Genomic DNA, 57,671 nt, shown 5'->3' on the forward strand with positions numbered 1-57,671 from the left:
AATGCCCGCTTCCACGCCCGCAACAAGCACAACAATCACGGTCAGCAAGTAAGCCAAGAAGTCACGCTTGGAGTAACGCCACAACATGCCAGGCAAGTGCCAATCAATCAAACCAAGAACGGCGATGATGATGGTTGCAGCCAATGTCGCATGCGGCAAATTGGTCAGCAGTGGGGTTAGGAATAATGTAGCCAGCAGAATGCCACCCGCGGTGAATACACCAGCCATTGGAGTTTGTGCGCCGGCGTCAAAATTCACAACTGACCTTGAAAAACCGCCCGTTACGCTGTAACCACCAAACACACCGGAAGCTATGTTGGCTGCACCCAAACCCAATAGTTCCTGATTGGGATCAATGCGCTGTTTTCGCTTGGCTGCCAAGGCATGTCCAACAGATACGGTTTCCACGAAACCCACCAAAGCAATCAGCACGGCAGGCACGAACAAATCTGCCCAACGGCTAAATTCAAGCGAAGGAAAAAATAATCCTGGCAGATCAGTAGGAATAGCACCCACGGTCCGTACGCTACTCAATTGCAACAAAGACACCGCCACAATGCTCATCACAATTGCAAGCACTGGTGCTGCGCGGAAAACAATTTCCAGCGTCAGGCCTTTCAAGCCAAATCCTTTCAGAACATTTTTTCCCCACTTTCTTGCAGCCCACAACCAAAGCAAGGCAAGCGCGCCGATCAAGGCTGTGGCCACATCAAACTGCGCAAAATTCTTCAGCAATGCCATCACGGTTTGAAAAAATGTTTCGCCTTTGGCACTTACCCCAAGTACAGAGCCCAACTGGCCCACCGCGATTAACAACGCGGATGCGGACACGAAACCGCCCACCACGGGGTGGCTGAGCAGGTTTGCCACAAAGCCTGCCCGCAACAGGCCCAACGCGATCAACACCCCGCCCCCAATGAAGGCCAGCACCACTGAGGCTTGATAGAACAATTCCATATTGCCTTGTGCGAATTGGCCAGCCGCAGCAGCTGACATCAAAGATGCCACTGCAACAGGCCCTACAGCCATGGCCCTGCTGCTACCAAAAACGGCATACGCCAACAGTGGTGCCATGCTGGCGTACAAACCCACCTGTGCAGGCAAACCTGCCAATAAGGCATAGGCCAGGCTTTGCGGAATCAACATGATGGTGACCACCACAGCGGCCACCAAATCGCTGGCGAGCCATTCGCGGTTGTATTGGGGCAGCCAACTGCTGCAGCCAAACCAGGTGCTTAATTTCATGCCTTCGCCTTGTCAGCTTGGGTTGCACATTTTGTCAGCCACTCATGGCCCTTCAACGCGCCAAACCAGTACAGCGCAGGGAACACATGCTTTTTCAACACCCAGTTCAATCGCCGTGGCACTGCTGGGTTTAAGGGGAAGGTCGGGGCCAATTTGCCGCCATAAGAAAACTCGGCCAACACCACCTTGCCTTTCTCTACAGTTAGCGGGCAAGCACCGTAACCATCGTACTCACCCAATGGATTCAAGCCTTTGCGCATGCGCACAATATTGTTGGCAACAATGGGAGCCTGTTTACGAATGGCAGCGGTGGTTTTTGCGTTTGGCATGGAACCCGCATCACCCAGACTGAACACGTTGGCGAATTTCACGTGCTGCATCGTGTGTTGGTTTACATCTACCCAACCTGCGGAATTGGCCAAGGGGCTATTGGCTACAAAGTCAGGAGCCACTTGGGGTGGCACCACATGGATCATATCGAACTTGCGCTCAACCAAGGCTTTGCTGCCGTCGGCTGCGGTCACTTCAAAAGTTGCGGTTTTGCCTGGGCCATCTACTTTCACCAGGTTGTGCATGAAATTCAATTTGGCGTTGTAACGCTTGATGTATTCCATCAAAGGTGGAACGAATGTTGGCACGCCGAACACCACGCCACCCGCGTTGTACATTTCAACTTCAATATTGTTCAGCACACCCTTTTCTTCCCAGTTACTGCAACTCAGGTACATGGCTTTTTGCGGGGCACCGGCACATTTAATCGGCATTGCGGGTTGGGTGAACAAGGCACGCCCACCGCGCATTTTTTGCACTAACTCCCAAGTGTATGGTGCCAAGTCATATCGATAATTCGATGTCACACCATTTTTGCCAAGCGCTTCTGGCAGCCCTTCAATCGCGGCCCAATTCAGCTTCAAACCAGGGCACACCACCAACTGGTCATAGCCCACCGTGCTGCCGTCTTCTAAAGCAACCTTGTTCTCACCGGGCAAGAACCCTGTAACCGCTTTGGCAATCCACTTCACACCCTTCGGAATCAGTTCAGCCAACGGTTTTCGGGTGGCTTTCTGCGCATATTCGCCAGCCCCCACCAATGTCCAGGCGGCTTGATAATCGTGTGTGGAAGAAGGATCGATCAGCACAATATCAAGATCTGCGTCTCGCTTTAACAGACTGGTGGCCACCGAAATGCCCGCTGTACCTGCGCCCACAATCACAACATCAAAAGACTTCACCCCCTGCCCATTTGAGGGCAGGTTCATCGCGGCTTGATGAATCATTTCCGAGCGCCTGCCAGTTCGACAAAACACATGCACTGGCTTTGGCATTTCATCGATGGCTTTGCGGTAGTTTTGCGCCAGAACCGGGTCTGGTTTTTGCCCAGCAATCAGTGGCAAATAAACCCACTTCACACCCAGGCTTTCAGCCACGGATTGAAGCGCCGCATTTCCAGGCTGACCGCCTTCCTCCGCATCTGGGCGATTGTTGATGATGGTCTTAATACCCTGCCCGGCCAGTTGTCTGACCATTGCCTCATTGATCTGGCCTGACACGGAAATATCGTTATCCAATTGCTTGCTCATATCCCTTCTTCCACTTTTTTAGTTGTAACTCAAGCCCTGCGCCTTGCCCCAGAACACTCGGTATGCGTACACCGTGTAACCAAGAATTGCAGGCAAACCCACCACCACGCCCCAGAAGATCACCAGCAATGAATCATGGTGACTTGCGGCTTGCCACACATCGATCTTGTCCAATACCAAGTAGGGGAACAGGCTGTAAGCCAAGCCATAAAACGACAGGAAGAACACACCGACCGCACATGCAAAAGGTACCCATGCGCCGTACTCGTTGCCCGAATTCAAGCGGCTTGGCAGGCGACGCAACGCACGATCTGCGATAAAGAACAAGCCCAGTGTCGCCAATGGAATAGGCATCAATAAAAAGAAGTTATTGACCGCAAACCACTTCTCGAAAATACGGGTGCTAATGAAAGGCGTGACCAGTGAAATGGCCGCAATACCCACGCCAGCCAACCACAAACTTCTGCGCGCCCAAGTCACGGCTTTCAGTTGAAGTGCGCCAGTCGTTTTCATCAGCAACCAAGTGGAGCCCATCAGTACATAACCTGCCAACAGGCACAACGCGGTTAGCATGGCAAACACAGTACTCAAAACGCCGTCATGAAACCCGGTGATGTAACTACCCAGCATGTAACCCTGCGACAGCGCAGCACCCACTGAACCAGCGACAAACAGTTTGTTCCACAGGTGCTTCTTGTCGGCAGGTACCTTCACACGGAAGTCAAAAGCCACTCCACGAATGATCAAGCTGAACAGCATTAAAGTCACTGGCAGATACAACTCGCCAAGTACCACGCCGTGAGCCATCGGAAAGGCCACTAGCAAAATACCAACCCCCAACACCAGCCAGGTTTCATTGGCATCCCAGAATGGTCCAATGGAAGCGACCATGGTGTCTTTCTCATCGGGTGTGGCATAGCCCATCAAGGCTCCCACACCCAAGTCATAACCATCAAGAATCACATAGGCCAGCATGGAGATCCCCATCAGGATCATGAAAATCACAGGCAGTGCCTGCTCAAAACTCATTGCTTCAGGCGTGAACATATTGGCCACCTACAGGGTTTACAGTTTGGCTAAGGGCTGGCTTGCTACCCGCTTTCTTGGCGAGGTAAAACAAGGTGCTGACATAGGCCACCAACAACACGGCGTACAACACCAGGTAACCAATGAATGTCGACAGAATCATGTTGGGAGGCACGGCTGAAATGGCATCTTCAGTGCGCAAAATACCCTGCACAAGAAATGGCTGCCGACCAATCTCGGTGACGTACCAGCCAGCCACTGTGGCCACCCATCCGGAAAAAGTCATCGCGATTAACGAGAACAACACTGGCTTGTTCAATGCCTTCTCTGCATTTTTGTTACGTGCCATGCGCCACACGGCGTACCAGCTAACCAGCAACATCAGCACACCAACACCCACCATGACACGGAACGCCCAGAACACCTGAAACACCGGTGGGTGTGCACCCTCGAACTCATTCAGCCCTTTGATTTCGCCATCGGCCTTGTGTGTCAAAATCAGCGAAGCCAGGTTCGGAATACCAATTTCAAAATGATTGGTCCGCGCTTCATTGTCAGGAATTGCAAACAGCAACAGCGGTGCGCCTTTCTCGGTTTCCCACACACCTTCCATGGCCGCTACTTTCTGGGGCTGATGTTCTAGTGTGTTCAAGCCGTGCAGATCACCCACGAAAATTTGAATTGGGATCACCAGGGCCGCCACAGTAGCACCGGTTCGCAGCGCTGCTTTCACGGCAGGGGTGCGAATACCCTTGTGCCACTGCCATGCTGAAAGCCCTGCCATCAGGAAAGCACCTGTCAGGCCACAAGCCAACAACATGTGCGTCAAGCGATAAGGGAACGAAGGGTTGAAGATCACTTCAAACCAACTGGTCACCACGGCTTTGCCGTCGATCATCTCGAAGCCCGCAGGCGTTTGCATCCACGAATTCAAAGCAAGAATCCAGAATGCCGAAGCAGTGGTACCCGCAGCCACCAGAAAAGTCGCAATCGTATGCATGCGTGGGCTTACTCGATTTGTACCAAACAGCATCACTGCAAGGAATGTGGCCTCAAGAAAGAAAGCCGTCAGTACTTCATAGGCCAACAATGGACCTGCCACGTTGCCAACTGTTTCCATGAATCCAGGCCAATTGGTGCCGAACTGAAAACTCATGGTGACACCTGACACCACACCCAAAGCAAAGGTCAATGCGAACACTTTGACCCAGAATTGATAGGCCTCCATCCAATGCGCCTGCCCGGTTGAATTGAATCGAACCTTGAAAAACAGCAGCATCCACGCCAAGGCGATGGTGATGGTTGGAAACAAAATGTGAAAGGTGATATTCGCGCCGAATTGTGCTCGGGCTAACAGTGCTGGATCCAGTTCCATGGCTTGTACTTCCTCTTGAAATTTGATTTCATACAAGTCATTTGCAAGATCAATACCAGCCTGCACTCATATTTCAGATAATCGACAAGCTACTGATATTTAATAGGTTTTTTTATTAACACAGAAAAACCCATCAACCTTAGAACTGCCAAAATCTGCCAAAAATTTGTCATACTGCCAAAAAAATGGGAGCCAAATAACTTGGCTCCCATTCTTACTTCAACAAATCAGCGATTACTGAATTAGCTTGGCTGTTTTGTTGTACGCAGGTAAGGCAACTTGATATCGATGCTGCCGAACTTGGCTTTGGCCTGCTCATCGTTCAGGGACAAGGCCACGATCACGTCCTGACCATGAACCCAGTTGGCTGGCGTTGCGATTGGCACTCCGTAAGTTGCCTGCAGCGCATCGAGGGCACGCAATACCTCAGCAAAATTACGGCCCACAGACATGGGGTAAGTCATCGACAATTGCAGCTTCTTGTCCGGACTAAAAATGAACACAACACGCACACTTGCTGAATCAGCCGCAGTGCGGCCATCTGGCAAGTAAGCATTTGCTGGCAACATATCCAAGGCCTTGGACACTGCACAATCTTCATCGGCAATAATCGGGAAAGTGGCTTTTGCACCGGCAAACTTTTCAATGTCGCACTTCCATTCTTTGTGCTCTTCAACACCATCTACAGACAAGCCAATCACCTTGGTGCTGCGCTTTTCCCATTCGGCAGTCAATTGAGCCACTGCGCCAAATTCGGTTGTGCAAACTGGTGTGAAGTCTTTGGGGTGGCTAAACAAAATTGTCCAGTTATCGCCAATGAAATCGTGAAATTTGAAGCTGCCTTGATCAGTTACCAAGTCCAGGTTAGGTACTACATCATTGATTCTCAGACCCATGTCTTTCTCCTTGTTGAGCGATTAGAAACGAACAAACGCGCAATAAATATAAGCTATTAAAATTACACGCCTCATTGTTTCAATTAACAAGAACCATGCCAGCCATATGAGAACATCACTTCTTTAACTCAATCAATAACTTAGAGTCACCCACGGGGTATTTTCAGTGATATTGAATCCAGCATTTATGTCAGATTTGGCAGTAATTGGCAGCTTCTGTCGTTAGTTTGTTGATTTGCACCCAAATTTGACCCGGGGGGGATGCGGACAAAATCTTGGACTACTTTAGGAGGTAGTCCATGTATTCATACGAAGAACGTCTTAGGGCAGTGCAACTTTTTCTGAGAACAGGAAAAAACTGCAAGGTGACCATACGCCAGTTGGGTTATCCAACAAAGAACGCCTTGAAAGCATGGTGTGTTGATTTTGAGCAAAATGGTGATGTGCTCAAGCGTTACCAAAGGACCAAGCCAAAGTATTCAGAGGAGCAGAAAAAGACCGCTGTTTCTCATTTCATGGCTAACGGCCGATGTATTGCTGCGACGATTAGGTCTTTGGGCTACCCTTCACGCCAGAAGCTTTCTGACTGGGTCTGCGAGCTGTATCCCGAAGCGAAACAACGAGTCGTAGGCAAAGTTCGCAGGGAGGCCGCTTCGCTGGCTTTCAAACGGGCGGCTGTCTTTGAACTTTGTACAAGAAATGAAAGTGCCCAGGTGTTGGCAGAAAAGCTGGACGTGGACCGAGTAACTCTATACAACTGGAAAAAACAGTTGTTGGGGAAGGAGGACGCGGCATCCATGAAACATGACAAAGGTTCCCATGCGGATTCAAATCGGCTCGAACTAGAGAAGCAAATCCAGGAGCTGCAACGCGATATTCGCGATTTGAAACTAGAGCACGATTTGTTGAAGAAGGCCAACGAACTGCTAAAAAAAGACCTGGGCGTCGACCTGCAAATTCTGTGCAATAGCGAGAAGACAATGTTGATTGACGCCCTCAGAGAAGAATATGACTTGACTGAGTTACTCAAAAAATTAGACATGCCGCGCAGTTCGTATTTTTATCATCGGTCACCTTCCCGTGTAGGGGACAAGTATGCTGAGGTTAGAAACACACTGGCCGAGGTGTTTGAAGACAACCATCATTCATATGGTTATCGTCGACTAAAAGCAGCTCTTGGAAGAGAACGAGTGTTTCTCTCTGAAAAAGTTGTACGTCGGCTCATGAAGCAAGGCGGACTCAAGGCAGCCAGACCCAAAAAACGTCGATATGCGTCCTATGTCGGTGAGGTTAGCCCAGCCCCAGAGAACCTAATCAACCGCGATTTTACTGCGACCGCTCCAAACGAAAAGTGGCTAACGGATATTTCGGAATTTCAGATTCCAGCAGGAAAAGTGTATCTATCGCCGATGATTGATTGTTTCGATGGAATGGTGATTAGCTGGTCCATCAGTACCAGTCCTGACGCAGAGCTTGTAAACGGCATGCTCGACGCAGCAATTGAGACTGTGACTGATGCAAAAAACACCATCATTCATTCAGATAGAGGTGGTCACTATCGATGGCCAGGTTGGCTTACTAGGGTCTCAAAAGCCAATCTGACAAGGTCGATGTCACGCAAAGCTTGCTCGCCAGATAATGCGGCTTGTGAAGGCTTCTTTGGCAGGTTAAAAACAGAAATGTTTTACCCTAAAGACTGGCGCTCAACTTCAGTTGAGGAATTCATCGCCAAGCTTGATGCCTACATTCGCTGGTATAACGAAAAAAGAATCAAAAGCTCACTGGGCTACCTTAGCCCGATTGAATACCGTGAAAGTCTGGGATTTTTAACGTAAAAAAGTCCAAGATTTTGTCCGCATCCCCCATCCCCCTGTGGCAACCGGTTTTTTATTTTGCAAACCATGGAATGAGATGCTCGCATCTATGCTCTTATACGAATATGAGCCTTTTTCTGTCCAGCGCCGAAAGCAGATACAACCAGTGGGTCAAAGAGCATTACCGCTTTTTGATACGCAGTGCATGGGCGTTGACGGGCTCCAAGGTGCTGGCTGAAGACATTGTTCAGGATGTTTATTTTTTGGCATGGAAGCATCGCAAACAGTTAAAAGATGAATCCCTGGCGCGAGCCTGGTTGTTTCGCATCATGCGGCGCTGCGTGATCCGCCACGCACAACCAAAAACCTCGCAACTGGACGACGAAGCAAACGGCAACATTGATCAGTTCGCGCCAGACAGCGACTCCCGTATTGATTCAGTTCGGGCCTTGGCCAGAATTGCACCCATTCATCGCGAAGTGCTGGTGCTGTATTACTTCGATGACATGAGCACCATGGCCATTGCCGAGGCACTTGAAATTGCGCCGGGCACCGTGATGTCCAGGCTGGCCCGTGCACGCGACGCGTTGAAGCAGGTCATGAATCCCGCTCCTCCCGTTGATTCGTCCAACAAAATTACTACTCTTCTTCGGTCTAAAGATGGATGACCCTCGCAACACTTTTCCTGACGCATCAATCGACAGCGAGTTCGATCTGAATGCCCGTGCCGAATTGTCTCTGGCGTACCAGCCAGGCGAAGCCCCATCGAGCCTGTACAAACGCGAACGCTATTGGCGCACGCCGCTTGTCAGCGGTTTGTTGGCACTGGGCCTGTTCGCAATGGTGGGTGGCGGGTTCTTTGCGCTTCGCCCACCGGAACTGGTCCGCGGAGCTATTGAGCATGAATATTACGAACGAACCCTGAGGGGACAGTTCATGACATCAGCTGAACTGATGCCAAAGTTTGGCTTGCCCGCCAACAAGCCAGTGCCCGGCTTCGCGCAACTGATGCGCCCTTGCGATATCGACGGAAATTTGGCGTATCACTTGACAACCTTTTTTGAGAAGGGCGGCATGGTCACCCTGTTTGCCTTTGAGGAAGGTGTTCACATTCCACAAGGCAGTGGCTGGTGGCGTGATGTGTACTGGCAGGTCAGGCACAACGCAGATGGCAAGGCAGTTGTAATGGTTGCACAGAAGGAGAAGGCGATTTCAGCCGCGAACCGCGCATTGATTGAAGCAAAAAGCAGTTAAAACAAACCAAAGGAGAACGGGATGTCAAACACAATTTCATCGAATGCCAGAAGACATGTGCTTAAGGGCACTGTCGCGGCTATGGCCATGGCGGGGCTGGCCAGCTGGACCAAACTTGGTTTTGCCGCAGACGCAAAACCCCTGCCGGGTTACGCCGACTGGAAAATTCCTGGCGACATTATCGTACACAGCAACAACACACTGGAGACCAAACGAAGCGCCTATGGCACCAGCGTTATTACACCCAACGACCAACTGTTTGTTCGCAACAATTTACCACCTCCCGATGCTGCAATCCTGAAAGATCGGGATGCCTGGGTGGTGGAAATTGACGGGGTTGCCAAACCCGCAAAATTGACACTGGCCGAACTGAAAACCATGGGGCTTGAGACAACCGCCATGGTGCTGCAGTGTTCAGGCAACGGGCGTGGATTCTTCCCGCACAAACCAAGCGGCACCCCCTGGAAAGTGGGCGCGGCTGGCTGTGTGGTGTGGAGCGGCGTACCCGTTCGCGCACTGGTTCAAGCCCACGGTGGCGTGAAAGCAGGTGCAAAATACATGACAGGAACAGGTGGTGAAAAGTTGCCAGACGGGCTGGACCCCTTGAGTGTAATTGTTGAACGATCCGTGTCGGCTGATGCCATGGAAGACGCACTATTGGCCTGGGAAATGAATGGCGAACCCATTTCCCTGGCACATGGCGGACCTTTGCGCCTGATCGTGCCGGGCTTTACCGGTGTGAACAACATCAAGTACATCAAGCGCCTGGCATTCACCGAACAGGAAACCAAGGCCAAGATCATGTCGCACGGTTACCGGATCACGCCCATCGGGGGCACGTCTGGTCCAGACCTGCCTTCGGTTCAACAGATGTCGATCAAGTCCTGGATCAACGCACCCTTGCCGGAGGATGGCGCCATCAAGGCTGGGCGCGTTCAAATCCACGGTGTGGCCTTCGGGGGCACCCATGCAGTGAAGGGTGTTGAGGTGTCCACTGACGGCGGAAAAAAATGGACTGCTGCGAAGTTTGTAGGTCCAGACCTTGGCAAATATGCATGGCGCCAGTTTGTACTGGAAGCCAATTTGAAGCCGGGTGAATACCAGCTGGCCAGCCGCGCGACCGACACAAGCGGTGAAAGCCAGCCCGAAGCCCGTGTTGAAAACAAAAGTGGTTACAACAACAACAGTTGGCTGGACCATTCAATCAAAGTGAGTGTGGCATGACATTAAAAACTGTATGGATGGCCGGCCTTGTGCTGTCCTTTGCAACAGCAGCCTCGGCAGGGGAAGCAGAAGACATGGCCTTGGGTAAGAAACTTTTCACCTCTCAAGCAGTGCCTGCTTGCGCTGTGTGCCACACCTTGGCAGATGCAGGTTCAGAAGGGGCAATAGGGCCGGTACTGGATGAACTGAAACCCAGCGAAGACCAAGTGGCCAAGGCCTTGCGGGATGGCCTGGGACAAATGCCTTCTTACAAAAACAGTTTGACGGCAGAGCAGATCAAAGCGCTGTCCAAGTATGTTGCCAAGGCAGCGGCAGGCAAGTAGGTTTGCTTGCCGTCAAGGCTTGGTTGTATTTTGCATCAGGTTGAGGTGATGCTCTTGAAATTCGGAGATCAAAAAGGGCTCACCTCGCTCCAGTATGAAATAGCGAAATGCCTCCGCAGTTGGGGAAAGGTACTTCCCCAAGGTGTAAGTTAAATTCCATGCGCGCATCACCGGCGCACCCACTACATCCAGCACACAAAGCAGTTCTTGATCCAGTTCAAGCTTGATGGTGTGCAACGACAAAAAAGAAACCCCCAAACCCGCCATCACCGCCTGCTTCACGGCTTCGTTGCTTTCCAGTTCCATCGCAACCGGGGGTGTGATGCGGTGCTGTTCGAAAAAACGGTCAAGCGCAGCAAGCGTGCCCGATCCGGGTTCCCTGACGATGAACGGATGCGCCTCCAGCACGGCGGGCATGATGTCGTCGGTGCGGGCAAGAATGTGTGAAGGCGAACACACAAACACATGGGGATGCGCTGCAAAAGGTTCTGCACGTGTAGAAATTTCCTTGGGTGGCCTGCCCATGATCTTAGAAATTTGGTACACGTAACTGTGTAGAAAACTACACAGTTAGTTACCAAATGGCGTAAATGCGTGCTCTCAGCGAGGTTGTAACTCTTGTGATCCATGCCAATAATGTCGTTTAACATCAACATAGCACTGGTAACTCAAACCGGATGAACATCCAAAAACGTTCTAATCTGAGCATCGGTTCAACTAGAACTGCGGCTAAACGAGGACTAGGTATCAGCCTATTAGACTAAGTTTGCTGATCTTATAACCGGTCTAGTCTATTTGCTTCGAGTCTAAGCATACCCCAAAAAGGTTAACCAATTTAGACAAACCTCGATCCTCAAAAAGACTCGACATAAAACGGCCCGGGCGTAAATATCTGCAAGTCCAACTTCATCATTTGATCAACTTGCACCGCAACAATTGATCTTTTCAACACCCGTAAATTTCTTAGAATTCCCCCTCTATTTTTTTACTACCTAATAATTTCAATCACTTAGAGCACCTGGCACACCCCTTGCCCCCTCTACTAGGGAAATCAAGCAAGAGGGTTCCAAATGATCAAAGAAGTCAAAACATCAAAAAGCGACACCCCGCCACCGGAGATGAACGGAATTCTGGAGGCATCAATTCCACGCTATGTGCGTGTGACCGGCACCTTGAACAATCGCTTTGTCGAGTTCGAGTTTTCGATTGGCGATCCAGAGCTGTGCGTGGAACTGGTTATGCAGTTTGAGCAGTTCCGAGAGTTCTGCAAACAGCACAAGGCCGTTGAGCTAACCGCCGAACAATGCGCCTGACTGGATTACGAAAGGCTGAAATGGCAGTTTGGCCAGGCCGGCGTCAGCGAATAAAAAACCAAATAAATAGAGGAAAGGAGAAGACATCATGCAAGTCGACATCAAAACGTCGAACATCAAACAACTGCGCAACACGTTCTCACATGTGGCCCGTAGGCTGGGCGCAGACAAACCTGCATCACGGTATCAGGAAGCCACATTCGACATGCAGTCGGACACCAACTTCCACTACCGCCCTATCTGGGACCCACAGTACGAACTGTACGACACTGCCCGCACAGCCATCAAAATGGCCGATTGGTACAGCTTCAAAGATCCACGCCAGTATTACTACGGCGTGTACACCATGAACCGTGCCAAGCAACAAGATGCAGCCGAAAAGCAGTTTGAGTTTGCAGAAAAGCGTGGTGTGTTTTTCAACCTCTCGGAAAAAGACAAAGAACATCTGATCTTCGCCGTGCTGCCGCTTCGCCACTACGAGTGGGGCGCAAACATGAACAACTGCTTCTGCACCAGCTTCGGTTACGGCGCTGCAATTACACAAGCCACCATGTACAACACCATGGACCGCTTGGGCCTGGCGCAATACGTCAGCCGCCTCGGTTTGCTACTCGATGGCAACACTGGCGACTCGCTGGAAGTGGGTAAACAACACTGGCTGCACACCCCCGAATGGCAAGAATTGCGCCGAAGCATGGAAAACCTGTTTGTCACCAAAGACTGGTTTGAAGTCTTTCTGGCCCAGAATTTTGTGATGGACGGCTTGGTCTATCCCATGTTTTACAAGCATCTTGAGACCCGCCTGAACCCAATGGCCGGCCAAACCTTCTCTATGTGTACCAATTTCATGCAGGAATGGTTTGTCGAAACCCAGCGTTGGGTGGACTCCACCATCAAAACCGCGGTGGATGAATCACCAGAGAACAAGGAAATACTGAGCCGCTGGTTCGACATCTGGATGACTGAAACCACACGCGCCTTGCAGCCTTTGATGACCGCATTGTTTGCAGAAGAAGCCGCAAGCATTTTCATGCAGATCAAGGAAGAGCTGCTGGTGCGCGCCAAGAAAATCGGTTTGAAAACCCCTGGAGCCCCAGCATGAACACGCCTACCCCCGAACGCACAAAAACGCCGGTGTTCATCGCATTTGTCACCAACGACGACACGCGCAATATCGTGGCCGCCATTCGGGAAGACAACCCGCAAGCCACGGTCGAGGAGTTCCCGGCGATGGTCAAGATCGAGTCGCCCGGCCGTTTGGTGGTCAAGCGCCAAAGCGTATCCGACCTGATGGGGTGTGACTGGGATCTTCAGGAAATTCACCTGAACCTGATTTCCCTGTCCGGCAGCATCAATGAAACAGAGGATGAATTTGAACTGTACTGGGGCCAGGCCGCTTAAACGCGACTTAGCCACAGTGAACTTTCAACTTGAAGGAGTAGAGACATGAGCGCAGTACCCAAGAACACAGGCAACAAAAAACTGGGCCTGAAAGAGAAATACGGCATGATGACCCGCGGACTTGGCTGGGACACTACCTACCAGGCCATGGACGATGTATTTCCTTACGACCAGTTCGAAGGCATCAAAATCCATGACTGGGACAAGTGGGAAGACCCCTTCCGCCTGACCATGGACGCGTACTGGAAATTCCAGGGCGAGAAAGAGAAAAAACTCTACGCCATCATCGACGCCTTTGCACAAAACAACGGCCAGTTCAATGTGACGGATGCTCGCTACATCAACACATTGAAGTTATTCCTCACAGGTGTATCACCACTGGAATATGCAGCGCACCGTGGCTATGCCCACGTGGGTCGTTCTTTCCGTGGAGTTAGTGCACGAATCGCATCGCAGATGCAGGCAATTGATGAATTGCGCCATGCACAAACGCAGGTACACACCATCAGCCACTACAACAAATTTTTCAATGGCTTGCACGACTTCCGCCACATGCACGATCGTGTCTGGTACCTCAGCGTGCCCAAAAGCTATTTCGAAGATGCCCAATCTGCAGGGCCATTCGAGTTCATTACAGCCATCTCGTTTTCCTTCGAGTATGTATTGACCAACCTGTTGTTTATGCCATTCATGAGCGGTGCTGCCTACAACGGCGACATGGCCACGGTTACTTTCGGCTTTTCCGCCCAATCAGATGAATCACGCCACATGACTCTTGGTCTTGAAGTGGTCAAGTTCATGTTGGAACAAGACCCAGGCAACAAAGACATCGTTCAAAAGTGGATCGACAAATGGTTCTGGCGCGGTTACCGCCTGCTGGCCTTGGTGTCGATGATGATGGACTACATGCTGCCCAAACGCGTGATGAGCTGGCAGGAAGCATGGGAAACCTATTTCGAGAAAAACGGTGGCGCCCTGTTCGAAGACTTGAGCCGCTACGGCATCCGCATGCCCAAGTACCACGAAGTGGCCACAGCAGAGAAAAGCCGCTTGAGCCATGAAGTGTGGGCCACCTTCTACAACTACAGCCATGCTGCAGCTTTCCACACCTGGGTTCCTGAAGAAAGCGAACTAAAGTGGTTGAGCGAGAAGTACCCCGACACTTTCGACAAGCACTATCGTCCACGCTTCGAACATTGGGACGCCCTTCAAAAAGAAGGCAAACGCTGGAGCAATCCTGGCCTGCCGATGTTGTGCCAGTTGTGCCAGGTGCCGACAATTTTCACGGAACCCGATGACCCCACAACCACCTGCCTGCGGGAAACAACCTACCACGGTATGAAGTACCACTTTTGCTCGGATGGCTGTAAAGACATTTTCGAGAACGAGCCCGAGAAGTACGTTCAAAGCTGGCTGCCTGTGCATCAAATCTTCCAGGGTAATTGTGGTGGCGAAGGATTGGATAACGTTCTGAAGTACTACAACCTTGTGCCTGGCCAGGACAACGGCGAGTACATGGGCAGTCAGGACCAGATGAACTGGGAGCAATGGACAGGGCGCGACCACAAAGACGCACCGGCGGCCTGACAACAACTAGGAGGAGAACAACATGGCACTCGTTTCATTGCAGCCGGGCTACACCGGCGTGGTACGCGATCTTGAAGAGAACTTTCACGGCAACCGCTTGTTGTTCGTGAACTGGGAACACCACCTGATGTTTTGTGCACCCATGGCCTTGCCACTACCACCCGCCATGCCCTTCGGGGCATTGGTGAATGAGGTACTGCCTTCGCTATACGGAAGTCACCCCGACTTTGCAAAAATTGATTGGAGTACCGTTCAGTGGACACACGGGCGTGAAAACTTCACCCCCGACTTGGGCAAATCGCTGGATGAAAACGGTTTGACGCACAAGTCGGTGTTGCGCTTCACCACCCCCGGCTTGACAGGCCTGTCTGGTTCGGGCGCGTAAGCGCAAAGGGGAACCCGCAATGAGCTATCAACTCACCATCGAACCGATTGGTCAAACAATCGACATCGAGGAAGGGCAAACCGTGCTGGACGCCTGCCTTCGTGCAGGTGTTTGGCTACCCCACGCCTGTGGTCATGGCCTGTGCGCCACTTGCAAGGTACAAGTGGTGGAAGGTGAATTCGAACATGGGGAAGCCTCGCCGTTTGCGCTGATGGACTTTGAACGCGATGAACGAAAAATTCTGGCGTGCTGCGCAACCGTTGAATGCGACACCGTGATTGAAGCTGAGGTGGACGAAGATCCCGATGCCCAATTCATTGGTCTTCAGGACTTCGCCGGGCGTGTGGTAAAAGCCGACATGCTCACACCCACCATTCGCGGTATCTGGCTTGAAGTCGATGAGCCAGTGCACTTTCAAGCCGGGCAGTACGTCATGCTGAAAGTACCAGGCGTGCAAGGCGAACGTGCATTTTCAATCGGCAATGCCCCAGGCACAAACCTGGTTGAATTGCATATTAGAAAAGTACCAGGCGGCGCGGCTACCACCTGGCTGCATGACGAACTAAAGATGGGCGACACACTGGAATTCACCGCCCCGCTGGGTCGGTTTTTCACCCGCAAATCTGCCAATCTACCCATGATTTTTCTGGCTGGTGGTTCAGGTCTTTCCAGTCCGAAAGCCATGATTGAAGAACTGTTCAATGACGGCTGCACACTACCCATCACTCTGGTGCAAGGCGCTCGCAATGAGGCTGAACTTTACTACCACAACTACTTCTCGGAGCTGGCGGCCAAACATCCCAACTTCACCTACATTCCAGCTCTCTCGGATACAGATGTGAGCGCAAGTTGGACCGGTGCAAAAGGTTTTGTTCACGAGGCATTGAAAGCGCACTTCAACAATGATTTTCGGGGCCACAAGGCTTACATGTGCGGCCCACCACCCATGATTGAAGCGTGTATCTCCACGCTAATGCAAGGTCAATTATTCGAACGAGACATTTACACCGAACGGTTCCTGACCTCGGCCGATGCAGAGGGATTGGCCAAGAAAAGTCCGCTGTTTAAACACGTGTGATGGAGGGCCGCACACATGCACCGCGTGGCCATTCAAAACACCAAGGAAGAGTACACCTGCAGCTCAGAAGACAACCTGCTGAAAGGCATGGAGCAACTGAACCGCAAAGGCATCCCGGTGGGGTGCCGTGGAGGTGGATGCGGCGTATGCCGTGTCCGGATTGAATCGGGCAAATATCGCACCCTGAAAATGAGTCGACAGCATGTTACTGCTGAAGAACAAGCCCAGGGTGTGGTGCTGGCCTGCAGATGTTTTCCGCTGACCGACCTTGAACTGTCGGCAATCGGAAAAATGGAAAAGTGCATTGCAAAGCATTTCGCCAAGCAACCCATGCACACATAGCTATAAAACCATAGGGATAAGGAGATCAACATGGCAATGACAGGCGTATTAAGGCCAAGCCACGTGGCGCTTCGGGTGCTGGATTTGGAACCAGCCGTGAAGCACTACACCGATGTGCTGGGCCTGCTTGAAACCGGGCGCGACAAGCAAGGTCGCGTGTACCTGAAAGCATGGGATGAACACGATCACCACAGTGTGGTGCTGCGTGAGGCTGACGCGGCCGGTATGGACTATATGGGCTGGCGCGTGGACAGCATTCAAACTCTGAAAGACTTGTCCAAAAAGGTTGAAGAAAGTGGCCTTGCCACCGACTGCTGCTGGATACCTGCTGGCGAGCATCTGGAAACTGGTGAGCGCTTCCGCTTCACTACAACCACTGGCCACACGATGGAATTGCTGGCCGAGAAAAATAAAGTGGGTAACTGCCTGCCACTGGTGAACCCTGACCCCTGGCCAGATGACCTGAAGGGCATGGGCCCCTCCCGCTTTGACCATTGCCTGCTGTACGGCGATGATCTGGATGGCGTGGTGAAACTGTTCACCGAAGTGCTTGGCTTCGACATCACTGAACAAGTGGTGGCTGAAGACAACCACGACTTCCGCATCAGTGTATTCTTGAGTTGTTCCACCAAACCGCACGATGTGGCCTTCATTCGGCAGCCCATGAAAGGGGCGTTTCACCATGCCTCGTTTATTCTGGACAACTGGGGCGAGGTACTGAAAGCTGCGGATATTATTTCCAAGAAGAAAGTGTCACTCGACCTTGGGCCCACACGCCATGGTATCACCCGTGGTGAAACGATTTACTTCTTCGACCCCTCGGGCAACCGCAACGAGGTGTTTGCGGGAGGTTACATTCACTACCCGGACAAGCCAATAATTACGTGGACAAGCGACGACCTTGGCCGGGCGATTTTCTACCACGACAGAAAGCTCAACGAGAACTTTTTGGGCGTATTCACCTAAGCAACAGACTGCTTTCGGTGGGCCGTTCTTGCGGCCTTGAAAAGCCCAAACGGGGTAGTCAACCCGCTTGGGCTTTTTTACATTGTTTGGCTGAAAAACAAGGCATAATCAAAAGAAAAAAGCCAAAGGCACATTGGAGACATGAATACTGTGACCGACCTGCAATCCCTGTTGAAATTCAATCTGCCCTCCGGCCACATCTGGCTGGACGAGCAACGCATGCTATTGATGCATGCCCGCGCACTAGGCGCGCTCCGCAAAGAATTGTTTGAAACCCTGGGCCTAAAACGCGCGCGCGGCCTGCTGATCCGCCTGGGTTTCGCCTCGGGCATTCGGGATGGACAAGTGGCCTTGAAGCACAAACGCCCTGGCGGTTCAGTTGAAGAAGCTTTCATGCTAGGCCCTCAACTGCACACACTGGAAGGCATGGTGCAGGTTGAAAAGCTCAGCATGGAAATTAATTTGCCAACCAAACACTTTTACGGTGAATTTGTCTGGAAGAACTCGTGGGAAGACGAGGCTCACGTGGCCGACTATGGCCAAGGCGATGAGCCAGCCTGTTGGACCATGATTGGCTATGCCTCCGGCTACACCAGTGCCTTCATGGGCAGACTGGTGCTGTTTCGAGAAATGGAATGCATGAGCCAGGGCGATTCACAGTGCCTGATCATCGGCCAAAGTGCAGAAGCCTGGAACGACCCCGAGTACGAGGAATATTTCAAAGCCCAAGCGTTTGCCGAAGAATTGATTGAATACCACATGGGCGCAGAGAAGCTGGACACAGCCCTGGTTCGCCGACGCAGCAATGACGATTTGGTGGGCGTATCTCCTGCCTTTATGAATGCATTCGAATTGCTGCAGCGTGCAGCACAGGGCAGTATTACCGTATTGCTGCTGGGCGAAACCGGCGTTGGCAAGGAAATGTTTGCCCGCTGGTTACACGACAACAGCCCGCGCGCTAAAGGTCCGTTTCTGGCCGTAAACTGCGCGGCCATTCCCCATGAATTGATTGAAGCTGAGTTGTTCGGTGTGGAAAAAGGCGCTTACACGGGTGCACACACCCCGCGCGCAGGCCGCTTCGAACGTGCCGACCACGGCACCCTGTTTCTTGATGAAGTAGGCGACCTGCCCTTGTCAACCCAGGTGAAATTACTGCGCGTGCTACAAACTGGTGAATTCGAAAGGTTGGGCTCTGAACGGGTACAAAAGGTAAATGTACGAATTGTCGCTGCCACCAATGTGGAGCTGCAACAAGCCATACGCGAAAACAAATTCCGTATTGATTTGTACTACAGGCTGAACACCTTCCCCATCAAAATTCCGCCGCTGCGCGAACGCCAAGCCGATATTTCGCCACTGATCAACCGCTTCATGACCAAGTACTGCGCAAGCTATAACAAGAAGTTGCAAGGGCTGACCGACAAAGCCATGCAAGAGATGATGAGCTATGAATGGCCCGGCAATATTCGCGAACTGGAAAACCTGATTGAACGCGCCGTGGTGCTGGCACCCGACGGGGGGTATGTGGAGGCCTGCCACTTGTTTGATGACCGCATCGAGCCCTGCAAAGAAAAATCGCAGCTTAATGCGCAAGGCGAATTGGCACCAGTTGAAACGCGCCCAATTGATGACTTGTGCAACGAAATTTTGACTAAGAATGTGGGACTAGACACCTTGGAACGCCGGCTGATGCAAACCGCATTGAAACAGGCCAAAGGCAACCTGTCTCAAGCTGCACGGGTGTTGGGCATTACCCGTCCTCAACTGGCTTACCGTCTGAAGAAAGAAGGTATTCCGCTGGAATGAGTTGACCAAGGCGAATTGCTTCAAGACGAGATTTCACACCCATTTTCGAAAAAATATTTCGCAAGTGGTATTTCACCGTTGCTCTGCTTACGTAGAGATCTTGCGCAATTTGATCGTTGGTTTTGTACATCAGCAATAACCTCAATACCTCCTGTTCGCGACTCGTCAGCGCATCCAGTATCACGAAGCCTGACTGATTTGCTACCTTGCCATCCATCAATCTCTTGTCGGTGGTCAAAACCTGACTCAAGGAAGAAGGCAGCTTCGAGATTAATCGACTCAGGTAATTCAAGAAATGGTGATGATTAACTGACTGAGGCTTTGACTGAATCCACTGTAAATGGCGACAGATCAGCGAATCCAACGCCTCCCCCTCGTCGAGGAAAACACCCAGGAATTGCCCAGGGGCAGCAAGAGTAAGAGCATTGTGCAAGCTTATATGCGCATGCTCCAAATGTCCCAAGCTTGCTTGACACAAGGAAACCAATGCGTGAAGCTTAATCTGACGTAGCACACGAGACTCCTGTCCGGCCTGCAACAAAGCCTGCTCCGCCAAACCCATTGCCTCTTCCAGCTTTCCTTCATGATAAAGCAAGCGAATCTGACTGATTCTGGCACCATCAATTTCTTCCGAAAAACGTACCCACCCAGCCTTGTCACTCACCTTGGAGTGATTTAGGCGAGCAAAGATAAGTTGCGCATTGGTCAAACTACCATGCAGCAATTCAAACCTTACCCGTTCATGTCCCATCATCACAGCAGCTCTTGGCCAACGCCCCGACAGTGCTAGACGTTCTCCATCGGTCAATATTTTTAGGGCCTTTTCATACTGCCCAATGCGCTGATAGATTCTTGACACAGCCCGGTAACAGATAATCAAGTAATCATGAATGGCGGCATTTTCAATAATTTCCTCAAACTGTTCAAACTGCGCCAACGCTTCATCCAGCGCGTCGCATTCGTAAAGTACCGCGATGTAACTACAAGCCAGGCAAGCTTTGGACACTGATTCTTCCAGGTGTAGCACTGGTTCACGCATCGATGACTCAAGATGTACCAAGGCATCCTGCAGGTGTCCTTGGAACATCAGGCTTAACCCGGATTTGGCCAGCGAATATGCCAGAGTAAAGGTTGCATCAGCTTGCTCGCTTAGCGTTCGGCTGTAGGCAAAACAGGCCAGTGCAGTGTCGAACTGACCTTTTGCCATGGAGATATAACCACGTATGTTGTAAACCGCGCTTAACTCGAAAATCCTGAAACGATGATTCGACGGCTCGTGTAAATCAACCGACATTAAATAATCCATCGCGTTCTCTGGTTCGTCCTGCAATATCGAAATCAAAGCAAGCGCTACCGCCGGATCACCAACCCTCAGATCCTGAAACAGGTTCACCCGCAGGCTGGGTAGCGTTTTCGCCAACTTCTCGTGACGACTCAAAAACATAAATACCCAGGAAAGCTTCACCACCACACCAGGCCTTTTCAACATCTCATCGAGTGGCAAGCGATCAAACCAGTTGTCAACTGTAATCAAATGCCCATCGGGCACCAGGGTTTCCGTCCACTGGTCGAATACATCGACAGCATCCTCAAAAGATCGGGCCGCCACATAATGATGAAGAGCCTCCTCAAGGTGATTATTGTCGCGATACCAATTAGCAGCTCGCAAATGAATCCGGGAGGTTTCTTCTTGCGGGAACCGATAAAACTGCCCCCTCAGGAATCCTGAGAATAATGCGTGGTAGCTAAACCAATCCTCTGCTGACTCCAGTCTTCTAACGAAAAATCCTTCGCGCTCCAACTTGGCCAGCACATCACAGGAATCATTGCGCTCAAGAACAGCATCACACAAATGAGAACTCATAGTGGAAAGAATGGAAGTTCTCAGCAGGAAACTGCGCAAGATCTCATCTTGCTGAGATAACACATGCTCTGCCAGGTAGTCTGTTACGCCCCGAGGATAAAATCTGTTTTGCCGACTAAAAGAACTTCTGAATGCTTCAGACTGAAGCGCAAGCCGATAAAACTGAACCACTGCGGGCCAACCTTCTGTGTCCTTATAAATTGCCTCCACGTCTTGCTGCGACATATCAAGGTCGTTTTCCACCTCAAATACCTTGCGGGTCTCCTCTTTTGAGAACCTCAATTCATCCGCATTGATGATCAGAATATGCTCACCCAACAATAACTTGGATAAATTCAAATCTGGTAAAACGCGGCTTGAAACGAACCACCGAATGCGGTCCGGGGAACTGCGAATCAAATCCTTGATGAACCGAAGTGTAGCCGGGTTGTTGATGGTGTGCAGGTCATCAATAAAAACACCCACAGGCTTGCCCACCGCCAGAAATTGCTCAATCACCCAATCCGTGCTGTTTTCAGCCTCGTGTAAAAACTCCGCCTCGCCTGAATCTGGTGAATTTCTGGACAGTGATTGAAAATATGAATTTAAACGCGACTGAAAGTAACTCATCAGGCGTCGAACTTCATTGTCACTTTCGTCCAGCGAAATCCAGCAAGTAAAGAAATCTTGTTCTCGGCATAGTTGCTCGACTTGAAGCATCAAGCTTGTTTTCCCGTGTCCAGCGGGTGCCTGAAAAATGACTACAGATGCCGGGTCATTGTCACGGAAAATTCGCTGCAACAATGCGCTGCGCTCAATCGCCAGGCGATTGGGCTTGGGCGTGACAATTTTTAGCTCAAATAACCTGCTACGCGGACTTGAATCCACCACACCTGTCTCCTCAATTTTAGATCTTTTGGTTGATTCTAGCCCCTGGGCGGGGAAATAACACCTAGCCACTGTCACTTCCAGACCTAGCCTTGAGGATAAAAAACCATCCTTTTGAACGGGGACAAACCACTTCGCAAACCTTTAATTTGATGAAAACACCAAGAGCCTGGAGAGGGCTCAAAAAATTCAAGCTGATTGGAGGAGATCAAATGAACGCAAGTTCTAAAAGCAAAGTAGATGTAGTGGTGGTAGGTGCCGGTTTCGCAGGCTTGTATGCCTTACACACCTTGCGCAACAAGGGCTATTCCGTGCAGGTATACGAGGCAGGTGCGGGTATTGGCGGTACCTGGTACTGGAACAGGTACCCTGGGGCGCGTTGTGACATTGAAAGCATTGAGTACTCCTACTCTTTTTCAGAGGAGCTTCAACAGGATTGGAACTGGTCGGCGCGCTACGCCACGCAACCCGAAATTCTTGCTTATATGAATCATGTGGCCGACAGATTCGATCTGAGAAAAAACATCCAGTTGGAAACCCGTGTTGTCAGCGCTAAATTCGACGACTCCACTTCCCGCTGGGACATCACAACCAATACTGGCGACAAAGTGAACTGTCAGTTCGTCATCATGGCAACAGGGTCACTGTCCACACCCAAGAAGCTTGATATCGAGGGCATTGACAACTTCAAAGGTGATCAACTCCACACCGCCTACTGGCCAGAAAAAGGCTACGACTTCGCAGGCAAACGCGTGGGTATTATCGGCACTGGCTCTTCGGCAATTCAAGCCATTCCCATCATCGCAAAACAAGCGAAACACCTGACGGTATTCCAACGTACTCCCAACTTCAGTATTCCAGCCTGGAATTACGAACTGAGTGACGAAGAACGTCAGCAATTAAAAGAGAACTATAAGCAGTTGCGCCAGAATGAATGGAAATCTCAAATTGGCATTGTGCGCTTAACCCCCCGAACAGAGAGCGCACTAGAGGTTAGCGAAGAAGAACGCTTGAAAGAATTTGAAGCACGCTGGAATTTTGGTGGCATCAGCTTTTATTCGTCATTTCCTGACCTGCTGATAAACGAAGAGTCCAACAAGCTGGTTGCAGACTTTGTTCGCAATAAAATTCGCCAGAAAATCAACGATCCCAAAGTGGCTGAAATGCTGATACCCAAGGGTTATCCGTTTGGTGCCAAGCGCCTTTGCGCAGACACCAATTATTACGAAACCTACAACCTTCCACATGTGAAGCTGGTGGATGTTAAAGCAACACCGTTTGTGAAATTCACACCGCTGGGTCTACAAACCACCGACGATTTTCACGAACTGGATGTACTGATTACTGCGACTGGATTCGACGCTCTGACTGGCACCCTGAACAATATTGCGATCACCGGCCGCTACGGCGAAGTGTTGAAAGACAAATGGAAAGATGGCCCGAGAACCTACCTGGGCATCATGATTGCGGGTTTCCCCAACATGTTCATGACCACAGGGCCAGGAAGCCCCTCGGTGCTTTTCAACATGGTTCTCGGTAACGAATACCACGTGAACTGGATATCACGCGCAATCGACGATGTGCGTTCGAAAGGTGCTCAAACCATTGAAGCCAAAATCGAGTCTGAAGACGAGTGGAGCACACATGTGACCGAGGTCGGTAACCAGACTTTGTTCCCCAAGGCGAACTCCTGGTATGTCGGCGCTAATGTACCAGGCAAACCTCGCGTCATTCTGCTTTATCTGGGCGGATTCCAAGGTTATTCCCAGCGCTGTGAACAAGAAGTTAAAAACGGCTACACAGGCTGCGTTATTGCCTAAAGGCCACCTACAACAAGAGGAGATATCAATGCCAGTCGATCCACAGGTCGAGCAACTGCTCGCGAACATGGTTGCTCAAGGCATTAAAAGCTTTGAACAAATGAGCGTCGAAGAATGCCGTGCTATTGCGCCCGCATTCATCGAAATGGAAGGTCCAGTAGAGGACGTACACCGGGTCAAGGATTATTCAGTTCTCGTCAAGGATGGCGAGATTCCAGTACGTATCTATCACCCCACTGCGGCTACCAACCCTCCAGTCGTGATGTATTACCACGGCGGCGGCTTTGTCTTTGGTGATCTCGATGTGGTCGACAAGGTGGCACGCTGCATTGCCAAAGGCACAGGTGCAGCAGTGGTATCGGTAGGTTACAGGAAAGCACCTGAATACAAGTTTCCAACTGCACATCAGGATGCCTACGCTGCACTGCTTTGGGTATTCAACAACGCCAGGGATTTGAATGTAGACCAATCTCGAATTGCAGTGATGGGCGACAGCGCAGGCGGCAACATCGCCACTGTAGTTGCCCATATCGCCCGTGACGAGAATGGCCCTGCACTGAAGCATCAAGCTTTGGTGTATCCACTGGTTAATCCAGCAGGTGATTACCCTTCAAAAACCAAATTCAAGGAAGGATACCTGCTGACCAGCGCAGCCTTGGGCTGGTTTGCCGGGCACTACCTGAACAATCCAGGCGAGGAAGTTGAACATCCCTACATGACTCCCCTGAAGGCCAACTTGAATGGCCTCCCCCCGACTACCATCATCACCGCCGAATACGACCCACTTACTGATGAAGGAGAAGACTATGCCTCAGCACTTCGCAAGGCTGGTGTCTGTGTTGACTATTACATGTTTCCCGGCATGGTCCATGGTTTTTTCTGGATGAAGGGAGTGATCAACAAGAGCGGATCAGCTTTCAAACTGGTCAATGAAAAACTAACGGCAGCACTGAACATCTAGACCGATATAACCAAGGAGGAGATAACATGAAGCGAAGAAAAATTGCGATTACCATCGCGTTAATGGGAACAACTTTTGTAAGTTATGCAGCAACCGAAGCCGATGTAGATCAAGCATTCAACCCCTACAAGAATGGTGCTCCCAACATACAAGGACTGACACCCGGTACAGTCATCAACAAAACCAATCTGGCACAGTTTGAAAAGTATATCGACAAGGGCAATGCATTTGCCATCAAAAATGGCTGGTACGAAATCAAAGTTGGAAAACACAGCAACTTCGCACCACATGCCAGCTATATTGCAGAAACCAAGAAGAATCTAAACAAAACAAAGCTGGGGCCGAAACTGGGCGACATTGAAGGCTATGCAGGTGGTTTGCCTTTTCCCGAAGAACCCAAGACGAACGACCCGCGTGCTGGCGAAAAACTGGCCTGGAACTTCAAATACAACTTTGGCGCGGGTGACGGCAGCAAATACGATCCGTTCTTCTACCAGTTCCGCAACATGAACGATGGAAAACTGGAACGCGTAATTAAGTTCAGCTATAACGTTCAGAAACACAAGTTCCGTGTTCGCCAGGAGCCCATTGGCGAGATGCTTCCCAACCCGTCAGAACTCTTCCGAAGCTTCTATATTAAGGTATCTGAGCCTCAAGACGTCAAGGACACACAGCTGTTGATCCAGCGTTACCTTGATGACAACAAACTGGATGACGCTTACCTATACTTGGGTTTTCAGCGTAGAGTTCGTCGACTGGCCACGGGTCAAACAACCGATCCGTTCCTGGGTACCGACCTGATGATCGAGGATTTTGAGGGCTACAACGCTCGGGTTTCAGACACCAACTGGAAGTACAAGGAGACGACCACAGTCCTTCTGCCCATGTACAACCACAATGAGTTGCCTCTGGCCGAAGAAGGCAAGGAATCAGACGGTTACAAATACGTTGCCTCCACGGGACAGGGCAACTGTTTTGTTGATATCACATGGCAACCCCGCAAGGTTTATGTAGTTGAGGGTTCACCAGTGAAGGACAATCACCCGGTTAGCAAGCGAGTGTTCTACATCGATGCACAAACATTCACAATTCCACAAATTAATATTTATGATCGCAAGGGCGAGTTGTGGAAAATCTGGACTATTGGCTTGAGTCACCCAGATCAACACCTGCCCGTCAACAAGGGTACTGGCGTTCCCCTGTTTGATTCATTCAGCATGGTCGACGTACAGAGCAAGCACTGCACAGTGGGCTTGATCCGGGGTGAAGTAAAACAACCTGATCCAAGGCTGTTTACAGTACAGCAAATGCGAGGAGGTACAAACTAAGGTTAATTTGTAACGCCAAAGTCTGTATCTGCTTTTGCCCTGACCTTTCAAATAGGCCAGGGTTTTTTTATGCCCTGCTACTTATCAAACACTCCTCAACCAACTTGGGTTATAAAAAAAACCCCTACCAAGGCAGGGGCTGTAAGCCTCCGGGTGGAGGTGTCTATCCGGGAGACGTTACCGGAATCTGGATAGCACTGGGGTGATCAATTGCCGCCACGCATGTACTGAACACGCATCATTTCGGGAGGAGTCAGTTTGGGATCCACCAAGCCTTTGAACTGACCAGTCGTACAATGCTTGCTTTGCACATCCACCATGCTAAAGCTGTCGTCAATGGCGATACCTGTACCCTTGTTAATTGGATGATGATGATCAGGATGGCTCTTGCCAATTGTCCAACTTTTCCACAACTCATTCTTACGGTCGTACACCAGTGTTCTCGACACGGCAAAGGTTTGAGCATCCACATGCATCACACGTTTGCCGATTGGGTGAGACGAGCTTACAGGCTTTGCCTCGAGGACATGTACCTTACGCAACTGCCAAGTGATATCAGGGAAACACTGGCCCTGACCGCCAAAATTAATGAATTTGAATCCATCAGATTCCTTGAACTCATCGGTGAGTTTCATTTCATTGTGATTATAGAAAGGCATCAAGATATTCTTGGTGCCCTTGAAGGTCCAAGTCATGTCTGAAACCCGACCGTTGTATCCCTCGAAGTCCTCGATCATCAGGTCGGAGCCCAAGAAAGAATCCGTAGTTTGCCCTGTGGCCAATCGACGCACACGACGCTGAAAACCCAGGTACAAGTTGGCTTCGTCCAGCTTCTGATCGTCGTCATAACGTTGAATCAGCAACTGCGTATCTTTCAAGTCCTGCGGTTCTAGCACTTTCACATAAATGGCTCGGAACAAATTGGAAGGGTTGGGAGAAATTTCAGGTGTCGGTGCATGCTGTACACGATGCTTCAAATTTAAAAAATGGAAGTTGTACTTGATCGTACGCTCCAGCTGACCTGTTTCCAGATTTCTGAATTTCCAGTAGAAGGGATAAATAGCCGCGCCATCACCCCAGTTGATACCATACTTGTAGTTCCACGCCAGTTTTTCGCCTGCACGTGGATCTTTCAAGTCAGGCTCCTCCAAAAAAGGCCGACCGCCAGCAAACCCGATCAGGTCACCATTGTTGGCGCCCAACTTGGTTTTACCCAAGTTCTTGCGGCTCGCCTCGACATAATACTTATCCACATCAAAGCTGGTGGTTGAACCAACCTTGATGTCATGCCAACCATTCTTGACCACCATGTACATACCGGGATCAAGCACATCTTTAAACTGTTCGACATTCGCCTTGGAGACCACGCTCCCAGGATTAAGCCCATTGAATTTCGGAACACCGTCTTTGTACGGAAAAAACGAACGTTGCAAATCGGCTTCAGTTGCAGCATATGCTGCACCAGTCATTCCGAAAATCGAGAGTGCCAATGCGAGGTAGCGTGGTTTCACTTTCTTCTCCTTTGAAGGTTGTGTCTTATAGTTTTATTTGATTAAAAGTTGTAACGCATCTGAACAAACAGATCGTCTTCTTTAAATGCCGCACCAATCGGACCAGCGCGGAATCGACCCAAGGGCTCGAATCCACCCAAACCAAATGAACCTGGTGCCGCACCTTGGCCATCTCCTGCATACTGGGTAAATGGCGCATACGGGTTACAAGAACGACAGTCGTCAAATTGGTACTTGGAGTTGTCTGCCACCTTGAAATTGGCGCCAAACACCAGCTTCAAGTTGTCAGTCACCAACCATTCCACTGAAGGTGCGATTGCGGTGGCTTTGGCACGCACGTCGTGCGCCATAATCAGCGTAGGGCTGATCCGATCATTGGCTAGGAAAGCTTTGATCAAAAGCGTTCCGATTGCGTTGGTTTCCCAATCAGGCATACCGGCAAGACCAAGTGGCTTTTGCTCTACTTCATGGTCAAGAATGTGCTGCAAGAACAACTGACCAGAAATCAAGGTAGTACGACGTGGGTTGATCCAGTCGATGAAGGTTGGACGATCCACACCAACCACAGCCCGGAACACGTTGTTCTCCGAATACAGCTGGGGACGAAGCGTGTTGGCAAACTCTTCGCCTTCAGTCATTGCGGCTTCAACGCGAACTGCAGCGCCTGCGGATTCCAGCTGGAAGTCAAGTGAGCCACCGATCAAGTTAACTCGGGGGTAGACGAAGTCAAACGCTATCAGATGCGTATTGGCAGTGGTTTGAGGTGTACCTGTGAAGGGGTTCACAGCGCCAGTTTGAATACCCCGAAGCGACGGTAATTGAGAACGGTAGGTTAATGCATTCACCGAGAAACTCAGGCCTTCTTGGGTAATTCCTTCGTATTTCAAACCGAGCTGTGTATTGTCCAGCTTCCAGTCTGGCAATTCCACATTTCGAATACCAATCTGATTAGGACCAAAGTTAGTTGCGAAGTGTTGGCCCATACCATTTGATGCAAAGTTAGCAACCGTGCCGCCGTTGTCCCACAGGTTTTTCAAACCGCGGAACAAACAACCTGCATCCAGAATTACGTTAGGTTGACCGCACTGACCAAGGTTGTTAGGGCGGAACTGATCGAAATTCCACACCACTTGCAGATTGCGATCCTGCATCGTTTCTGACGGACCAAGGCGCCACTCAGCCTGAGCAATCCACATCGGAATGCGAATGTCTTCGAGCTCGTCGTAAATATTGTTGCGGGAAAAATCAACTGGATTGATCACGTCAAGAACACGGAACAAATCTGTACGACCCCACACTACCTGCTGCTTCCCTACTTTAACAAACAGGTCAGTGCCATCTTTCAATGCAAAAGTATTGGTGGCATACGCCTCTCGAATAAAGTCAAGGCGGCTGTTGAATTCAGGTGCCGCCAGTTCGTTAAATGTCAAATCACCGTAACCGCCAAAGTCGACGCAACCACGGGGATCCACATCACAAGGACGAACAGGCACTCCAAATGCTGCACCGCCATTGGTACCATGCCAGCGGTCTCCACTGACACGTAAACCCTCGTTCGGATTGTTGGGGTAATTATCAACAAACTGGTTATTTGGCAAACCAAACGCGCCGTTCACCGCAGTGAAACCCAGGCCTCCTCCTTGCGGAACTGATCCTCCAATCGCAGTGCTCTCCAGCATGATTGGACCACCCGCAGTTTTGCCAAACTGGTCAGGATTCAGGTGGTAAACACCGTCGTAAGTGCCGCGAAAAATACCGTTAAAACGCCAGCCGTTCTTTCCCGTGCGTTCACCCTCAGCGATCAGTGTGTTGCGAAATTTCGCAATACCAACAGTTTGATCGGTGTTGTCCTTTCCTCGAAATGCGGTGTGGTTCTCATAGAACAAGTCCACCTCGTAATCCTCGCCTTCAAACGTTGCTGCTTTTGCAATGCCTGGTAGTGCACCAAGCAAGGCAGCTGCCAACACCGCTGAACGCAGAGCAGGTTTATGTCTCATCTTTTTCATGTTGTCCCTTCTCCTTTTTTGCTGTTTTACTGCTTGATAATTTTTCAGGCGGCTTTCGCCAGTTTCAAATCAGCGGCTTGTGCCTTTTCTATGTGCACTTCACCCATTACAAACTTCGGTTTGAACACCACACACCACGCGGGCACAAGCAACATGGCGGCGATGGCATTTACAATCAGCATGAAACTCAGCAGCACGGCTGCATCAGACTGGAATCGGAGATCGGACATGAAAATCCACAACACCACGCCAGCAATCAGCGTGGCGGCAGTGAAGCTGACGGCATAGCCTGTGGAGGCCACGGCATTGATCACGGCTTGCTTGATGTTTTTGACACCGTGCATTTCTTCACGAATGCGGTCCATGAAGTACACGGCATAGTCGATGCCCACACCCACACCCACCGCGATCACTGGCACGGTGTTCACACTGATGCCGATACCAAATGCACCCATGTAGGCGTAGGTCATTAGCGTGGCAAACAGCATGGGCATGATCATCAGCCAGCCAGCATGAACCGAGCGGTAATACACCATCACCAGTGTGAAGGCCATGATCATCACTGCAGGAATGATAATCATGTGGTCGGTGTGCAAAGCCTGGTTGGCTGCCGCTGTCACGCCAATAATGCCGCCACCCAGTTCAATGGTCAGTCCGGGTACCTCGGCTTCAGCAATGCGCTTTCCTTCCTCAGCCAAAGCAACAATGCGGTTGATGGTGCTGGCCTTGTGGTCTTTGTAGTAAAAAACCATGTTGGCTTCGTTCTCATCGGGCGTTACAAACTCTTTCAGCGCACCTGGAATCGGACTGGACACCTGATATGCAAACATCAATCCGCCTACTTCGGCCTCGTTGTCGGGCAACTGCGCCCAGCGGGGATCGTCGTTGTGCAATAACCGGTTCACCACACGCACTACCCCTGGGATGGCTTTGGTGCCACCCAGCTCAGGGTCGCTTAGCATGTGTGCCTGAAATTTTTCAATCGCTGCCATCACTTCTGGCCGCTTGATACCACCCTTCTCTGCCGTGCGTGCCAACACATGCAATTCTTCGGAACCTGGGAATAGGTCGTTGATGGCCTTGGTGCCTAGGTTGTAGTCATGATCACGGTTCAGAATTGGCGAGCCAGGCTCAGATTCACCCATCTGTACATCTTTCACGTAATAGAATCCGACGGCAGACAAAGCCACTGTAGCCACCAACACAGTGACAGCGCCATTGAAACGCGCCACGGTTTTGCTTGTGATGCTGCCCAGCGCATCACGAATACCCTGGTTTTCGTTCTTGGTATTTTTGGGTTGGGGAAGAATGGTCAGCGCCAGTGGCACCATGAAGTGCACTGTGAAAATGACCGAGAAGCCCCAGAAGCCGGCTGCGATACCGAGCTTGTAGTTGAACGGTGCAGCACCCAGCACCAGCACGGCAATACCCAAGGCATCCACAATAATGGCCAGTGAACCTGGGCGGAAAAGTGCTTCCAGCGCATTACGTGCAGCCTTCTTTCCATTCTTCACAATGGCCAGTTCTTCGTAATAGCGCACCACCAACTGCACACCATGCGAAGTGGCCCGTGCGGCAATCAAAAACGGAATGGGCAGTGACAGCGGCTCAAGATTAATACCCACCATGGCCATGAAACCCAAACCCCAAATCGATGACAAAGCAATTCCCAACAAAGGCAAGGCAATGCCGTAGAATCGTCGGAAATACACAATCAGCAATAGTGTGAGTAAAGCCAGTGTATAGGCCATGATCGCAACCAACTGGTCTAAGTAGGTGTATACCCAACCGGTGAGCACAGGGTTGCCTGTGGTGTACAAATTGTGTTTGTCATCCGTCAACTCGCTGCGCAGTTGCATCAGCGCACCGAATGTTTTTTCGTAATCAATATCGCCTTCGTTCAGCTGCGCTTTGATCAAGGCGGCCTTCATATCAGGCGACACCAGCAAACCGTAAATAGTGGGATTCGCAGTGACGTCTTTCTGCAACTGCGTCAGTTGGGCTTCACTTAACTCACCGTTATTGCTGTCGTAAAACGTATCGGAAAGAAAGGCACCGGTTTCATCCAGATAAATTTTTCGAGAAGATCTGTGCGTCAGGCTACTCACCAGGTTGTGGTTCACACTGGGCAGGTTGTCCACACCTTGTGTGGCTTTCTCAATCAACTTCAAGGTGTCGTTGTTGAAAATCGTGCCTTCTTTCACCTCCACCGCCATCACCACCATGTTGGCGCCACCGAAGTTTTCTTTCAGTTGGTTGTAGGTTTGGATATAGGGGTGGTTTTGCGGTAACAAGTCCGAGAAATCGGAATACACCTTCAGCTGAGGAATGGCTGCGGCAAAACCCAAGGTGACGAGCATGATCATGCCCAACACAATTTTCGGGTTGGCAAACAACCACTCCTCGGCGCGAATAATTTGTGCGATCAAACGATCGGCGAATGACTTGATCATGATGGGTCCGCCTGACTGGAGTTGGAAATTTGAACAGTGCGAAGCAGGCCGCCCGGGCCGCCCACAACAATAGATTGATCACCTGACACAGCAGCGCCAAGGAAAGACAACACGGGGCGTTCATAGGCCACGCGCACCCATTTATCACCGTCGAGCTTTGCCAGCGTGCCATTGGCACCCACACCATGTGGTACCCCTGCATGCATGAAAAGGCGATACAAAGGTGCCTCCGTGGTGTTCACCAAGCGCGCCCAAGTCACTCCGCCATCCGTGGTTTTCAATACCTGACCAGCCAGGCCACTGGCATAACCAGTAGACGGATCAGTGAACAAAGCGTCGTAGGTGTAGAAATCACCGGCGATCGGTTCACCGCGTTGCCAGGTTTGGCCCCCGTCATCGGTAAACGCCAGCATGCCGAACTCACCAAAAGCAATTCCATGGGTATCACTGGTAAAAGCCAGTGCCGTGAACTGTGCATCTTCATCGAAGCTGACAACGCGCCAGCTCTTGCCCTGGTCAGTGGAGTTGATCAGGTTGGAACCAGAACCGACCACCCACAAACCACTGCTGTGGCACTCTATTGCCACCGGGCTAGAGGGCTTGTCGAATTTGGTAGGCAGCCAATCTTTAAAATCGCCTGATGAGATCCACACCGTGTTGTACACATCCAGCATGGCAGCACTGCCATCGGGGCAAAATGTCGAATCAATGAACGATGCGGTGTCCGATACCTGCTTGCGGCTCCACGTATTACCAGCGTCGGTAGACACAGTCACAACACCGGTTTGCGTACCACCCAACACGGTCGTGCCGGAAGCGCTCAAGGTTTGAATAACCTCAAAACGTTCAACAGTTTTTGGGGGTTGCGCTGAATTGCTGCCAGATTGAACCGTGCTATCAGCACAAGCGTTCAACAACGCAGCACCGACCACTGCAAGCAGTGCCAAGCTAATTGTTGATTTTTTTAGGCGCAAAGGCGCCCCTGAATACTGAATATTCACAATGTCTCCTGCCTTCTCTGTTTGGCAAATGAAAAGCTGCTGTGGTTTTTATGTGCAGCTGGAATGCGAACGGTTTATCTCACTGGCTTATCGCCCCCGGTCTTTTGCAGACACGCCTGCAATGCCCCAATTGGTGCTGGGTACTTCAATAATCTGAACCCGCACCGCTTCAATCGGTGCACCCACAGCCTCAACCAAGGCCTGAGTCACCTTCTCAATCACCGCACGTTTTTGCTCTTCCGTGCGCCCTTCAATCAAATTGATTTGTGCAAATGGCATGCTGTTCGCCCTCACTCAAAACGCAGGCCGACCTGGCCCAAACCCTGCACATGCAAGGTGACGTTGTCGCCAGCTTCCACGGCCACGGCCTCGGTAATGCCACCCGATAAAATCAGCGACCCTGCCGGCACAAACTGATCGCGCTTGGCCAGTTCATTGGCTAGCATCGCAATGGCTGCTGCCGGGTGACCCACCACTGCGGCACCTGCACCAAAAGCCACGGGCACACCATTTTTTTCCAACACAATGCCAGTGGTTTTCAAGTCCATGCCGTCGACTGGTTTCATGGTGCCGCCCACCACAAAACGTGCAGCGGACGTGTTGTCTGCAATCACGCTTTTCAAATCAAATTTGAAATCGCGGTAACGTGAATCGATCACTTCAATGGCTGGCATCACAAAGTCAGTGGCCGCCAGCACAGTGGCAATGTTGCAACCTGGGCCACGCAAATCAGCTTTGGTAACAAAGGCAATTTCAGGCTCCACCTTTGGGTGAATCAACTCGCTCACCTTCACGGCCGAACCTTCCGGCACGCTGAAGTAATCAGCCAGAAACCCGAATACCGGTGTATCCACACCCATTTGCTTCATCTTCGAGTGCGAGGTCAAACCGGCTTTCAGACCCACAATGCGCACGCCACGGCGTTCTTTGCGGGCACGAATTTCATCCTGAATGGCATAGGCGTCGTCCCAATCCATGTCGGGGTGGTCATCGGTAATCTTCACCACATCGCGCGTATTCAGTTCTGCGCTTTCCAGGTGCTCCGCCAGTGCAGAGATGGTTTTCTTATCCAGTTTCATGCAACGCTCCTTGCACGGGCCATTGTCATGGCCGTGTCTTCAATCATGTCTTCCTGACCGCCCACCATGCCGCGTCGCCCAAGCTCAACCAAAATTTCACGGGCGCTGATGCCATACTTTTTCTCGGCTCGCTTGGCAAATAACAGGAAGCTTGAATACACACCGGCGTAACCCAAAGTCATAGAGTCACGATCAATTCGAATGGGGTGATCCATGATCGGTACCACCAGGTCCTCTGCCACATCGGAAATCTTGAATACATCCACACCCGTCTTGATGCCCATGCGTTCACACACCGCCACCAGCACTTCCATCGGTGTGTTACCTGCCCCCGCACCCAAACCGGCTGCGGCTGCATCAATACGGCGAGCGCCGCCACGAATGGCTTCGATGGAGTTTGAAACGCCCATCGACAGGTTGTGGTGACCATGAAAACCAATTTCGGTATCGGGCTTCAGTGCATCGCGCACTGCGCTGATTTTTTCGTACACCTCTTCGGGCAGCATGTAGCCAGCAGAGTCGGTGACATAAATGCAGTTGGCACCGTAGCCTTCCATCAATTTGGCTTGCTCAATCAACTTCTCTGCACTGGCCATGTGGGCCATCATCAGGAAACCCACGGTGTCCATTTCAAGCTTGCGGGCATAAGTGATGTGCTGCTCGCTCACATCGGCCTCGGTACAGTGCGTAGCAACACGGATGGTGTAAACACCCAGGTCTTTCGCCATTTTCAAATGATCCACAGTACCAATACCAGGCAACAACAAGGCAGACACCTTGGCCTGCCTCATGGCGGGAATCACTGTGCTCAAATACTCTTCATCACTGTGCGCCGGAAAACCATAGTTCACAGATGAACCACCGAGACCATCACCATGGGTCACTTCAATTAGTGGCACACCTGCCTCGTCCAGCCCCTTTGAAATGCTCAGCATTTGTTCCAGGCTCATCAAGTGGCGCTTGGGGTGCATGCCATCGCGAAGCGTCATGTCATGCAGTTTGATTTCAATTCCTTTCAAGCTCATGGGGTTCTCCTTAGGCGCTCACGGTGGGTTCAAGGGTCAGCTTGCCGCTGAGAATTTCCTCGGCAAACATTTCAGCCGTGCGGGCTGCCGCAGCCGTCATGATGTCGAGGTTACCGGCGTACTTCGGCAGGTAGTCACCCAGGCCTTCCACTTGCATGAACACCGACACACGGTTGCCATCAAACACAGGACCATTCACCAGCGTGTAACCAGGCACGTACTTCTGTACTTCCTTGATCATGTCGTGAACCGACTGGGTAATTGCTTCCTGATCAGGTGTACCTTCCACCAGGCAATGCACGGTGTCGCGCATGATCAAAGGTGGCTCAGCCGGGTTGATGATGATAATGGCTTTGCCTTTTTTTGCTCCGCCCACTTTTTCAACAGCACCAGCTGTGGTGCGGGTAAATTCATCAATGTTTTTGCGGGTACCGGGGCCTACTGATTTCGAGGACACCGTGGCCACAATTTCGCCGTAGCTGACCGGTTGAACACGCGACACGGCATAAACCATGGGAATGGTCGCCTGACCACCGCAAGTCACCATGTTCACATTCATCTCGCGCTTGCCAACATGCTCCCTCAGGTTCACAGGAGGCACGCAAAAAGGCCCAACTGCTGCGGGTGTCAGGTCGATCATCAACACACCCAGTTCGTTCAGCTTGCGACTGTTCTCTGCGTGCACATAAGCACTGGTGGCATCGAATGCAATTTGCACACCATCGGCTTCCACATGGGGCAGCAAACCATCCACACCCTCAGCGGTTGTTTTAATACCCATCTCGCGCGCACGCTTCAGGCCATCTGATTCGGGATCGATACCGACCATCCACACAGGCTCGAGCACCGCACTGCGTTTCAGTTTCATCAAGAGATCGGTGCCAATATTGCCGGGACCAATCAGTGCGCATTTGATCTTTTTCATCATCGAATTCCTTTTGCCTTTTGCGTTGTAACTTACGCGAAGCGAACAGAGCAGTTGCCAATGCCGCCAATCGACATGTGCAGCGAATCGCCTGCCTTCACGGGAATCAGTGCTGCCAGAGAACCTGACAAAATAATTTCACCTGCCTTCAGACCAATGCCCAAACGGCCCAGCGTATTGGTCAGCCAAACAATCGCGTTCACTGGGTGCCCAAGTGCAGCAGCGCCCGCACCGGTACCCACAATGTCGCCATTCTTTTGCAGCACCATGCCGCAGGTGAACAGGTCTACTTTGCGCGGGTCGACCACACGGTCACCCAACACAATTGCACCGCAAGAGGCGTTGTCGGCCACGGTGTCTTGAATCTTGATTTTCCAATCGGCGATGCGTGAGTCCACAATTTCGAAACAGGCCATCACGCCTTCTGTGGCAGCCAGCACATCGGCGGCGGTTACACCAGGGCCCATCAAATCGCGTTTCATCAAAAATGCAATTTCACCTTCTGCACGCGGTTGAATCAGGCTGGCCGCTTCAATGGCTTCGCCCTCGTTGTACACCATGCCATTGAGCAGGTAGCCAAAGTCGGGTTGGTGCACATTCAGCATGTTCATCACGGCCGCACTGGTCACGCCAATTTTCTTCCCGATAACGTGCTCGCCGTTGTCCAAGCGTCGCGCAATCATCCTCTGTTGAATGTGATAGGCGTCTTCAATCGTGATATCGAAATCACGGCTGGTCAGCGGTGCAATCGTGTGCCGTTGGGTCAATGCGTTGTAAAGTTCATCGCCCAAGTCGCGAATTTGAGTAGCGTCCATTTGCTTTAAGCCTCTTGCAGGAAGTCAGTCACCAAGCGCTCAAAGCGCGCAGCGTGTTCAATCTGGGTCCAGTGACCGCACTTGCCGTAAACATGCAGTTGCGAATCCACAATCATTTCGTGCAAACACAGCGAAGTGCTCAATGGAATGACCTGATCATCCCGGCCATGCACAATCAATGTGCTTTTATTCAGCGCTCGAATATCGCTTTCATGGCTGGCCATGGCATCTACCCAGCGCTGTCGTGGCGCGGGGAACATGGCTGAAAAACTTTCCTGAAAACCGGGGCGAATGCTGGCCTGAAAACGCAACTGAGCCAGCTCATCGTTCACAAGGCCACGGTCGTAGGCGAAGTAATCCATAATGCGACGCATGTTCTCGAATGACGGCTGGTAACCCCACACGGCATCCAGTCCCTCAGTAATCGGGAATGGCACGCCTACACTGCCCATCAACACCAGCTTGCGAACACGACTGGGGTGGCGAATCGCCAGCGCCAGCGCTACAGCGCCACCAAACGAGTTACCAATCAAATCGGTTTGTTCAATGTTCAGCGCGTCCATCACACCAATGGCGTGGGCCACCCAGTTGTCCAGGTTGTATTGGTAACCTTGGCGGCGCTCAGTGAAACCGAAGCCCACCATGTCTGGGGCAACAACGCGGAATTGTTTTGCAAAACCGGGTATCACCAAGCGCCAGTTCGCCCAAGCCGAAACACCGGGGCCGGAACCATGAATCAGCATCAGGTTCGTGCCCTGGCCTTGATCGTGATAATTTGTTTGAAGGCCGTTGGCCTGAATGCTCAATCCAATTTCGGGTGAAGCGGGTGCGTTCATCGTGGGCTCCTTACAGCTTCACGCAAATGTTTTTAAGTTCGGTGTAAAACTCCAGCGAGTGCACACCCCCTTCTCGGCCAATACCCGATTGCTTGGCACCACCAAACGGTGTGCGCAAATCGCGCAAGAACCAGCTGTTCACCCAAGCCAAACCCACTTCAATCGAGGCAGCCACACGGTGCGCTTTGGCCAGGCTCTGGGTCCAAACAGCAGTGGAAAGGCCGTACACATTGTTGTTGGCACGCGCCACCACTTCGTCTTCAGAATCAAAGGGGGCAATGTGGCAGCAGGGTCCAAAGATTTCCTCGACACACACCGCCGCATCGTCATCTAAGTCAGTCCAAATGGTGGGCTGCACCCAAGCGCCCTGGTTCAGTTCGCCAGGCATCTCAAATGCACCACCACAAGTCACCACGGTTGCGCCCTGCTCCACCGCCTTTCGGTAATAGCCCAATACTTTGTCGCGGTGTTCCTGTGAAATCACCGGGCCAATGCCAGTGTCTTTATCGTCTGGCAATCCGGGCTTCAAACCCTCCGCGCCCTTCTTCATGGCAGCCACAGATTTGTCGAAAATCGGACGTTCCACATACACACGTTCAGTGCCCAAACACACTTGCCCGCTGTTGGCAAACACCGAGCGCATGGTGCCTTCAATGGCGGCATCAAAATCACAATCTGCAAACACGATTGCGGCATTCTTGCCACCCATTTCAAGGCTCACGGGGCGTGCACCTTGCGCAGCCGCTTTCATGATTGCGGCACCGGTGCGTGTTTCGCCGGTGAAGGTAATTGCATTCACATCGGGGTGGGTAGTCACGAATTCACCCGCGGAATCTGGACCAAAGCCGTGCACCACGTTGTATACGCCAGGAGGGACGCCCACTTTATTCATCACCTCACCCAACAGCGCAGCAGTCTGTGGGGTCTCTTCCGAAGGTTTTACAACCACCGTGTTGCCGCAAGCCAGCGCAGGGCCAACTTTCCAGGTCATCAGCAGCAAAGGGAGATTCCAGGGGCAAATCACGCCCACTACACCCACAGGGCGACGAATGGAATAGTTCAGCGCGCCGCGTCCATCCGGAGTGGCCATTTCAAAGCATTCTGTGGGCACATTCTTGATGGTGTCGGCGAACACCTTGAAGTTGGCCGCCCCGCGGGGAATATCAATGTGACTGGCCAGGCTCACCGGCTTACCGGTGTCGGCCACCTCAGCCTGCAAAAAGTCATCAAATCGACGATTGATTTCATCGGCCACGGCGTACAGCATTTGCACCCGGTCTGCCACCGTCATCTTGCCCCATGGGCCATTCAAAGCAGCTTTGGCAGCGGCCACTGCATCATTGACCTGTGCACGGCTGGCCTCATGGACCTGCGCAATCACCGCGTTGTTCAAGGGCGAATGCTTGGGGAATGTGTTTCCCGTTGCCACAAACTCCCCGTTGATGAAGTTCAGAACTTCTTTCATTGCATTCTTCCTTGCCAATCAATTAAACCATGAACAAACGATAAAACTTATTTTTCTCGACGTCAATATATTTTCTCGAGAATATTATTTTTCATCGACAATATTGATTAACGCCGCAACTCGTCTACAATGGCGAAACGGAAAGAATTTTTTGGGGTGTGTATGAATGAAGTGGTCTCACTGCCGAGCAGCGTCACCAACGGCGAAAGCTTGACCCTGGCCGAAACCGCTTACCGCAAGTTGCGCCACGACATTATTGAAGGCGTGCACAAGCCGGGTACCAAGCTACGGGTAGAACACCTGAAAGACAATTACGACGTGGGCGCAGGCACCCTGCGTGAAGCACTGCAACTGCTACTGAATGATGGTCTGGTGGTGGCGCAAGGGCACCGAGGCTTCACCGTCGCCCCCATGTCGCCTGAGGATTTTCAGGACATTACCCGCACCCGTGTGATGATTGAAACAGAGGCTCTGCGCCAGGCCATCGCCTTGGGCGACGATCAGTGGGAAGCTGTAGTCATGGGTGCATTTCACATGCTAAGCCGCGCAGAATCACGCTTGGGTGAAGAAACAGTTGAAACCCGCAGCGAATGGGAACGCAAAAACCGCCTGTTCCACGACACGCTCATTTCCGCCTGCCCCTCTCGCTGGCTTAAGCAGTTTCAGCATCTGCTGTACATGCAGTCAGAACGTTATCGCAGGCTGATTCTTTCCGAGAAGCCCATTCCCCGCGACGTGCATTCCGAGCACGAGGAAATCTTGAATGCAACTTTGAACCGAAACAGTGAGCTGGCCACGCAAATTCTGGCTGAACACATCAATCGATCCTTGGTCGCAGTACAAAAGCTGCCCAAAGAAAGATTCGGAAAGTAATCAGCTGCTAAGCATTGAATGAATCAATGCTGTTACGGGTGTATCGATCCCCAAGCGTTCAGCACGCCTAAGCACACTGCCACTGATCGCATCTAGCTCCAAAGGGCGGCCCTTTTCAAGGTCTACCAACATCGAAGTTTTGATCGGATCAAACTCACAGATCAACTTGAACATTTCATCCACATCAGACTGGCTCAACACCACATCGTCTGCCCCTGAAACTGCGGCCACCTCTTGCATTGCCGCATAAACCACTTGCCTGTAATGCGGGTGTTTCGTTAAAAAGCCAGTGTCCTTTCGAGTCAAAGCCGACAAGGGATTCACACCATTGTTCACCAACAGTTTTTTCCACAACTCATATCGAATGTCGACGGCCGCCCGGGTGGGAATTCCCGATGCATTGAATGCATCCGCTAGCCTCTTAACTACGCTTTGCAAGCCTACATTTACAACCGAATTTGGCCATGCACCCAATACAATTTGACATAAGCCTTGTGCCTCGACACACCCTGGCGAAACGATATGTGCGCCAATTCTTACAGCCAAACCACCAACTACTCGGTCAACGCCCAATACCTTGCTGAGTACTGCTTCATTCTCGACACCATTTTGCAAAGACAAAACTGGCGTAGCGCCAGCGGCCAGCCAAACTGAATTTGAATCGAGCCAACTCGCCGTGTCCTGCGATTTCAAACACAGTACTAGTACATCAAAATCTTCGCATTGGTACTGGCGTTGCAAGGTGGCTTGATCGACTGCACACACAGGCTGCTTGAATGAAAACTGATCATGCTCAACCTGCAAGCCACGGGTTTTCATCGCTTCAAGGTGACCCCCGCGCGCCGTCAACACCACGGAATTTCCGTCCATGATCAAGCGGGCAGCATAGTAGGCACCTACGCCCCCGGCACCCACAAACAGCAAGCGCAGCGGTTTTTTCTCACCAAGCGATTCCATACACTCTCCTTTGGCATCACCATACTGCAAGTGAAATTCCGCTATACAAACAATCAATTGCTAATCTTCGCATTTTTCGAGCATGGTGAAGAGCATTCGGTAATCCTGCTGGATGTGCTCACTATCTTCGCAGGTGCAATGAGCCCGGCCAAAACACATATCTCAATGAAACCAACGCCAAGTGACGGCAGCAATCCAAATACTTCGACTTTGGTGTTGAAGCAAAAATCAAAGTTTGGCCAATTGCCGATCATTGCCACCCTAAAGGGTTAGTCAATTTGAACTAACGTAGCCGGGCCATTACCGGACAACATTTTCTAAGAACTCTTCGCGATCAAAAAATGGAATTGCGATTTGCTTGCAAACAGAACTTTGGTGTAGACAATAGGAATGGTACCAATTTTTGGATGCCACCATGTCGTCAAACACCGTAAGGGAATGGGTCCCTGACTTTATTATCCGGGCCCCGGGATTTACCTATGATCTTGTTCAGATCGCTGGAAGTGTCGATATCACATCAGGTTTTTTGCAAGAATTGGCAATTGCTCTACACGCTGAAGAATCGATTTGGTTGAACCATTATCTTCAGAACCAAACAAAAGATCCTACGCTTGATATACCAATCGACGCTGAAGGCCAATTGCAGTACATCCTAGGTTGGCTCACCATCGATTGCTACCGAGTGACACTTGACAAATGGGGAAAGAACAATCCGTTTTTTTACAAACTATCGAAGCTTGTCAATGCTTTGCATCAACTTGAGACATTCAAAGATTCGAACTTTTACCAGAATCTCCGCGGAGACACGAAGCTAAAATTTGGGAACGGCGAGACAGTCTCGAGAGGCTCTGCACCTCTCCCTGAGCTAATGAATCAGACTGGTACCAACGTTTGTCGTGGCGTGTATCCACAACTTATTTTATGGTTGATAGAGAGGAGCTATCAAACATACCTACACAGCAACAAAACCACCGTACTCACGCGACAGATGTTCGAGTTGATGAACATCCTTCGAAATTTAAACAGTGCAACGTGGTGCTTCCTAGCAGAACGATTGAAACTTCAAAGATGGGATCACGACTATCTCAAGTTTAGACAAACGGTCATCCATCACATCTTCCACGGAAATTTGGAACCTCAATCTGAAAACTTTCAAAACTCTCAAAGAATTCGATTCCTTGCTCAAAAGCTTGATGAATTCAGAGCGCAGCCGATCATTTTTCTCAGCTCAAACAAGCAACCTACGACACTGATTGATAACTCACACAAGGGGAGAGCCCTTCATTTGCAGCTTGCCATCAAAGAGTTAGAAAGTGCTGAGCTCACCACCAAATACGATGACCTGTCATTGGCGCCAGGATCAGGTAATGAGAAGGTAGCAAGTAAGCAGAACAAGACATTGACACGCGAACAGAAAGTACTCAATCGCCCAAAGAAAATTTCTGATCAAAGCAGAAAATGGCAACGATCGATTGAAGAGTCTGTATGGTCAGCAGCAAACCCTTTTTTCAATAGTGAAATTGAATCATTCATTGATACTTTTGAGCCGAATGCAGATCTCCCCGAACTGATTCAAAACACGCTGGCTCAAGATCAATGTCTTGACCACAACGACTTGGAAATACTTGCGGCTGTCGTTTGGCTACAGATAAAAACTAGCCAGCAACTAGCAAATCTTGCTTACACTAAATCATCTTTTGTTTCAGAAGAGGATTGGCAGTTCAATACCGAATTAACCAAACTCCACCGGTATCGACCACAGTTTGACCCCAGCACTAAGGTATCAGATGACCATCTACCAAATGATGTAGTTACTGTCCAGCAGATCGATCTACCCCACAAAGTCACCAAAACACTTTCGAGCTATCGTCACTTCAAATATCCTGTGCTCGAACTTCTCAATCCACAGAATTCGGAGACGTTATCGCAGAAGCAAATTGGACGCAGCAGAACATCAACAGATAGCGAAATAATTACCTCATCAAGAGTTCTTGATCAACTAATTTACTCTCTGAAGTTGCTGAATAAACTACTTCACATCGACCATTTCAATTGGCCATGTCATTGTCTACGGATCCTACATAACAAAAAAACCCGGAACCTGACGGAAGGGCAGCTCTTACATTTACGACCAAATGAACTTCGGGATGCGAGCACAGCCTACTATCGCAAAAGCACCAAAGGAGATGTCAATATCGCGGGATCAATATACTGCTTAGGCTTACCGCAATCAAAAGAGCAAATGCATTTAATCTGTAACTCGATCATTCAGAAAACAGAAAGCCAAGATCTTTATGAATTTTGGAATTCGGTGACAGATCTTGCGCTTCTACATTTGAGTCTCGCAACAGCACCGAGACCACTGTTAGACCCATTCGCAGAAACTGCTAATTTTGACTTAAAAAATGGTCTTTTGATTTTGAATGACAAAGACCTTGATAGCCGAAATGCGACTAGGATCGTCCCGCTATGCGAAGAAATCACAAGTTGGCTAAAAGATGTTTACTTCCCTCTGCTAAGGGAGCTGTCAGGTCGAACCGAGTGTAAAAAACTGGCCGCAATGTTAGAGACACTCAGTGATCCAAACAGTACAAGAAAACAAAGAATTCCGTTGTTCTTCCATCTAGCCACCGACGGCATTAAACATATCGGCGAAAACTGGATCTTTAAATATACACAAAATAAAAACCTAGTTAGCAATATTTGCAGACATTTGGCATCTAGCTACCTCGAGCTACAAGACAGAGAACTAATCGACCAATTACTTGGGCACCAACACCTTAAAGTTCCAATCCACGGTTCTAGCAGTACCAGAGTAAGACAAAAAGATCTCGACGCGATCCGTGTGGGGACAACGGCGCACTTAAAACAGTTTTTTCCACACAATCTCCCTAAGGTTCAACTACCGGCGGGAGCACACTTCAGCGGAAGAAAATATCCGAAATCTTTTGGCGAAGAAAAACGTCGAACAGATCGCCTGACAAAGTTTGGTCGACTCAAAAAACAAGTTCAATCGTTCGCCAATGAGATCAACAAACTTTCGCGAGATCAACGCACCAAAGCAGCCCAGGAAATACTTGCAATAATTAAGTCAAAAGAAAAGTATAAAGACTCTTTCAAAGCATTGGTCTCCCACTTTTGCCAATCCATTGAAGAAGTGGATTTAAGCGAATATGAATATAAACCATGGGAGGGCTTTGAGGAACGAAATCCGATTGATACCCGATGGCTGAAAAATCTTAACAAAAGACAAGCCTTCGATGACGAACTGATCCAGTTACTCAACGATCATGAACAATTAAAATCCGTGACGGACTTAAATCTTCTCTTTTCATTATCCTTGGTCGTGCTCAACGGCATCACTGATTTGACAATCCTTAAAAGAACCCTCGAGGAAGATTACCAACACTTAAGTTTTGATGACGAAGTACACATTGAGTACTCCTACGAAGATGCCGACCCAAATTTTGCAGTCACTCGACGTCATCGAATCACTAAGATCTCCGTGGATATCCTGAGACGTCTGAAAAATGGTAGGGGGCGTCTAAAAAGAATAAGCGCGTTAAACCAGAGGCCCAGCGATGGATTGAAAGATCGGCTTAGGAAAATTGGACTCGAAGAAAAGCACTCATTTTCGATCATCGAAAAAATGGTCGAACTTGAAACAGCACTTCAAATTTACCAACTCCCCACTCCGATGACGCAAATGGCCAGTGGAGAAATCCAGCACCGGTCAATGGATCGAGCGAGCCTTGTCTCGTTCAGGAAAAGCATCAGAATTTCTTGTATTACAGAAGGTTTGATCCCCCTAGTTCCAACAGAACGTGCAACAAAGCGCCTAGATCAATCCATTAATCGATTATTTGAAATAGCTACGACTTACACAGACCAGCCAAATGAAGTTCTCATACATCTTGAACAACTAAAACCCACCCAAGCTGCATCTCTCGCTTTGAAAGAGTACCTCATCGATCTTTTTAGTAGAACCCACCTCGGTCGTCCTCTGGCAGTGAGTACCAAATCCAAGTACATATCAAAACTACGACATTTCCTCACGGCAACCGATGTCCTCTATCTCATAGCAGCTGGGGATGCCGATGCGATCAACGAAGAAATTCTTGATTTCCTAGAGGCATTGGGTAGAAAAAATGATGAGGCTAGCGAGTACGCTCGCCATATCTATTCGTTTTTCAATACGAGACCACTTCTTTCACTTGCCTCACAAATTTATGTTCCCTACATTCAAAAACAGTTCAGACCAAGGGTCACGGTTTACACCTCAGAAGAAATAAATTTACTTGCAAGAAGGCTCGCCAATGGTTCTAACTTGCAAGCGCTTGACTTACTTGAGTTGATTGCGGAATGGGGCGTTAGGACTCTGGAAACGAGCCTAATTAAATGCAGTCGAGCTTACATCGATAAAAAGGATAACATTCGAATTTATCTACGTGGCAATTCAAGTCATCGACTCAAAACTAGCGGGAGCAATCGAATAATTCTGCCCCTCGATGTTTGTGACGAGCTCTTGAAAAAATCGTTGATTCAACAGCTATCAACGAAGAAGACACTCAACAATGATTCGTTCTTGATAGATGCATCCATAAACGAATCTCTTCAAACTTTAAGCAGATCATTAAACAAATATATCGGCAGAGGGCAAATTTACTGCCTGCGTCATTTTTTTGCAGACCAACTGTTCACACCGATACTGCGCCAAGCTCTCGGACTCGACTCACCTGAAGCAGCCGCTCGACTAGCTAAACTAAACGGTGCTCCGCAAGACTCTTTCACATTGTATTTTGCAGGCCGGTTGCTTGGGCATACATCGCCCAAAACATCACTTAGCCATTACTACCACCGTGGGTTTGAACTGCTTGATGAGTTTTATGCAAAAAGCCGGGGGCTTAAAACCAAATTTCAAGAGGCTGCAATATTCTTCCCCCCCATTCTTGACGACACGGAAAAACTGACAATCTTGCCCAAAACCTCGTCTCCTGGTGTCTTTCAAGAAAATGCTTATCGTGTCTGCGCACAACTCATCGAAGATCTTGCAGCAGACCAAGTTACTTCAAATAAATACAACTTTCTAGCTGGCCATCAGGAAGTAATTAGAACGCTTGAATACATTCATTCTTTGCCCACGGAACTGCAAATCGCACTCAAGGGAAAATCGAGCAATTCTTGTGGGGCAATTATTCATCTCAAATACCTCGACCAACTGAAGAAACGCCCCCGCCCCTCAATCGATAGATTGAAATCGATTACAAGGGTTCAACCCCAAGACTACCTTGGAATTTGGACCAGATCACAAACGGTCATGAGCCTACCAGAGACTTTTGAACAAGATATTTCAATCCTCTCGATAATCGTTTCAAGCCTGGGAATCAAAATTTCCGATTTGGGTTTCTACACGCCATTTCAAGATGAATCTTCAAATCTTCATGAAAAATGCCTTGCATTAGGTATGCGCCCGTTATGTACCCCAATCAGACATTTTCATACCAGACGTATCGATGGTCGAAGCCCCCGAAACAACTTTGTGTGCATCAAGGTGCCGTCTGATACCAAGCTTTCTATAGAAGAAAAAGACCGAATGACAGTAACGAACTCAATTCTTTTTGGTGAGGCGAGTGCACTCGCCCTCATGACATCTTTTTGCAACACCTTAATCGGTTTGGAGCCAATATGAACTCTACGAAATTAAATCTGTATCGAATCAAGACACTGCAAAAATTCGTAGATGAAAATGTGGATCTTTCTACAGAGGCGGCACAAAAAGTAACTGACGCCGTCAATAGCGATCAATTCAAACTCATCTCAAATTTGATAAATAAAGCCTCGAAGTCAGATCAACTGAAATATGGCAGATTGATAAACCCGAAATCTCACTTCTTGCCCATCGCGGGAACTGAGGAGATTACTTTGTATCTTTTGATTGACGGACTAACAATTGAACAACTCGATAATTTATCTTTGCTAATTGAACACGCGATGAATTTCAGTGTTTTTTACTTGAACATCGAAAATAAATATCGTTGCAGATCAACTGCTTTTGGCTATGAAACCCCGGTTGAAATCTCGTCTATCGTGCAGGAAGTTACAAAAGAGTACCTAGATTCTCATGTTGGCGAAAATATCAAGTCAAGAAAGTTCACTGGAGTAAGAAATCCTGTTGACTTGGCTCCATGCACAGTGCTGATACGTAAGATTCTTGACGATCAGAATTTAGGTATAACGCAAGGCTTAGTCAACGTAAAAGGAACAGTCAAAAACTTCAATCGCAGTTCGGGACGACTTGAGTTTGAAGATCAACATGGTGAGAAGCATGAAATTCACTTCAACTCCAATTCATTCCTTTCACCTGGACATGAGCTTTACTATCATGACACCGACCCGTCTCATAAACATCAAATTGATATTTGTTTTCGAGTCGTCGAGTCGAGAAAAGAACTCCTAACACTTGAGATTGAACCTCTTCGAAGTACAGAAAATGCTGTGCAATTCCAATCCCCCTGATTTTAAAGGCGATCGTTCCAGTGAAGGCGTTTCGCAGCGGCTTAAAAATGGGACGACGGTTTACCGATGAAAAACTAGGTAGATCAGCTTACTCGGCCTAAAGACTAATACTCCAGGCCGCTTTAAGTCTTTTTATAGTGTGATCCCACTTCGGCGTGCGAGGTCTGGCAACTGAGTTTTGATTACCAAAAAGTCCTACCTCATTCGCTGCTTGATGTTGCGCTACTTTGTGAAGCCAAGTAACGGGTACAAAGTATTCAGCTTCATCCTCGCCAAAGTCTGAAGCTCGAGGGTACTCCCCTTTTAGATCTAGCGCAGCAGTAATGAATTCATCTGCGATGATGGCGTGACCTGTAACTTTGGCCACACCTACATACCCCGACCCGGGAATATTCACCCAAACACGATCACCAGGCTTAAGCATGAACAGCGTCTTGCTATACCAGCGTCCACCGCCCGCAGAGATGAAGCCATGGTTGACGGCATCATCCCAGCTTCTTCCTCCAGGTCCAGCGCCAAAGCTTGCGTAAAACTCTCCATTCCACTCACCTTTTTGGCGGGTGTTAACCGCATGTTCTTCTGTTTCAACAGGATCGATCATCCACGAACGGCTTAGGTATTGATTCTCTCCATCCCGGAAAACAGAGAAAAAAACTGCGTTGACTGCCACACTGGCTTTGTCGTTCAGGTAATTGATAATTCGCTCAGTGCTTGCATCCAATTCGGCGGCAACAATTACCATTTGATGAGAACTGTTAATCTCCTCTTCAGCAGGCGAGGCTCCAAACCTTACTTTGAACGCTTCATCAAAACTCTTCACGCTCAAGGCATGTTTTTCAGCAAACTCTGAATAAATCTGTACAAACTTCTCAGATGGTAGATGTTCAATCCAAGCGGCATAGTCAATCGTTTGCGCTACAACATCTCTTGGAGTCTTGTGCTTTTTCAACTCGATAATGATGATTGAACCTGCTGCATCGATAGCGAGTAGGTCAATGTACTTGCCGAAATCGGTATACACCTGGCGACCGATCAACATCCAACCACTGTTAAGAATGGAAATGTCGCGGACGATCTGCTCTTCCAGCAGTGCCTCACTGTCTAACCTAATCGCAACCAAAGGCTGGGGTTTCTCGCCAATTTTCCAGATCCCGTGTTGAACAGCCATAAATTCGCTCCGCCTAGCCTTTCGCCTCTGAAACCACGCGATAGCAGTTCGCCTCAACAAACTGCCTCCACTTTTTTTGATATATACCCGGCTTCATCAAAATCGCTTCATCAGTATGTGATGGATCGTTTGACAAACTAACACCATGCCCCGTCATTACACCTCCAAGCTCCGTCAGAATACAGCGATTGTGAAAAACATCCCCATCTTCTACTTCTGTTAACTCAAACACCTCAAGCTTTAGATTCGGTATATCTGTTTTTAAATCATTTAATAGTCGATGCCTTACGTATTCCGCCTTTGGGCTTCCGTTACCTGCACCGCTACCGTGCTTTTCTTTGTAAAACAGCGTCACCGAGGGAAAGCCCCCAGAAACTCGATTCCTCTTAATAGCCAGAAGCATGAGACGAATGAATCTGATTGCACTATCAGTCCATCCAAAAGGGTCAACAATTACAATTTTAGAATTTGCCAAACGAACCAAATTCAGAAAAGCAGTAATCAATCCTTCATTGGTACGGGGCACATTAATTTGGTCTGGGTGACTCCAAATACTGTTCTGATCGTAGATAGCCGTCGGCTTAACACTATTCCCAGTCAGGCCATCAGTCGAAGTAAGAATCACACCGAAAGGTACCCTGCTGTTTTCAAGAGCTGCAGTCTCTGCCCAATCTGTCGGACTATTTTCCAAGACATCCCTAACAATGACACTTTCAACAATCTTTTGAACCATTTCTGTATAGCGCTGCGCGCTCAATGGTTGCGCCTCATTTGGACTGAACTGCATCAGGTAACTTCGAAGCTTTGATGCCTTCCGTCTTGGAAAACTACTAATGATCCGAGGAGTGCCTAAACCATACTCTCTGATAAATTCCGCATAGTCTCGATGATTCGACGCCCATGAATTCAACACATCAGGGTCAAGCGCATATTCGTGAATCATTACAAAAGCTCCTCACGGCGCTCCACAAAAAAACCCTGAGGCCAACGATCGATAAATTCACCATCCTCATCTACGCGAATACGTTTAGTAACAACACCATTCTCACCGGGCTCCAAATACACGATCGAAACATCCTCCTCTTGAATGGGAGGATAATTTTGTGGGAGTTCACGGTCAGTGGTTTGCCGTATCCGCTTTAAAAGGCGAAGAATAATATGTTCACTGTGAGTTTCGATCAAAAATGAATGTTTTTGCTTACTCTGAAGAAAGAGATCCGCAAGCTCAACCTGGAAACGCGGATGGATGTGTAGCTCTGGCTGCTCAATACTAATGAAAGTAAGTTCATCATAGTTAGCAGCAGCAAGTATGGGTAACACTTGCGAGATGCCCGTTCCTAACTGATTCGCGGAAAGAGTTATATTGCTACGCAGCTCTCTAAAGAAAACATGGCGCTTGTTGAACAATCCAGTGCTCTCCTCGAAGTTATCTGCATTCAACATTTCAGCGATCGACTGATTAATGATTTCATAGCCTGCATCAAGCTTATCGGTAGATGCGAACCAATCACTTGTATTCTTAATCAGCTTTTTAGTGGACTCGTCCGCACGTGGATCTTTGTATAACAAATCCCATCCAGCGGAGCCATCTACCCAGTCCTTCTGCTCAGGATGAGGATTTGGTATGTAGCCATCATCTGGCACAACTCGAAGCGGGCCGATCTGAATACTTTTATTGAGATACTCCAAAAGTTTGTCTAAGGGCAATACAAAAGCCTGACTTAACACCTCTTGAGCAACCAAAAAATTAAAGTGCTCATCTAGCTCGTCAAAATCTTGCCCCACTAAGTTGGTCCGAACAGGGATGCCAAGCAAGGGAACTGCACCACTTCGGCAAACCAAGGCGATGGGTGCAATACGATTTACAAAGTCTTCGCCCGATGCTTCCTTATCGGATACTGCCGCCGTAGATGGGGGGTTTGGATTTAATTGATTCAGAACCTGCTCAAACTCTGTATGGTACTCACCTGCTTCCAGAGGCTCTCTTTCATCAGCTTCGCCGTATTGGCTGTCTAGCCAATCTTCATTGTTGCAGGGGACAAGTAAGGGGTGCAGCGTATTTAGTTCCTGAACCAGGGTATTTTTCATATCTTCGGACGAATGTACGCAGCCAACATAAATACCATTCACCCAAACTCGATAATCCTTCACGTAAGCCCGCTTGAAACGTTCTGACCAAGCTATTTCAAACTCTACCGCCCCAGTCTCTAAGCTACCCCCAAAGTCCTTCATCAAAACGTAGTTAACGTTTTGAATATGGCGCGCAATTTCCTCAACATTCATACCGTAGTGGACAAACGGCGTTTTTCCAGAAGAATAATCCAGACGAATGCGAATGATTTTTTTTAGGTCCTGAGCATTGACCAGTGAACGGAATCCACCAACACTTTTTGCACCGAGAGCATCCAGCTTTTGTGGATCACAATGCCCCTTTTTCAATATTTGCTGCACATAAGCAAGCGCCATCAAGACTGAGCTTTTACCAACGCTGTTAGGCCCAAACAAAAGTGTTACTGGCGCGACATCAATTGATTGTGTGTCTTTAAACGAACGGAAGTTTGTAAGGGAAATTCGAGTGATTCTCATAGCTTCGTAAAGACCTATTTTGAGCCAATGACAGCCAAATCCGCCATGGTTGTTTTCTTTATAAAAAGCGCGGTACTTCCAAGTAACTTGAGACCTTCATCATTAATTTTGTCTACTTTCATTCCTGGCTGGATAATCTCAACAGCAAACCGAATGGGTTTAGTTCTAGAGCGCTCCTTGATGGCAGCCAAATCTTTTATCGTGCCTTTAAGGAAACGAGAATGTCCAAGCGATCGCCAAACTTGCTCTCGATTCTTGATGTGGTAATACAAATGGGTGAGATTGAGATGCTTCCACCTAATACAACGTTGAGCCTGCCCGCACACCTCATACAAGTCTTGAAGTCTCGCACCTGGTTCGTCCGACTCCGAGTACTTACAATGAATCATCGCCAGTAAGATATGGTCATCAGTGACTCTCAATCCAACCAGATCCGCAGATTCACCCTTGCCGTCATCGTTAATTATCACATCGTAATCATTCTGTATTTCACTGAACCAACGCCATTGAATAGAAGTCTGGTCGCGCTCGTACCCCATCGACTCATTGCGTATATTGGTGCCCTGCCAGTCAAATGAAACTATCTCTCCTCTGTCGTAGAGACCAATCGTTTGACTCACATAAACAATATGAGCATTGTAAGAAAAAGCCCCATCAGCGTAATAGATCATCACGGGATCAATTTCCATGTAGTCTGACAGTGTCATAGGATCAGCTTCGCCACGCTTTATAAACACCTCAGGCCCAGAAATTAGCTCGTAGGCATAGCCTTTGGGAGAGGAACTGCCTAAAAGGGAAAGTCTATATTCAGCTTCCCATCCATCCGTGGAAAAGACGAGTCGCACACTGCCATCGTCAAAGTTACCTGCGGCTTTAACATCGACAAGATATAAATGAAATGGCACGGATCCAAAATAGAAATCAACTTTGTCCTCAAACGCAGTCAGTAAATTCTCGCCCCATTGAACTGATATCGGATACGCTGAATGCGGCTCCGTAAGCGCTACAGGCCGTAAGAAGTTACGCGTCAAATTATTTGGATCAGGCTCTGAGTCAAAAATCTTGTCCCAAGCTCGCTTAACCCAGTCGCACCAGTCAGTAATACTGCCTCCTTTTTGCGGCGACCAAACTTTACCTTTACGCTGAGAACATCCCCAGATCACACGATTCCCATTTTCATACCCTAGGGCAGCGATATTACTTAAACTGGATTGAGATGCCTCAATGAGGGAAAGTCCATCAGTGACGTTCGGCCCAAAGTATTGGGTGAAGCTAATAGCGCCAATCTGAGATGCGCCAAGATTTCTTGCTAGTGGGTACTCAATGCCATTGAAAATATTAAATACCTTATCACCACTCACAAGTTCGCACTTATCATCACAAATTGCGTTAACAAGTTGCTCAGCACGGAAAGCCTTGTAATCATTGGAAAATACAAAGAGCGCAGATCGCTCAGAGTCCCAGTGTGCGATCAAAATTTTATAATTCGTATCTTTTAGATCCTTGTAACTACCCCACCGAACGGCTGATGCCTGAACGGCCAGTACTACAAGTAAATTCTCCTCATTTGCTATTGCGTACCAATGTTCATCGAATTTAGGTAAATTTTCCGTATACCTTTCGGGTTCCCAATTATCACAGTTGGTTTTGAATAACATCGCGGAACAACTAGGCTCCAGATTCCATAGAGAAATCTGATTATGCAAATCGCCTTTTCCCTTCAATGCTTCAACTATCTCTTGAAGTCTAACTTCCCTAGCAATTCTTCCCTCAGAGAGTCGCCTGAGAACGCTGTCCCAATCAGCCCCTATTGAATAGAGGTGTTGCAACTCTCCCTCGACAGCGGGGTCTGCTACATTCATTACTACAGTCGCGTGTCCAAGATTTTGATCTCGATTGACCCGTGTAAAACGTCCAATAAACTGCAACGTTACCGCCAGGCTTTTGTGATGATCATGAAGCGCTGCAATTTTCAAATTAGGTAGGTCATAACCCTCACCTAACATATCCACACAAACTACAATTTTGGATTGTTTTGCCAGCAAGGCATTTAGCCGGCTTTTTACCTCACCTCCAGAGTGTCCAGAATGGACAACGACAGGAAAAAGATCTGGCGCTAAATTGCAATAGAGCTCGAAAAGAGCCTCCGCACGGTGCTTGTCATCAGCTCTTGCCATAAGCAAATGATCCATACCATTGGCAAGATCGGTACGCAGCTGTTCAATCGCTTTCACTGCAATTGCACTATCCATTTCATTGGCGTAATACTCTTCAACAGGCAACAAGTTGATGCTCGTGAAATAACCCGCTCGTTGCGCCTCTCCCATGGTGTAGTTGTAGATGATCTTTCCACCAAGAGACTTTTTATCATTTCTAAATGGAGTCGCGGTGAATTGGATAACACGCTAGTCTCTGAATCTTTCGCGTATCGCTTGCCAGGAAGTTGCCGATATATGATGTGCTTCATCCACGAAGAGGTCGCTACATTGCTCACAAAGCGCATTAAGGGCTTGTTCCGAACAAGCTGATAAAACACTGGTTGTTGCAATTAATACGTTGGCCGCATTCGCTAACAGACTTGCTTCCTCGGGCGACTGAATTCCCTTTCGAATCACAGCGACATTAGGCAATGCAATATCAGGTGGTACGACGGTGAGTTCTGGTAAATAACCCAGATCAATAAACTTTTTTGATATTTGGGTTCTAAGAGAGTCAGATGGAACGATCAGTAGGATTTTTTCACATTGCTGATACACCATAGTGGCTAGCATTGTTTCCGTTTTTCCCGTTCCGGTGGGTAACACAACAGTAGCTGGCTCTACCTGTAAATCTGTCGAGAAATAACCCGCTATTGCATGAAGAGCACCTAGCTGAGGTTTTCGAAGACCGGGGAAGCCATGTTCTGGATCTTCCTCTTTAAATTGAAATTGATGACGCCAAAGATCGTTAATTTTCTCAGGCTTTGTAGGAAATGCCTGCTCCGGAAATTGTTCCCAACTTAGCTGGATGTCTTCAGGCCAATTTTGCAAGGAGAAATGTTCTTCAGCCTTGAGGGACGGCACTCCCAGCCTGCACTTTCCTCTAGTGTTTGGGTCTTTTAAATAGACAATATCTAAAGGGGGACGCAGCCCGGTCACAAGTTCGAAATACCCCGAGAACTCTGCGACTTTTATTTGAGCCTCTACTTTAGATGCTCTGAACAGAAGTTTTTGAACGAAATTTCCACCAACTTTTCTTGAAGGAGCTGACTTTACGGGCAAAGTAAACTTTATCGTAAGGGGCGCAAATAAGTCCATTTTTATTTGGTCCTATAATTGACCGAAAAAAGCCTTTTGGCTCAATGCCGAGAAAATCTTTTCGCTTTGACATTCACCATTAAGCATCCTATCCACACTACGATTGATTTTTGAAACTACCAAGTGATATTTATCGATAAGCTCAGTATTGGGAAGAAGGACTTCAAAGTTTCTAAGTTCAATCGGAGATATGTGTGGAATTGTTGTTTCAGTTGGACAACAGTGTTTTTCGAAGGCTTGTGACTTTATGCAACTATAAATGTAATCAGTATAGAAGTCGCGGTGTGGTCGTAATCTAGTAACACGCTGAACTAGATATGTTTCACGTTGATTTTCAGGAAATACACATACTTTTAACCCGCTGGATATCCATGGACGGTCCATGGCAAGAATAATATCTCCAGCCTTGATCAAATAACCACTGAGCTTTTGCAACTTATTTTTCGGCCAGAATGCGGTGTCACTCCAGTCGAAATATCCCGTGAGAGTATTCGCACCTCGGCAAAGTCGCACTGCTTCTGGCGAATCACTAACGTATTCATCACTCTTGAAAGCAAACCCTGTAGTGACATCTGCCAGTTGAGTAATAGGAACCTTTTTAAACCCCTTTGGATTTGTCACTGGATCACCAAACATATCCAAAAACACGGCGCGAAGGAATTCGTCGGCGAGCTGGATAGCTTGCTGGCGCTTGCGACGAATTGCGTAAGCTTTATCAAGGATTGCAGCGATACGTTTTTGTTCAGTTAGCGGTGGAAGTGGGATTTCAACCCCCTTAACCAAATCAATATTAAGATTTTTTACCACAGCACCTGCAGCTAAGGCTGAAAAACGTCGTTTTAAAAGTTCACTGCCTAGCAAGTGATAGAAGTAGTCCGAATCCACTTTCTCTGAATCACCAGAAAGCACCAACCAACCATCATGAATACATCCAGTTGTTTTCATAATGTACGGACGACCAAAACTCATTGAGTTTGTCAGCAGAAAATCACCAGGTCTTACCAGCCGAGTTTTCGACAGACCTTGAGGCTTTATCTTGAGCTTTGTTTTCTCAATATATTTTTCGCTATTAGTTGCATCTTTAATCGATATCCAATTCAAACCATCATCAGCATCAGTGATGAAATCATCAATAGGACGAGGAGAACCGCCGCGAGCTATTTCAAAAATGCTCTCTAGCTTCACTTGTTGCCAATTCACAGCATTCCCTCCAACTCAACTAGATCAGCCATAATCTCGTTCTCCAACGCTATGAGCTTTTTCAGAATTTTCTTTGGATCATCGTATTGCTCTTCCTTATACACCGCCTCCTTATAGCGGTTTATGGACAGGTCGAACTTGTTGTCAGCAATGTCGTTGGCATCAACCACAAACGCTTTTTTGGTTTTGTCACCGAAAGCATTATTGATATCTTCAGCTTTCGTATTTGCTTCAATCAAAGCACGATATTGCTTCCACTTGGCGATTACATCGGGAAGGTCATTACTACCTTCTCCCTTCAATTCGTTACGCTTGTCGTCCAGTGAGTAGCCATCAGCTTGCAGATCGTAAAACCAGATGCGCTCGGTGGTGCCACCCTTGGTAAATATCAAAATCGCTGTACTCACACCCGCATAGGGTTTGAACACACCGCTCGGCAAGCTCACTATTCCTTCAAGTTGATTGTTTACAATCAGCTCTTTACGCAACTGTTGGTGAGCATTGGAGGAACCAAACAAAACTCCATCTGGCACGATGACGGCGGCACGGCCACCAAGCTTGAGTCCGCGCAGAATATGCGCCACAAACAGCAGTTCAGTCTTTTTGGTTTTGACCATACCCAGCACATCAGGGTTGGTGTTGGTTTCGTCCAGGGTGCCTTTGAATGGCGGGTTGGCAAGAACTACATCAAAAAAGTTTTCTTCCTGCCGCGGGAAGTTCTCTTTAATGGATTTACTCAAACTGTCTTGAAACAGAATGTTCGCACCATTCACACCATGTAGTGCCATATTCATGCTGCTTACGCGCAGCATCGTGGTGTCGAAATCGAAACCCCAAAACATGTTTTTATTGATGTGGTCGCGGTACGGTTCTAATAAGTCACCGGTGTAGTGCTTATTGCCTTCTTCATCGGTAAAAGTACCGTGCTCACTGGAATATTTTTTATTCAAGTATTCCATGGTGCGTGCTAGAAAACCTGCAGTTCCACAGGAGGGGTCACAAATGGTCTCAGTAGGCTGCGGGTCTAGCAGCTCAATCATCGCGTCGATAATATGGCGGGGAGTGCGGAACTGGCCATTGATACCCGCCGTGGTCAATTTGCTAAGAAGGTATTCGTAAATATCACCCTTCACATCACTTTGGGTTAGAGGTAGCTCGTCTACCATCTCGACAGCGCTGACCAACACCGATTCATTTTTAATCTCTAAATCAGCATCCTGCATGTATTCGCCAATATGGCCTAAGGCTTCGAGGGCGCTGCCATCACTTCCCAGCCCTTCTTGCTCATCAGATTTTTTTCCCAATTTAGCAAAGTAAGGAAACACATTCTGCTTTAGGTGTTTGTGCAGCTCTTTGCCGCTTAAATTTTTAAAGTTCTTCCAACGTAGCAATTGTCCTTCTGGCGTATTAGGGAACAAACGATCGAACTCACCATGACCATCGCCTTGTTTTTGAAGTGCATTGGCCTTGCGCTCGGCCATGTCTTCCTGCATGTCGAGCATGC

The 57,671-nt window shown here is 49.2% G+C and carries 47 protein-coding genes (2 of these 47 running past the window's edge); 21 read left to right on the plus strand and 26 right to left on the minus strand.

The genetic code is table 11. The features are described from left to right. From P0D43_RS14755 to P0D43_RS14775, 5 genes are all read right to left on the minus strand, one after another. Nucleotides 1-1,245: the 5' portion of a SulP family inorganic anion transporter gene (locus P0D43_RS14755; protein WP_394672815.1), read on the minus strand. The gene continues 459 nt to the left of window position 1, outside the view; the window shows 1,245 of its 1,704 coding nt (coding positions 1-1,245); it begins with the start codon at nucleotides 1,243-1,245; its stop codon lies off the left edge, out of view. Beyond that, nucleotides 1,242-2,825 carry a beta-lactamase hydrolase domain-containing protein gene (locus P0D43_RS14760; RefSeq protein ID WP_394672816.1) on the minus strand — a complete coding sequence of 528 codons (1,584 nt, stop codon included), beginning with the start codon at nucleotides 2,823-2,825 and terminating at the stop codon, nucleotides 1,242-1,244. Before P0D43_RS14760 ends, P0D43_RS14755 begins: the two co-directional genes overlap by 4 nt. Before the next feature lie 18 nt (nucleotides 2,826-2,843). Next, complete coding sequence (locus tag P0D43_RS14765; RefSeq protein ID WP_394672817.1) at nucleotides 2,844-3,872, minus strand: cytochrome d ubiquinol oxidase subunit II; 1,029 nt, start codon at nucleotides 3,870-3,872, stop codon at nucleotides 2,844-2,846. Then, nucleotides 3,859-5,226 carry a cytochrome ubiquinol oxidase subunit I gene (locus P0D43_RS14770; RefSeq protein WP_394673737.1) on the minus strand — a complete coding sequence of 456 codons (1,368 nt, stop codon included), beginning with the start codon at nucleotides 5,224-5,226 and terminating at the stop codon, nucleotides 3,859-3,861. Before P0D43_RS14770 ends, P0D43_RS14765 begins: the two co-directional genes overlap by 14 nt. Before the next feature lie 242 nt (nucleotides 5,227-5,468). Next, complete coding sequence (locus P0D43_RS14775; protein WP_394672818.1) at nucleotides 5,469-6,122, minus strand: peroxiredoxin; 654 nt, start codon at nucleotides 6,120-6,122, stop codon at nucleotides 5,469-5,471. Between the two features lie 299 nt (nucleotides 6,123-6,421). Between P0D43_RS14775 and P0D43_RS14780 the strand changes: the two genes are divergently transcribed. The 5 genes from P0D43_RS14780 to P0D43_RS14800 all read left to right on the plus strand — a co-directional run bounded on the left by P0D43_RS14780 (nucleotide 6,422) and on the right by P0D43_RS14800 (nucleotide 10,737). Beyond that, complete coding sequence (locus P0D43_RS14780) at nucleotides 6,422-7,957, plus strand: IS3 family transposase (RefSeq protein ID WP_394672819.1); 1,536 nt, start codon at nucleotides 6,422-6,424, stop codon at nucleotides 7,955-7,957. A gap of 104 nt (nucleotides 7,958-8,061) precedes the next feature. After that, nucleotides 8,062-8,604: an RNA polymerase sigma factor gene (locus tag P0D43_RS14785; protein WP_105028382.1), complete on the plus strand. Its 543-nt coding sequence runs from the start codon at nucleotides 8,062-8,064 to the stop codon at nucleotides 8,602-8,604. Further along, nucleotides 8,597-9,190, plus strand: coding sequence for a hypothetical protein (locus tag P0D43_RS14790; protein WP_394672820.1), 594 nt, complete (start codon nucleotides 8,597-8,599; stop codon nucleotides 9,188-9,190). The genes P0D43_RS14785 and P0D43_RS14790 overlap by 8 nt, the downstream gene beginning before the upstream one ends. Nucleotides 9,191-9,211: 21 nt before the next feature. Further along, on the plus strand, nucleotides 9,212-10,414 hold the full coding sequence (locus P0D43_RS14795) for a sulfite oxidase (protein WP_394672821.1): 1,203 nt from the start codon (nucleotides 9,212-9,214) through the stop codon (nucleotides 10,412-10,414). Beyond that, entirely contained in the window at nucleotides 10,411-10,737 is a 327-nt protein-coding gene (locus P0D43_RS14800) for a c-type cytochrome (protein WP_394672822.1), read from the plus strand. Before P0D43_RS14795 ends, P0D43_RS14800 begins: the two co-directional genes overlap by 4 nt. 12 nt (nucleotides 10,738-10,749) lie before the next feature. Here P0D43_RS14800 and P0D43_RS14805 read toward each other — a convergent pair whose 3' ends face one another. After that, a complete protein-coding gene (locus P0D43_RS14805; protein ID WP_394672823.1) occupies nucleotides 10,750-11,262 on the minus strand; it encodes a LysR substrate-binding domain-containing protein in 513 nt (170 codons plus the stop codon). A 545-nt stretch (nucleotides 11,263-11,807) separates the two neighbouring features. Between P0D43_RS14805 and P0D43_RS14810 the strand changes: the two genes are divergently transcribed. The 9 genes from P0D43_RS14810 to P0D43_RS14850 all read left to right on the plus strand — a co-directional run bounded on the left by P0D43_RS14810 (nucleotide 11,808) and on the right by P0D43_RS14850 (nucleotide 19,615). Beyond that, nucleotides 11,808-12,050 (plus strand): phenol hydroxylase subunit, encoded by a 243-nt coding sequence (locus P0D43_RS14810; protein WP_394672824.1) that lies wholly within the window; start codon nucleotides 11,808-11,810, stop codon nucleotides 12,048-12,050. An 88-nt stretch (nucleotides 12,051-12,138) separates the two neighbouring features. Then, nucleotides 12,139-13,152: an aromatic/alkene monooxygenase hydroxylase subunit beta gene (locus P0D43_RS14815; RefSeq protein WP_008250738.1), complete on the plus strand. Its 1,014-nt coding sequence runs from the start codon at nucleotides 12,139-12,141 to the stop codon at nucleotides 13,150-13,152. Continuing rightward, complete coding sequence (locus tag P0D43_RS14820) at nucleotides 13,149-13,451, plus strand: MmoB/DmpM family protein (RefSeq protein ID WP_394672825.1); 303 nt, start codon at nucleotides 13,149-13,151, stop codon at nucleotides 13,449-13,451. The genes P0D43_RS14815 and P0D43_RS14820 overlap by 4 nt, the downstream gene beginning before the upstream one ends. Before the next feature lie 45 nt (nucleotides 13,452-13,496). Beyond that, nucleotides 13,497-15,038: an aromatic/alkene/methane monooxygenase hydroxylase/oxygenase subunit alpha gene (locus P0D43_RS14825; protein WP_394672826.1), complete on the plus strand. Its 1,542-nt coding sequence runs from the start codon at nucleotides 13,497-13,499 to the stop codon at nucleotides 15,036-15,038. A 22-nt stretch (nucleotides 15,039-15,060) separates the two neighbouring features. After that, nucleotides 15,061-15,423, plus strand: a complete 363-nt coding sequence (locus P0D43_RS14830) for a phenol hydroxylase subunit P4 (protein WP_394672827.1) — start codon at nucleotides 15,061-15,063, stop codon at nucleotides 15,421-15,423. Between the two features lie 19 nt (nucleotides 15,424-15,442). Beyond that, nucleotides 15,443-16,501: an NADH:ubiquinone reductase (Na(+)-transporting) subunit F gene (locus P0D43_RS14835; protein WP_394672828.1), complete on the plus strand. Its 1,059-nt coding sequence runs from the start codon at nucleotides 15,443-15,445 to the stop codon at nucleotides 16,499-16,501. 15 nt (nucleotides 16,502-16,516) lie between these two features. After that, nucleotides 16,517-16,843 (plus strand): 2Fe-2S iron-sulfur cluster-binding protein, encoded by a 327-nt coding sequence (locus tag P0D43_RS14840; protein ID WP_138517591.1) that lies wholly within the window; start codon nucleotides 16,517-16,519, stop codon nucleotides 16,841-16,843. 30 nt (nucleotides 16,844-16,873) lie between these two features. Beyond that, nucleotides 16,874-17,809 (plus strand): catechol 2,3-dioxygenase, encoded by a 936-nt coding sequence (locus P0D43_RS14845; protein ID WP_138517590.1) that lies wholly within the window; start codon nucleotides 16,874-16,876, stop codon nucleotides 17,807-17,809. Between the two features lie 141 nt (nucleotides 17,810-17,950). After that, nucleotides 17,951-19,615, plus strand: a complete 1,665-nt coding sequence (locus P0D43_RS14850) for a sigma-54-dependent Fis family transcriptional regulator (protein WP_138517589.1) — start codon at nucleotides 17,951-17,953, stop codon at nucleotides 19,613-19,615. On the opposite strand, the gene P0D43_RS14855 is transcribed toward P0D43_RS14850, so the two are convergent. Next, nucleotides 19,560-22,346, minus strand: coding sequence for a LuxR C-terminal-related transcriptional regulator (locus P0D43_RS14855; RefSeq protein WP_394672829.1), 2,787 nt, complete (start codon nucleotides 22,344-22,346; stop codon nucleotides 19,560-19,562). The two genes, P0D43_RS14850 and P0D43_RS14855, sit on opposite strands and share 56 nt — an antisense overlap. A gap of 212 nt (nucleotides 22,347-22,558) precedes the next feature. Here P0D43_RS14855 and P0D43_RS14860 point away from each other — a divergent pair, with 212 nt between their 5' ends. The 3 genes from P0D43_RS14860 to P0D43_RS14870 are packed head-to-tail and all read left to right on the plus strand — an operon-like array spanning nucleotide 22,559 to nucleotide 26,455. After that, the gene (locus tag P0D43_RS14860; RefSeq protein WP_394672830.1) at nucleotides 22,559-24,166 is read left to right on the plus strand and encodes a flavin-containing monooxygenase; all 1,608 of its coding nucleotides are present in this window, start codon (nucleotides 22,559-22,561) and stop codon (nucleotides 24,164-24,166) included. A gap of 28 nt (nucleotides 24,167-24,194) precedes the next feature. Beyond that, on the plus strand, nucleotides 24,195-25,127 hold the full coding sequence (locus tag P0D43_RS14865; protein ID WP_291772272.1) for an alpha/beta hydrolase: 933 nt from the start codon (nucleotides 24,195-24,197) through the stop codon (nucleotides 25,125-25,127). 26 nt (nucleotides 25,128-25,153) lie between these two features. Beyond that, complete coding sequence (locus tag P0D43_RS14870; protein ID WP_138517585.1) at nucleotides 25,154-26,455, plus strand: DUF1329 domain-containing protein; 1,302 nt, start codon at nucleotides 25,154-25,156, stop codon at nucleotides 26,453-26,455. Nucleotides 26,456-26,661: 206 nt separating this feature from the next. On the opposite strand, the gene P0D43_RS14875 is transcribed toward P0D43_RS14870, so the two are convergent. The 11 genes from P0D43_RS14875 to P0D43_RS14925 all read right to left on the minus strand — a co-directional run bounded on the left by P0D43_RS14875 (nucleotide 26,662) and on the right by P0D43_RS14925 (nucleotide 39,571). Next, on the minus strand, nucleotides 26,662-27,966 hold the full coding sequence (locus tag P0D43_RS14875) for a DUF1329 domain-containing protein (RefSeq protein ID WP_291772277.1): 1,305 nt from the start codon (nucleotides 27,964-27,966) through the stop codon (nucleotides 26,662-26,664). A gap of 41 nt (nucleotides 27,967-28,007) precedes the next feature. Then, entirely contained in the window at nucleotides 28,008-29,972 is a 1,965-nt protein-coding gene (locus P0D43_RS14880; protein WP_138517584.1) for a DUF1302 family protein, read from the minus strand. 44 nt (nucleotides 29,973-30,016) lie between these two features. After that, nucleotides 30,017-32,425, minus strand: a complete 2,409-nt coding sequence (locus P0D43_RS14885) for an RND family transporter (RefSeq protein ID WP_394672831.1) — start codon at nucleotides 32,423-32,425, stop codon at nucleotides 30,017-30,019. Further along, nucleotides 32,422-33,372 (minus strand): YCF48-related protein, encoded by a 951-nt coding sequence (locus P0D43_RS14890; RefSeq protein ID WP_394672832.1) that lies wholly within the window; start codon nucleotides 33,370-33,372, stop codon nucleotides 32,422-32,424. The genes P0D43_RS14885 and P0D43_RS14890 overlap by 4 nt, the downstream gene beginning before the upstream one ends. A 141-nt stretch (nucleotides 33,373-33,513) precedes the next feature. Next, complete coding sequence (locus tag P0D43_RS14895; protein WP_105029444.1) at nucleotides 33,514-33,705, minus strand: 2-hydroxymuconate tautomerase; 192 nt, start codon at nucleotides 33,703-33,705, stop codon at nucleotides 33,514-33,516. Nucleotides 33,706-33,716: 11 nt separating this feature from the next. Beyond that, a complete protein-coding gene (dmpH, locus tag P0D43_RS14900) occupies nucleotides 33,717-34,505 on the minus strand; it encodes a 2-oxo-3-hexenedioate decarboxylase (protein ID WP_138517581.1) in 789 nt (262 codons plus the stop codon). Next, complete coding sequence (dmpG, locus tag P0D43_RS14905) at nucleotides 34,502-35,530, minus strand: 4-hydroxy-2-oxovalerate aldolase (RefSeq protein WP_394672833.1); 1,029 nt, start codon at nucleotides 35,528-35,530, stop codon at nucleotides 34,502-34,504. Before dmpG ends, dmpH begins: the two co-directional genes overlap by 4 nt. Before the next feature lie 10 nt (nucleotides 35,531-35,540). Further along, nucleotides 35,541-36,458 (minus strand): acetaldehyde dehydrogenase (acetylating), encoded by a 918-nt coding sequence (locus P0D43_RS14910; RefSeq protein ID WP_394672834.1) that lies wholly within the window; start codon nucleotides 36,456-36,458, stop codon nucleotides 35,541-35,543. A gap of 29 nt (nucleotides 36,459-36,487) precedes the next feature. Then, complete coding sequence (gene dmpE, locus P0D43_RS14915; RefSeq protein WP_138517578.1) at nucleotides 36,488-37,270, minus strand: 2-oxopent-4-enoate hydratase; 783 nt, start codon at nucleotides 37,268-37,270, stop codon at nucleotides 36,488-36,490. 5 nt (nucleotides 37,271-37,275) lie between these two features. After that, nucleotides 37,276-38,106, minus strand: coding sequence for an alpha/beta fold hydrolase (locus tag P0D43_RS14920; RefSeq protein ID WP_394672835.1), 831 nt, complete (start codon nucleotides 38,104-38,106; stop codon nucleotides 37,276-37,278). 10 nt (nucleotides 38,107-38,116) lie between these two features. Then, nucleotides 38,117-39,571 (minus strand): 2-hydroxymuconic semialdehyde dehydrogenase, encoded by a 1,455-nt coding sequence (locus P0D43_RS14925; RefSeq protein WP_394672836.1) that lies wholly within the window; start codon nucleotides 39,569-39,571, stop codon nucleotides 38,117-38,119. A 162-nt stretch (nucleotides 39,572-39,733) separates the two neighbouring features. Here P0D43_RS14925 and P0D43_RS14930 point away from each other — a divergent pair, with 162 nt between their 5' ends. Further along, nucleotides 39,734-40,444 carry a GntR family transcriptional regulator gene (locus P0D43_RS14930; RefSeq protein ID WP_394672837.1) on the plus strand — a complete coding sequence of 237 codons (711 nt, stop codon included), beginning with the start codon at nucleotides 39,734-39,736 and terminating at the stop codon, nucleotides 40,442-40,444. Here P0D43_RS14930 and P0D43_RS14935 read toward each other — a convergent pair whose 3' ends face one another. Beyond that, nucleotides 40,445-41,401, minus strand: a complete 957-nt coding sequence (locus P0D43_RS14935) for a ketopantoate reductase family protein (protein ID WP_394672838.1) — start codon at nucleotides 41,399-41,401, stop codon at nucleotides 40,445-40,447. Nucleotides 41,402-41,431: 30 nt separating this feature from the next. Between P0D43_RS14935 and P0D43_RS14940 the strand changes: the two genes are divergently transcribed. The 3 genes from P0D43_RS14940 to P0D43_RS14950 all read left to right on the plus strand — a co-directional run bounded on the left by P0D43_RS14940 (nucleotide 41,432) and on the right by P0D43_RS14950 (nucleotide 47,917). Then, nucleotides 41,432-41,674: a hypothetical protein gene (locus P0D43_RS14940; RefSeq protein WP_394672839.1), complete on the plus strand. Its 243-nt coding sequence runs from the start codon at nucleotides 41,432-41,434 to the stop codon at nucleotides 41,672-41,674. A gap of 142 nt (nucleotides 41,675-41,816) precedes the next feature. Then, nucleotides 41,817-47,090 (plus strand): hypothetical protein, encoded by a 5,274-nt coding sequence (locus tag P0D43_RS14945; RefSeq protein WP_394672840.1) that lies wholly within the window; start codon nucleotides 41,817-41,819, stop codon nucleotides 47,088-47,090. Then, complete coding sequence (locus P0D43_RS14950; RefSeq protein WP_394672841.1) at nucleotides 47,087-47,917, plus strand: hypothetical protein; 831 nt, start codon at nucleotides 47,087-47,089, stop codon at nucleotides 47,915-47,917. Before P0D43_RS14945 ends, P0D43_RS14950 begins: the two co-directional genes overlap by 4 nt. A 97-nt stretch (nucleotides 47,918-48,014) precedes the next feature. On the opposite strand, the gene P0D43_RS14955 is transcribed toward P0D43_RS14950, so the two are convergent. The 7 genes from P0D43_RS14955 to P0D43_RS14985 all read right to left on the minus strand — a co-directional run. Further along, nucleotides 48,015-49,085 (minus strand): endonuclease NucS domain-containing protein, encoded by a 1,071-nt coding sequence (locus tag P0D43_RS14955; RefSeq protein ID WP_394672842.1) that lies wholly within the window; start codon nucleotides 49,083-49,085, stop codon nucleotides 48,015-48,017. A 13-nt stretch (nucleotides 49,086-49,098) separates the two neighbouring features. Then, a complete protein-coding gene (locus P0D43_RS14960; RefSeq protein ID WP_394672843.1) occupies nucleotides 49,099-50,028 on the minus strand; it encodes a hypothetical protein in 930 nt (309 codons plus the stop codon). Next, on the minus strand, nucleotides 50,028-51,671 hold the full coding sequence (locus P0D43_RS14965) for a DUF3696 domain-containing protein (protein ID WP_394672844.1): 1,644 nt from the start codon (nucleotides 51,669-51,671) through the stop codon (nucleotides 50,028-50,030). Before P0D43_RS14965 ends, P0D43_RS14960 begins: the two co-directional genes overlap by 1 nt. A 14-nt stretch (nucleotides 51,672-51,685) precedes the next feature. Beyond that, nucleotides 51,686-53,956 (minus strand): DEAD/DEAH box helicase, encoded by a 2,271-nt coding sequence (locus tag P0D43_RS14970; protein WP_394672845.1) that lies wholly within the window; start codon nucleotides 53,954-53,956, stop codon nucleotides 51,686-51,688. Between the two features lie 120 nt (nucleotides 53,957-54,076). Further along, nucleotides 54,077-54,967, minus strand: a complete 891-nt coding sequence (locus P0D43_RS14975; protein WP_394672846.1) for a DEAD/DEAH box helicase family protein — start codon at nucleotides 54,965-54,967, stop codon at nucleotides 54,077-54,079. 12 nt (nucleotides 54,968-54,979) lie between these two features. Beyond that, on the minus strand, nucleotides 54,980-56,167 hold the full coding sequence (locus tag P0D43_RS14980; protein ID WP_394672847.1) for a restriction endonuclease subunit S: 1,188 nt from the start codon (nucleotides 56,165-56,167) through the stop codon (nucleotides 54,980-54,982). Next, nucleotides 56,164-57,671: the 3' portion of an N-6 DNA methylase gene (locus P0D43_RS14985; RefSeq protein ID WP_394672848.1), read on the minus strand. 115 nt of this gene lie beyond the right edge of the window; the window shows 1,508 of its 1,623 coding nt (coding positions 116-1,623); its start codon lies beyond the right edge, outside the window; it ends in the stop codon at nucleotides 56,164-56,166. Before P0D43_RS14985 ends, P0D43_RS14980 begins: the two co-directional genes overlap by 4 nt.

Origin of the sequence: Limnobacter sp. (assembly GCF_043511195.1) — a bacterium.
Taxonomy (GTDB): Bacteria; Pseudomonadota; Gammaproteobacteria; order Burkholderiales; family Burkholderiaceae_B; genus Limnobacter.

Excerpts from the sequence above, each read along its gene's own strand:
- P0D43_RS14760 (WP_394672816.1), bottom strand. The coding sequence starts at position 2,825 with ATGAGCAAGCAATTGGATAACGATATTTCCGTGTCAGGCCAGATCAAT.
- P0D43_RS14765 (WP_394672817.1), bottom strand. The coding sequence starts at position 3,872 with ATGTTCACGCCTGAAGCAATGAGTTTTGAGCAGGCACTGCCTGTGATT.
- P0D43_RS14770 (WP_394673737.1), bottom strand. The coding sequence starts at position 5,226 with ATGGAACTGGATCCAGCACTGTTAGCCCGAGCACAATTCGGCGCGAAT.
- P0D43_RS14775 (WP_394672818.1), bottom strand. The coding sequence starts at position 6,122 with ATGGGTCTGAGAATCAATGATGTAGTACCTAACCTGGACTTGGTAACT.
- P0D43_RS14780 (WP_394672819.1), top strand. The coding sequence starts at position 6,422 with ATGTATTCATACGAAGAACGTCTTAGGGCAGTGCAACTTTTTCTGAGA.
- P0D43_RS14785 (WP_105028382.1), top strand. The coding sequence starts at position 8,062 with ATGAGCCTTTTTCTGTCCAGCGCCGAAAGCAGATACAACCAGTGGGTC.
- P0D43_RS14790 (WP_394672820.1), top strand. The coding sequence starts at position 8,597 with ATGGATGACCCTCGCAACACTTTTCCTGACGCATCAATCGACAGCGAG.
- P0D43_RS14795 (WP_394672821.1), top strand. The coding sequence starts at position 9,212 with ATGTCAAACACAATTTCATCGAATGCCAGAAGACATGTGCTTAAGGGC.
- P0D43_RS14800 (WP_394672822.1), top strand. The coding sequence starts at position 10,411 with ATGACATTAAAAACTGTATGGATGGCCGGCCTTGTGCTGTCCTTTGCA.
- P0D43_RS14805 (WP_394672823.1), bottom strand. The coding sequence starts at position 11,262 with ATGGGCAGGCCACCCAAGGAAATTTCTACACGTGCAGAACCTTTTGCA.
- P0D43_RS14810 (WP_394672824.1), top strand. The coding sequence starts at position 11,808 with ATGATCAAAGAAGTCAAAACATCAAAAAGCGACACCCCGCCACCGGAG.
- P0D43_RS14815 (WP_008250738.1), top strand. The coding sequence starts at position 12,139 with ATGCAAGTCGACATCAAAACGTCGAACATCAAACAACTGCGCAACACG.
- P0D43_RS14820 (WP_394672825.1), top strand. The coding sequence starts at position 13,149 with ATGAACACGCCTACCCCCGAACGCACAAAAACGCCGGTGTTCATCGCA.
- P0D43_RS14825 (WP_394672826.1), top strand. The coding sequence starts at position 13,497 with ATGAGCGCAGTACCCAAGAACACAGGCAACAAAAAACTGGGCCTGAAA.
- P0D43_RS14830 (WP_394672827.1), top strand. The coding sequence starts at position 15,061 with ATGGCACTCGTTTCATTGCAGCCGGGCTACACCGGCGTGGTACGCGAT.
- P0D43_RS14835 (WP_394672828.1), top strand. The coding sequence starts at position 15,443 with ATGAGCTATCAACTCACCATCGAACCGATTGGTCAAACAATCGACATC.
- P0D43_RS14840 (WP_138517591.1), top strand. The coding sequence starts at position 16,517 with ATGCACCGCGTGGCCATTCAAAACACCAAGGAAGAGTACACCTGCAGC.
- P0D43_RS14845 (WP_138517590.1), top strand. The coding sequence starts at position 16,874 with ATGGCAATGACAGGCGTATTAAGGCCAAGCCACGTGGCGCTTCGGGTG.
- P0D43_RS14850 (WP_138517589.1), top strand. The coding sequence starts at position 17,951 with ATGAATACTGTGACCGACCTGCAATCCCTGTTGAAATTCAATCTGCCC.
- P0D43_RS14860 (WP_394672830.1), top strand. The coding sequence starts at position 22,559 with ATGAACGCAAGTTCTAAAAGCAAAGTAGATGTAGTGGTGGTAGGTGCC.
- P0D43_RS14865 (WP_291772272.1), top strand. The coding sequence starts at position 24,195 with ATGCCAGTCGATCCACAGGTCGAGCAACTGCTCGCGAACATGGTTGCT.
- P0D43_RS14870 (WP_138517585.1), top strand. The coding sequence starts at position 25,154 with ATGAAGCGAAGAAAAATTGCGATTACCATCGCGTTAATGGGAACAACT.
- P0D43_RS14880 (WP_138517584.1), bottom strand. The coding sequence starts at position 29,972 with ATGAAAAAGATGAGACATAAACCTGCTCTGCGTTCAGCGGTGTTGGCA.
- P0D43_RS14885 (WP_394672831.1), bottom strand. The coding sequence starts at position 32,425 with ATGATCAAGTCATTCGCCGATCGTTTGATCGCACAAATTATTCGCGCC.
- P0D43_RS14895 (WP_105029444.1), bottom strand. The coding sequence starts at position 33,705 with ATGCCATTTGCACAAATCAATTTGATTGAAGGGCGCACGGAAGAGCAA.
- dmpH (WP_138517581.1), bottom strand. The coding sequence starts at position 34,505 with ATGAAACTGGATAAGAAAACCATCTCTGCACTGGCGGAGCACCTGGAA.
- dmpG (WP_394672833.1), bottom strand. The coding sequence starts at position 35,530 with ATGAGCTTGAAAGGAATTGAAATCAAACTGCATGACATGACGCTTCGC.
- P0D43_RS14910 (WP_394672834.1), bottom strand. The coding sequence starts at position 36,458 with ATGATGAAAAAGATCAAATGCGCACTGATTGGTCCCGGCAATATTGGC.
- dmpE (WP_138517578.1), bottom strand. The coding sequence starts at position 37,270 with ATGGACGCTACTCAAATTCGCGACTTGGGCGATGAACTTTACAACGCA.
- P0D43_RS14920 (WP_394672835.1), bottom strand. The coding sequence starts at position 38,106 with ATGAACGCACCCGCTTCACCCGAAATTGGATTGAGCATTCAGGCCAAC.
- P0D43_RS14925 (WP_394672836.1), bottom strand. The coding sequence starts at position 39,571 with ATGAAAGAAGTTCTGAACTTCATCAACGGGGAGTTTGTGGCAACGGGA.
- P0D43_RS14930 (WP_394672837.1), top strand. The coding sequence starts at position 39,734 with ATGAATGAAGTGGTCTCACTGCCGAGCAGCGTCACCAACGGCGAAAGC.
- P0D43_RS14935 (WP_394672838.1), bottom strand. The coding sequence starts at position 41,401 with ATGGAATCGCTTGGTGAGAAAAAACCGCTGCGCTTGCTGTTTGTGGGT.
- P0D43_RS14945 (WP_394672840.1), top strand. The coding sequence starts at position 41,817 with ATGTCGTCAAACACCGTAAGGGAATGGGTCCCTGACTTTATTATCCGG.
- P0D43_RS14950 (WP_394672841.1), top strand. The coding sequence starts at position 47,087 with ATGAACTCTACGAAATTAAATCTGTATCGAATCAAGACACTGCAAAAA.
- P0D43_RS14955 (WP_394672842.1), bottom strand. The coding sequence starts at position 49,085 with ATGGCTGTTCAACACGGGATCTGGAAAATTGGCGAGAAACCCCAGCCT.
- P0D43_RS14960 (WP_394672843.1), bottom strand. The coding sequence starts at position 50,028 with ATGATTCACGAATATGCGCTTGACCCTGATGTGTTGAATTCATGGGCG.
- P0D43_RS14965 (WP_394672844.1), bottom strand. The coding sequence starts at position 51,671 with ATGAGAATCACTCGAATTTCCCTTACAAACTTCCGTTCGTTTAAAGAC.
- P0D43_RS14975 (WP_394672846.1), bottom strand. The coding sequence starts at position 54,967 with ATGGACTTATTTGCGCCCCTTACGATAAAGTTTACTTTGCCCGTAAAG.